Below are 49,975 nucleotides of genomic sequence, written 5' to 3'. Positions count from 1 at the left end.
CACCACACGCTCATGCTGTCGAGCGGGACTTGCGGCCGGCACGGCGGGCCGCGTCGATCACCGGGTCGGTCTCGTCGTCGAACTGGCCGATCACCTGTTCGAGGAGATCCTCCAGGGCGACCAGCCCGATCACCGCCTCGTCGTCGACGACCAGCGCCACCTGGTTGCGCAACTGCCGCATCGAGGCGATCGCGTCCAGCACCGTGGTGTCCGCGGGCAGCCGCAGCGCCGACGTCATCAGCGACCCCGCCGTCGAGTCCAGCCCGCCACCGACCGCCTTCGCCGCCTCCCGCACGTGCACGATGCCGGTGATCTCACCCTTCACATCGGTGACTGCCAGGCGCGACCGGCCGGCCTCGGTGCTGCGCAACTCCACCGTCCGGGCGTCGTCGGCCGCCGCCACCGTGACGATCCGGTCGTTCGGGGTCATCACCTCGCGCACGGTCCGGGATTCGATCTGCAGCATCGCGGTGAGCAGTTCGTGCTCGGCGTCCGGGATGGTGCCGTGCTCCTTCGACGTCTCCAGCAGCAGCCGCAGCTGCTCGGCGCTGTGCACCTGGGCCAGCTCGTCCTGCGGCTCCACCTTGAAAAGCTTCAGGCACGCGTTGGCCAGCCCGTTCAGGGCCAGCAGCACCGGCTTGAGCACGGTGGTGAACCCGACGAACGGGATCGCCAGGATGGTGGCCGAGGTCTCCGGGTGGCTGATCGCCCACGACTTCGGGGCCATCTCACCGACCACCACGTGCAGGAAGCTGACCAGCAGCACCGACAGCAGGAACGCCACCACGTACGCCGCGTCACCGGGGATCCCGACCGCGGTGAACACCGGCTCCAGCAGGTGCGCGACCGCCGGCTTGGCCAGTGCGCCCAGGCCCAGCGTGCACAGGGTGATGCCGAGCTGGGCGCCGGCCAGCATCAGCGACAGCCGCCGGGTGCCGGACATCGCCGCGCGGGCGCCCCGGGATCCCTCGGCGGCGGCCGACTCCAGCCGGTGCCGTTTCGCGGCGACCAGCGCGAACTCGGCCGCCACGAAGAACCCGTTGGCGACGAGCAGGAAGAACGAAACGATCAAAGACCAGGTGGTGTTCACTCGGTCACCTCGCTGACCTCACTGAGGGCGACGCGGGACGGCACACGCCTGCGGACTTCGAGCACGGTCAGGCGTACCGCAGCTTGGGGTTGCGGGTTTCCGTCGTCGTCGATGGTGGGCGGTGGGGTCAGCTCGACGCTCTCGCCGACCGCGGGCAGGCGGCCGAGCCGGGCCAGGACCAGGCCGGACACCGTGTCGTAGAGGTCGTCCTCGGGCAGCTGAACCCCGGTCGCCTCGGCGATCTCGTCCATCCGGGCCCGGCCGGGGATCATCCAGGAGCCGTCGGTCTTCTGCTCGATCACCGGTTCGGGGAGGTCGTCCTCGTCGCGGATCTCGCCGACCAGCTCCTCGGCCACGTCCTCCAGGGTGATGATGCCGGCGAACCCGCCGAACTCGTCGACCACCACGGCCATCTGCCGGTGTGCCGACTTCAGCCGGTCCAGCACCACCGGCAGCCGGCACGACTCGGGCAGCGCGATCGGGGGAGTGGCCAGCGTGCTGACCGGGGTGCTGTCACGCATCGCCGGGTCGAGGGCGACCACCTCGGCGATCGACACCACACCGATCACGTCGTCCAGGCCGTCGCCGATCACCGGGAACCGGGAGTGCCCGGTGTCCAGCAGCTCGACCACCCGCGACGCCGGCTCGCTGCCGCTGATCGAGGTGACGTCGACCCGAGGGCGCATCACCTCGGCGGCGGTGCGGATCCGGAAGTCCAGGCCGTGGTCCAGCAGCCGGGCGGCCCGCGCGTCCAGCACACCGTGTGCGCTGGACGCCTCGATGATCCGGTCCAGGTCCTCGGAGGTGGCGCCCTGTGGCAGCTCCTCGATCGGCTCGATGCCGACCGCGCGCAGCAGCCGGGTGGCCGTCGAGTCGAAGAACCGGATCAGCGGCCCGGCCACGGCCAGGTAGATCACCGTGGACCGGGACAGTGCCCGGGCCACCGCGACCGGTTCGGCGATCGCCAGGTTCTTCGGCGCCAGCTCACCCAGCACCATCTGCACGACGGTGGCGAAGAGCAGGGCGAACACCATCGAGACGGTGGTGGTCACCGCCTCCGGCAGCCCGGCCATGCCGAGCAGCTCGGCGGTGCCTTCGCCCAGGAACGGCTCGGCGACGTAGCCGGCGAGCAGCGCGGTGACCGTGATGCCGACCTGCGAGCCGGACAACACGAATGACAACTTCTGGGTGACGGTGAGGGCCCGGGCCGCGGCCGCGTCACCCTCGTCGGCGAGAGCACGCAGGCGCTCCCGGTCCACCGCCACGTAGGCGAACTCCTGGGCCACGAAATAGCCGGTGGCCGCGGTGAGTAGCACAATCGCCACGATGCCGATCGTGATCAGCAACCGGAGTCCTTTCGAACGTTCAACTGTATGGTTTCCCGATGAGCGATCTGTTGCGAATCGGTGAGCTCGCCGGTCAGGCCGGGGTCTCTACCCGCACCGTCGACTATTACACCCAACTGGGCCTGCTCACGTGCGCCGACCGGACCGGAGGTGGTTTCCGTCTCTATGATCCGGCGGCGGTCGACACGATCGCGACGATCAGGGGACTGGAAGCACACGGCCTGAGCCTGCAGACGATCGCCGACGCCCTGCGCGGTGAGGGCGATCGCGACCTCGCCGCCGGGCTGGCCGATCTCTCCGCCAATCTGCAGGCACTGCAGGAGGCCGCCGAGGGAGCCCCGCATGCGCACGCCCTTCTCACCCTGATCAGCGGCCGGGCACACGCCCTGATCGACCTCGCGCTCACGATCGTCGACTCGCCGCTGGTGTGATAACCATACAGCCGCACGTGTTACTGTCCGCTTTGGTATCGATACTGCCTTGGAGGACGCTTTGTTCAAACGGATGCTCGGTGCTCTCGGTGTGGGTGGGCCCAGTGTCGACACCGTCCTCAACGACCCACACACCCATCCCGGCGGTCCGATCACCGGCCGTGTCGACCTGACCGGCGGCAGCCACGACAGCTCCCTGGAGCATGTGACGTTGAGCCTGGTCACCCGGGTCGAGACGGCCGAGGGCGACGTCACCGGCGAGTTCCACCGGGTGACCGTCAGTGGCCCGCTGCACCTGGCGGCCGGGCAGGAGCTGTCCATCCCGTTCCACTTCGAGGTCCCGTGGGAGGCCCCGGTCACCGCCGTCCACGGCCGGCCGCTGCACGGCATGGTGATGGGTGTGCGCACCGAGGTCTCCGTCGACCAGGCCGTCGACAAGGGTGATCTGGACCCGATCCAGGTCGAGCCGCTGCCGGTGCAGCACCGCATCCTGGACGCCCTCCAGCAGCTCGGTTTCGCCTTCCAGACCGCCGACCTGGAGCACGGCCACATCGCCGGGTCGCCGCAGACGCTGCCGTTCTACCAGGAGATCGAGTTCCGCTCGGCCCCGCAGTACGCGCACGCGTTCGCCTCGATCGAACTGACCTTCGTCACCACCCCGCACGCGGCCGAGGTGATCCTGGAGTTCGACGGCTCGCACGACACGGTCCACCGCTACACCGTCCACCACTCCTCCGCCGACACCACCGACTGGCCCGGCCAGGTCGACGCGTGGCTCCAGCAGGCGGTCCACCACCGCCGGCACAGCGGCCATCACGGTTCCTACGGCGGCCACGACGATCATGACGGTGGCGGCATGGGCGGCGTCCTGCTGGGCGCGGCGGGCGGTTTCGCCGCCGGCTACGTGGCCGAAGAGGTCGTCGAAGAGCTTTTCGAAGAAGAAGAAGACTAACTTTTCGGTACGTTCCACCGAAACGCCACCGCTTCGTCCCCGCGAGCCAGGCGGCACACCGGACCGTCCGGCGACCGCCGGGCGAATGCGGCCCCTCCGAACCGCGTGTGGTCCGCCCGAACCGGCGGCCCGCCCGAACCGAGTGCGGCCCGCGTGAATCGCGTGCGGCCCGCGTGAACCGGCGGCCCGTGCGAACCGCGTGTGGCCCGCCCGAGCCTGCGGCCCGCCCGAGCCGCGTGCGGCCCTCGCGGCCCGCTTAACCGTGCGGTGTCTGCGGCCTGCTGACACCGCGTGCGGCGCCGGCGGCCCGTCCGAAATGTGCGGCGTCTGCGGTCGCTCCCGATCGTGTGCCGCGTTCCGGTGCGGAACGCACCGGAACGCGGCACACGAATTCACTCCTCCGTGAGCGTCATGTGCAGGCGGATGCTGGTGGCGCCCGGGCNGTGCGGCGTCTGGGGTCGCTCCCGATCGTGTGCCGCGTTCCGGTGCGGAACGCACCGGAACGCGGCACACGAATTCACTCCTCCGTGAGCGTCATGTGCAGGCGGATGCTGGTGGCGCCCGGGCGGGTGTGCACGCGGACCAGGTCACACAGGCGGTTGGTCATGATCAGGCCGCGGCCGCTCTCGGCGTCCAGCGGTGGTGGGATCCGGCCGGCCATCGGATCGGCCAGATGACCGTGGTCGTCGACCTGGCAGACCAGGCGGCCGGTCTCGGTCCACAGGCTGACGACGCCATCGCCGGCCGTGTGGGTGACGGTGTTCTCGGCCAGCTCGTTCACCGCTATCAGCAGGTCGTCGACCCGGTCGGTGGTCAGTCCGGCGTCGACCGCGTGGGCCGCCACGAACCGGCGCACCGCGGACAGTGTCTCGGCGTGACCGAAGCCGATCGTCGCAGCGGTCGGTGGCACCGGCGGTAGCGGGCGGTTGAACGTGCCGGCGGTGCGGTACGGGTCGTCGTACCACGGGCTGGCCCGCCGGGTGCCGTCGACGATCATCACGGGGTGGGTGCGCCAGGCGTCGGACACCCGGTCCCGCGGTAGGGCTCCGGTGTCGTACGGGCACAGGATCGCCGCCTCCCGGCCCGCGAACGCCGCGTTGACCAGGGCTTCGTGCGCCGCGCACGCCAGATATTCGAGCCGGCCGCGGCCGGGCCAGACCGGCTCGCCGATGACCGAGATCCGGCGGCCGTGATGGGCCGAACTGAACGGCAGCAGCACCCCGGGCAGCAGCCAGCCCGGATTTCGGCCGTCCACGGTGATGTCCGCGAACGTCACCTCGGCCGCCACGTCGGCCAGCGCGGACCGGAGCAGGCCCAGCTTCGGCGGCGGCACCGCCACCAGCACCGGCTCCCCGGCGGCCACCGCGTCCCGGACGAAACCGGTGGTGCAGGTGAGGTAGGCGGCGTGGCTGTCGTACAGCAGGCCCGGATGCTCGAATCCGGCCCGGACCGCTGGCGTCACCGGATCACCTCGGCCGACCGGGTCCGGCGGTGTCAGCGAGTCGTCTCCGCTGAACCGGGCCGGCGGGGTCACCGGATCGCCTCCGCCGAACCGAACCGGCTCAGCAGCCGCCGGATCGCCCGGGACGGCCCGACCAGCCGTAACCGGTGGGCCGACGACGCGGCTGCCCGCGCCAGGATCCGGATCGCGGCCGCGTCGGCGAACCGCAACCCGGACAGGTCAACGGTCAGCGGCCCGTCGTCGGCCGGACTGTCGTCGGCCATGTGCTCGACCAGGGTGCGCAGCGCCCGACGGTTGGACAGGTCGGCCTCACCGTGCAGGGCGATCCCGGGCGGATCGTCGGTGCGTACCGCCCGCAGCAGCGGCACCGCCGACGGATCGGTGTCGTAGCCGATCGTGGCCGGATGCGACCAGCACACCCGGGTCAGTTCGGCCCGGCTGAACAGCCGCCTGTCGTAGAGGCACACCGCCATCGCGAACCCCTCCGCGAAGAACCGGTTGACTTGCGCCTCGAACCAGCACACCCGGTCGGCGCCGGGCACCGGGCCACTGGCCCACGACATGTCCCCGGCCGCGCGCAGCCCCCGGTATCCGGCGGCCCGGGCCCGCGCCGACTCCTCCCGCCAGGTGTCGATCGCGGCTTCCGGATCGAAGACCCCGCCCGCGACGTACGTGGCGGTGCGCAACTGTCCGGGCCGCAGCCGGTCCGGCAGTCCCGCGTCGATCTCCGGTTCGAAGTCGCCGAACCACAGGATCCGGTGCCCGTCCCGAACCCCGGCCCGGACCAGCGCGGTCAGTGCCCGGCCCCGGGATTCGTCGTCGTCGAACACCACACAGGCGTGGTCGCCGGGCCCGAGACGATCGATGGTGTCAGCTCGCAGCATGCGCAGCCCCCCTCAGCCGGTCATCCTGTCCGCGCACGTCATCGCGGGCCAGAGACGTCATCCGATCGAGGAGCAGCACTGATCCGGCCGGGGACCACCGGGGGGCGGCGCGCCGGGCCGGCCCTTCCCGCACCCCGCGCGTGGGGGCGCCTGTCTGCACGCCGCGCCCGTCCCCACCCCGCGCCGGCGGAATCGGGTCGGAAAGGGGATCGGCGTTCTGGTAGCTTTCGGGATTCAACGGGGTTCAACGTGAGGATCTGCTTTGCGTCACCAGCGTTTCGGCCTGCTTCTCTCCACCGCCGCCGCGGTCGTGCTGATCAGCGGATGTGACTCGGGTGGGGAGCCGGGTGACAGCGCGGCCGGCACGCCGGCGGCTCCGGTCCCGACCGAGGTGGCCAGCACCGCGCCGACGCCGGACGAAGCCACCGTCAAGGCCTGTGAGGCGCTGCTCACCTCGATCGAGTCGAACGTGCAGAAGATCGCCGAGGCGGAGAAGATCGGGCCGCCGTCGGGGCACGACGCGGTCGGTGCGGCTTATGCGGCGGGTGCCGCCGACATCGAGCTCGGCAAGTTCGGGGCCAGTCCGCTCGTCACCGACGCCGCCGCTCAGGTGGGTGTGGAGATGGACGCGCTGAAGGACGCGTGGGCGAAGAATCCGGCGAAGAAGCCGAGCAAGTCGAAGCTGAACGCGGCGGTCACCGAGCTGGAGACGGCCTGCGGACAGGACTGAGGGTTCCGTCCGGCTCGCATCCGCCCGGCGGTCGCGCTGACGGCCCGGTGTGCCGCCGGTCTTGCGCGGACGACACGGCCGGTGTCTGCTGCGGTTGGGGACGGGTTACTCGTACCGGAAAGCGGGGTTGATCTTGAAAGCCACCATGGCGGAGATCGCCGCGGCCGCCGGGGTTTCGCTGGCCACCGTGTCGAAGGTGTGGAACGGGCGGGCCGACGTGTCGGAGAGCACCCGGCGGCGAGTCGACGACCTGCTGCGCGAGCACGGTTACCGGGGGCGCGCGGTGCGGCGGGAGGCGTCGGCCGGGGTGATCGACGTGGTGTTCTCGGAGATCGACTGTGCCTGGGAGGGCGAGCACATCCGCGGGCTGGAGGCGGCCGGATCCGACGCGGGTGTCCGGATGGTGGTGTCCGCTCTTGATCGTGGTGAGACTTCCCGTCGGCAGTTGTTGAGCCGGTTGCGGGCCGGGCGGACCGACGGGGTGATCCTGGCTACCGACACCGCGTCCGGCGCGCTGGTGTCGGCGCTGAGCCGGCTGCACGTGCCGGTCGTGACGATCGACCAGCTGGCCTGGAACCCGGATCTGCCGTTTGTGGACGCCGCCAACTTCGCCGGGGCCCGAGTCGCCACCGCCCATCTGCTGAGCCTCGGCCATACCCGGATCGGCCTGGTCAGCGGCCTGGAGCAGCTGATGTGCAGCCGGGCCCGGCGGGACGGCTTCCTGGCCGCGCACGACGACGCCGGCCTGACACCGGATCCGGATCTGATCGAGCGCGGCGATTTCAACGTGCCGTCGGGGATCGCCGCCGGAGCCCGTCTGCTCGACCGGCGGCATCCACCGACCGCGATCTTCGCGATGAACGACGGCATGGCGATGGGTGTGTACAAGGCGGCGCGGCTTCGCGGCGTGACCGTTCCTGATCAGCTGAGTGTGGTCGGGTTCGACGATCTGCCGTCGGTGCGGTGGGCCTCGCCGCCGTTGACCACGGTGCGTCAGCCGTTGCGGGAGATGGGTGCGCTCGCCATGCGCACCGTGCTCGGTCAGGCCGACGGTGGGGTGCTGGACACCGAGTTGGTGGTGCGGGAGAGCACCGCCTCGCCGGCCGCCCAGAGCAGGCCGCGCTCGGTCAGCGTGCGGACCTGAGGCACCCGTAGGTCGGCGGGGGAGTGGCCGAGGGTGGACACGAAGACCCGTCCGTCGCCGAAGTTCCGGGTCCACACGACGGGCATCACCACTCCGGCGGTGTCCGGTTCGCCGTGGCCGCCGTCGAAGGTGGTGGTGGCCAGAACGTTCAGTCTCGGGTCGACGTGGCAGTAGTACTGCTCGGTCCGGATGCCGAACGACTCCAGCCCCGCCACGATCGGATCCCGGCCGTCGACGATGTCGACCCGGTGGTCGATGATCCCGCCCGGGTGGAAGATGAACCGCCCACCCACCATGAACTGGTATTTCGCGGCGTTGTAGCCGAACGCGACGATTCCGCCGTGCCATCCGGCGAACCCGGCGCCGTCCCGGACCCGCCCGACCAGCCCGTCCTCCTGCTCCGGCGTGAGATCACCCCCGGTCCAGCACTGCACGATCAGGTCGGCGGCGTCGAGCACGGCCTTGTCGGTGTAGACGTCGAGGCTGTCGGAGACGGTCACGGAGTGCCCGCGCGCCTCGAGGAGGTCCCGGAACATCTCGGTGCAGACGACCGGCTCATGGCCGTCCCATCCACCGCGCACGATCAACACGCTCATGGGCACCCACGCTAGCGCGGGTGCCCGGACGTTCGTCAGTCGGTGAGCCGGATGCTGCTGAGGGTCTGCGGATCGTCGGAGACCGCCCGCAGGATCGCCGGGCTGTTCTCCGGGATCAGGTACGTCTTCGTGTTCGGCTGCAGGGTGTAGATCGCGGACTGTCCGGCCTCCAGCGTGGGCGGGCCGGTCCGCACCTTCCAGAAGTTGGTGATCGTGACGGTGGTGACCAGCGAGAAGAACGGCGTGACCGGTTCGTCCGAACGGTTGGTGACCTGGACGGTCAGTGACTCGATGCGCTCACCGGGGGTGACCGGCGTGGTCACCGAGAATTCGAGGGGCTGCGGCGTGGCCGCCGCGATGACGAAACAGGTGGCGGCGGGCAGGAACAGCGCACCGGTCACCGCCGCCGTCGCCCGGCGTCCCTTCACGATCCCGATTCGGTACGCCTCCGTGAAGTCCGCACGGCTCGTGGTGACCAGCGCGGCCAGCCACAACGGCATGGTCAGCACCCAGTAGCCGTCCTGCGAGCGGGTCGACACCATGAAGATCATCCACGGGAGCACCGCGATCGCCGGGCCGAGCGTGCGCAGGTGCAGCGCGAACGCCGCGAGCATGCCCACCAGCAGCACGATCGTCGCCCGGCCGTAGTAGTCGAGTGCCCCACTGCCGCCGATCACGTAGTGGGTCAGGCCGGTCAGGCCCTGCCCGTGCGGAACCGCGTGCTGCAGCAGGGGCTCGAACACGCCGGTCAGCCAGGCGCTCGGGTTCGCGATGATGAACGGCGCGCTGGTCAGGAAGAACACGGCCAGGGCGGTTCCGCCGTACCGCAGCAGCAGCATGAACGTGCGGCCCAGGCCCAACTCGCCCAGCCTCAGCATGATCAGGCCCACCACCAGGAACAACGCCAGGAACCAGCCCAGCTGGTGGATCGAGCAGGCCACACCCAGCGCCACCGCGCGCAGGATCCCGTGCCAGCCGAGCCGGCCCTCCCGGCCGATCTTCGGCCACGCCCACAGCGCCAGGCACAGGAACGGCATGGCGATCATCGACGGGTACGCGTTGTCCGCGTAGTTGGTGAGAGTCCCCAGCCCGAGCACCCCGAGCGTGGCGATCGGCCGCAGCGGCTGCGGTGCCACGAAGAACACGAACAGCGCCGTCGCGAGCATCGCCAGCCAGGCCACCAGAACGATGCCGACCAGCGAGGGGAACACCCACTGCGCAACCGCGCCGAGGCTGACACCCAGCGGCGGATAGCCGAAGTCGAAGACCGTCCGGCCCTCCATCAGCTGCGTCGGCAGGTTCGGGTCGATCTGCGGCCACTCGGAGGTGTATGGGTTGCGGCCGTCCGCCACGCCCCGGGCCGCCGCGTCCATCAGCATGCCCTCGTCGACGGTCAGTTCCTTCTGGCCGGAGATCCCCGGCCAGGCCGTCGTGGCCTTGAGCACGATCGCGGTGACCAGTGCACCGACGTCCAGACGCGCCAGGGCCCGGTGTCCCGGTGCGGTGAACGCGAGAACCCCGAGGATCAGGATCGTCAGGTAGCAGGCGGTGATGGCCAGCGCGAGCCATGGCCGGGCCAGCGCGTGGGTGGTCCACACCGCACGCGTCCCCACGATCAGACCCATCACCGCGGCCAGCGTCAACGCCCGGTGCAGCCACAGCATCATGTCCGGTCCGGCCGGAACGGCCTCCGCCGGCAGCTCATCCGGACTCTTGCTGTCCGGATGGGGCCGAGCCGTACCCGGCTCAAGATCGTAAACCATCGGAGCAGCTTACAAGTATGTCCATGCGTCGAATAACTAGGTCCATCGCCGACGGTCCGATCCGGAGTGTCCACTGCTGACCAGGCAAAAAGCTCTTCCATGGCCCCGGTCCGGGACTTCGGTCGCCGCGCGGGGTGACCTCAGTTTTATTGTGATGTAAATAAATACATAAATAGATGCAGCTGGACCTCACCCCCAAATATGTTGATCGACATCCTTATGTGTTCCACGCGCCCAAAACGGGCAGTGCGTCGTGGCCGAGCGCGACGCCCGCATCGCGGTGGGTGACCTCGCCGCGACGGGTGGCCGGAGATCAGGTAGCGGCGAACATCGCCTTGGACGGCCCGCCGTCGTGCCGCTGGCTGTTCCTGGAGGTCGATCAGTACAAGGCCGCTGGACGCCGGCGACACTGCGGCGACACACGCGCAGACCGAGAAGCGGTACGTCTCGGAAGCTTCCCGCCTGGCCACCTTGGCTCGTAAGGATGCTGATGCCGCAGCCAGGAACGCCTTCAGCACCGCAGTGGAGAGGCCGAAGGCTGAGCAGGCCGCTACCAGGCGGTTGTACGACGAGAACGGCGATTTCACGCCGCCGTGCGTCCCCTCGGGAGTGACGGGCCCGGCAAGGCGAACGAGCCGTTCGTGCGGCACCTTCAGGAGGGCACCGGCATCTGTGAGGACCACTGGGGTTCCAAAGAGGCTTGCGACCAGATGCGGGCCTATCGAAACAGTCGAACATCGAGGCCGACAACAAGGCCCAGATGTGGCTGGCGCGGGCGCGGAATACAAGCCGTCTGGTCAAGCGTCAGCTCGGGATATCGGCGGTTGTGGTCCAGTGGAGATCCGTGTTCCGGACTGGGTCACTGATGAAGAGTTCGACCACTTCTTCCGACCACGTTGATGATTCCAGCGACGCGCTCATAAATGCATTGCCGTACATGCTCCGGACGCGATGTGGCTCGGCTACCCCGACCCTCCCAAGAATTTTCTCCGGTCAGAGGCGGCGCTATGATGTGCGCTCCAAGCCAACGATCTTTGTTCTGGTGGACAACAGGCGGGTGCCGTGACGATGAGCTGGGGAGCTGAGATCGGCAGCATGCTGTCTGCCAAACAGCTTCTACGTGACCTCGATGAGGATCAGCTATGGAGGCACGAAAGCCCGAATCCTCCCGCTTCAGAGTCGTCCATCCGGCAGGCGGAATCACTTTTGGGATTCTCGTTCGGTGCTGAATATGCCTCTTTTCTGAACGCGGCCGACGGTTGGCCCGCCTTCCTTCAGGAGATTGATCTGTTCGGTTGCGCCGACCTTACGGGTGAGGCGGCCGCTGCCGCGCGTGAGCTCCTCAGCTACCTCGAAAGCGAAGCGGCCGAGAGGGCCGGACTGCTGAACGGCCGGTGCTTTCCTATCGGAGCATCCAGCGTGGGGATCGATGTCATCGTGATGCTGGAGGACGCGCCGGGGGAGCCGAAGGTCATCTGGATGGCCGGTGTCTTGATCGAAGGTTATGAAAGCTTCCTCAGCTTCTTCCGGGCCATGGTCTCGCATAACCTCGATGTGGCCGAGGATCTCAGGGAGCAGAACGGCGCGTCTGATTCGTGAGAGGCCGGGCGCGTTCGAGGACGCAGGCCTTCAGCAGTGCACAGCGGTTCGGCTTCGGCCGGGCCGCTGTGCGCCCCTATGGATGCATGACTACCGGGCGGTCAAGGGTGAGCTGGGCCTGAACGGGCTGCTGCGTAACGGGCGACGAGTGACGCGGCCCGGTTGTGCAGGGCGGTTCTCAGTGCTTGCGGGGTCTGGGCTTCGGCGTCGGGGCCCAGTTGCCAGAGCGCCCACACCGCGTGGCGTAGGTCCTGAAACGTCACCTCCAGGCGGGGCCAGCCGTCGGGGCCCAGAGCCTCGGTACGTACGGCGACCGCCATGTTCAGGAGGTCGTCGCGGCGGTTGGGGTTCACCCGTACGCAAGCGGTGATGTGGTTTTCGGAGAGGAAGCGGGCGCAGCGGTCCTTCCACAGCTGGTTCAGGTCGATGTCGGTGGGGCGCTGGGCTGGTTCGGGCAGCTGCTCGGCGGACGCCATCCGGGACAGGCGGTAGGTGCGGTCCTCGCCGTCGCGCAAGGCCAGCAGATAGGAGCGGTCGCGGGCGGTGACGAGGCCGAGCGGGTCGATCGTACGCAAGCCGGAGCCCTGGTAGTCGATGCGCAGACGGTGACCGGAGAGGACTGCCTGGCGGACCGTCCGCATCGTCGCGTCGGCGACCTGGTCGTGCGGGCGGCGGCTGGCCAGCAGGTCGGTTTCCGGGTCGGTGAGGAAGCGGCGGGCCGCCTCGGTGGCGTCGGCCGGGAGTGCGTCGACCACCTTGCGCATCGCCGCGTCCAACGCCGGGCCCAAGCCGAACAGGCGGCCGTTCCTGCTGGTCAGCAGTGCCAGGGCCTCGTCGGGTGTGAGGCCGGTCAGCTCGGTGCGGAAGCCGGGGAGCAGGGCGAAACCGCCGTGCCGGCCGCGTTCGGCGTAGACCGGGACGCCTGCCGTGGACAGCGCCTCGATGTCGCGCAGCACCGTGCGCGTGGACACCTCCAGCTCGGCGGCCAGGGTGTCGGCGGTGAGCCGGCCGCGCTGCCGGAGCAGCAGCACCAGCGAGACCAGACGGTCGGCGCGCATCGCCGCAGAATACCTGACAGAGGGTGTCGTGATTCGTTGCCAACATCAGCGCAACCTAACGAGAGGGAGCTGAAAGAATGCAACGAGTAGCGGTCAACCCGTGGACGTGGTCGGCGGAGCTCGGCTTCAACCAGGGGGAACTCGTCGAAGGGGCGACCCGGACGCTGTACTGCTCGGGCCAGACCGCGATGGGCCCGGACGGCAAACCCGAACACGACGGTGACCTGGCCGGGCAGTTGACGCTCAGCCTGGACAACCTGGAGGCGGTGCTCGCCGGGGCCGGCATGACGGTGGCGAACCTGGTGCGGCTCAACGTCTACACCACCGACGTGGACGCGCTGTTCCCGCACTACGGGCTGCTGGTGGCCAGACTGCGCGGCGCGGCCCCGGCCACCACCATGCTCGGCGTCACCCGGCTGGCGATCCCCGGTCAGATGGTCGAACTGGAAGGGACCGCTGTGTCGTAGCGGGCTTGCACTTCCAGTTACTGGAAGGGGCAACCTGGTCGCATGTTGTCGATCAAGGAATTCAGCGAGATGTGCCACCTCACCCCGCAGGCGCTGCGGTTCTACCACGGGGAGGGGCTGCTCGTTCCGGCGCATGTGGATGAGCGGACCGGGCACCGGGCGTACGACTTCACGCAGGTCGAGCAGGCCATGACGGTCACCCTGCTGCGTGATGCCGGGCTCAGTGTCAAGCATGTCCGGCAGGCGATCGACGAACCCGACCAGGCGCTGACCCTGATCGACCGGCATCACGAGGAGATCCAGCGGCAGCGGGCGGCCCAGGACGACGCGATCCAGGCCGCCCGGGCCGTCTACGGCTCCCAGCCGGAGATCACCCGGCGGCGGCTTCCGGAGATGACCGTGCTGTCGCGGATGGTGTACGGCACTCCGGCCGGCCGGGACGCGCAGGAGTGGGCGGAGGCCGAGCGGATGATCGAGGCGGCCGCCCGGGAACTGGCCGAGGAGGCCGGGGACCGGGCGGCCGGCCGGCCGTGGCGGACCCTCGCGCTGGAGACGCCCGAGCAGGACCGGCGGGTGCTGGACGGGGAAGGGCCGTTCTGGATCGTCAAGGTGGCCGTCGAGGGCATGCCCGGCGTGACGCAGGAGGCCCGCGACGAGGTGTCGATCTTCATGCCGGGGCGGAACACGATGGCCAAATACTGCACGGCCATGCTGCGTTTTCTCGACGTGATGCCGCTGGAGGACGAGTCGTTCGTCAATTTCGCCAAGATGACCCTTGAGGTACGCCCGGATGGCGTGCTGATGAGCGCCCCGGTCGAGCAGCGCCCGGCCTGACCCTCGACGTCCACAGTCGACACCCCGGCACCCCCTGTCGGAAGTCTCTGACCGGGGGCGAGAGGCGGAGAGGGATGGAGATGAGCCGGCCGCTGCTCTACACACACCTGCGGAAGCGGGAGGCGGCCGGCACGGATCAGGCTGTCGCCAGGGCCGGTTCGTCGGCCGGGGCCGTGGACCCGGCCGGGACCAGCAGGGCCACCCCGAAGGCGGCTGCGGCGGCGCCGGCCAGGATCAGGAAGGACAGCGTGTAGCCGGATTCGGCGGGCAGGCCGTGGGCGCCCGGGTGGGCGGTGACGATCGCGCTGACCACCGCCGTGCCGATCGAGGCGCCGATGGTGCGGATGTTGGTGTTCATGCCGCTGGCCGCGCCGGTCTGATGCCGGGGCACGCTCTGCACGATCAGGTTGACCATCGAGGAGTAGATCAGGCCGAGGCCGATTCCGAAGATCGCCCCAGCCAGCACCACCGTCCACTTCTGATCGTGCGCCAGGGCGAGGGTCAGGCAGGAGACGGTGCCCATCGCGGAACCCCACAGCAGCTGGGCCTTGTTGCTGACCCAGCGGGTGAGCGGCCCGGACAGCGATCCGAACACGGCCATCGCGACCAGCATCGGGGCCATCAGCAGGCCGGCTCCGGTGACGGTGGCGCCGAACCCGTACCCGGAAATGGTGGGAATCTGCATCAACTGGGGAAGAAAGGCGAAGACGCCGAACATCGCGGCCCCGAAGAGCAGCGCGGACAGGTTGGTGGTCCAGACCGCGGGCAGGCGCATCATCCGCATGTCGATCAGCGGCTCGGCGGAGCGCAGTTCGGCGACCATCCACGTGACGAGCAGGATCAGGGCAAGACCGAAGAGGATTAACGTACGCCCGGACGACCAGCCCCACACGGCCCCCTTGCTGAGCGGCAGCAGCAGCGCGACCAGCCAGCCGGCCAGCAGCACCGCCGACACCAGGTTGATCCGGCCGGGGCTGCGCACCGGTGACGCGGGCACGATCCGCCAGGCGAGCACGGCGACGACGGTGACCACGCCCATCGGGATCCAGAACAGCCAGCGCCAGTCGAGGAAGCCGACGATCGGGCCGGCCAGCACGATGCCGACGCCGCTGCCGGTGGCGATGACCGCGGCCATGGTGCCGATCGCGGAGGCGACCCGGTCGGGCGGGAACTCGTCCCGGATGATCCCGAACGACACCGGGAACACCGCGGCGCCCAGGCCCTGCAGCACCCGGGCGGCGATCAGCACCTCGATGGTGGGGGCGAGCGCGGCGATCAGGCAGCCGGCCGCGATGGCGCCGAGTGCCACGAGCAGGGTGCGGTCCTTGCCGATGATGTCGGCGACCCGGCCCATCAGCGGGGTGGCGACCGCGGCGGCGAGCAGCCAGGCGGTGAGCACCCAGGTGACGGTGGCGGTGGAGGTGTGCAGGTCCCGCTGGATGGTCGGGAGCACCGGGGTGAGCAGGCTCTGCATCAGCGCGAACGCCGCAGCCGCCGAGGCCAGCACGGCGAAGGTCGTCCGCGGCGCCGGCTGATAAAGTCGAGGCATGCCTCCACATTAACGGAGGCCTGCCTCCGGTTCGCAAGGGGTTTCCCGATGATCACAGTGCGCCGACCGCAGCGTGCCGACGCCCGGCGCAACTTCGACGCGCTGCTCGTCGCCGCCCGCGACGCCTTCGCCGCGCACGGCGCCGACACCTCGCTGGAGGACATCGCGAGGACGGCCGGGGTCGGCATCGGCACCCTCTACCGCAACTTCCCGACCAGGCAGGACCTGATCGAGGCGGTCTACGTCGAGGAGGTCACCCAGCTGGCCGAGGCCGCCGAGGCCCTGTCCGGGCAGCCCCCGTGGCCGGCGTTGCGCGGCTGGCTGGAGCGTTTCGTGGCGTACGCGGCGACCAAGCGCGCCATCATCGACCTGCTCAACCGCGACTCGGAGATGTTCGGTTCCTGCCGCGCGGTGATGTACGAGGCCGGCCGGCCCCTGTTCGACCGCGCCCGGGAGGCCGGCGAGATCCGCCCGGACGCCGCCTTCGACGACGTGCTGCGGATGGTCTCCGGCCTGACCGCCACCGTCTTCGTCGACGACGCCCAGCGCGAGCGCGTGCTGACCTTCGCCTTCGACGGCCTGCGGAACCGGGAAACCGGCTTCTAGGACTCCGTCCGGCTCAGCGCCCCGTGCAGGAACGGATCGGCCAGGTCCTCCACGCTGACCGTGGCGTCGGGCGGCTCGGTCCGCCGGGAGTGGCCGAAGAACAGGTTCAGGAGGGCACCGGCCACCGCGCCCAGCCGGCCCGGATGGGCGTCGAGCGCGTATCCCGCCGCGGCGAGCCGCGTGAGCGCTCACTCCGTCCAGGAGCGGTGGGGCAGTCGCAACTCTCCTCTTACGGAAGGGTAGAGTCGCACGGCCCGCCCGGAACGGCCCTCAGGCCACCCGGTCCCCGGGATGGGTGGCCCTGGTCGAGGCGGTCCTCGCGCTGGGGTGCGATGCTGGGCCAGCTCTTCATTTTGAGAGGACATTTCAGGAATGTCGGAAACCGTGGTGCGGCGCTGGTCGCGGCCGGACTGGCTGGCCTCGCCCAAGGTGCTGCGCACCGAGGTGCTGGCCGGCCTGGTCGTGGCCCTGGCACTGATCCCCGAGGCGATCTCCTTCTCCATCCTGGCCGGGGTGGATCCGCAGGTCGGCCTGTTCGCCTCGTTCACCATGGCCGTCACCATCGCGATCTGCGGCGGGCGCCCGGCGATGATCTCCGCGGCCACCGGCGCCATCGCTCTGGTCGTCGCGCCGCTGGCCAAGGAGTACGGGCTCGGCTACCTGACCGCTGCGGTGATCCTCGGCGGCCTGTTCCAGATCGTGCTCGCCGCGGCCGGGGTGGCCCGGCTGATGCGGTTCATTCCACGCAGCGTGATGGTCGGGTTCGTCAACGCCCTGGCCATCCTGATCTTCACGGCCCAGGTGCCGCACCTGATCGGCGTACCGTGGCTGGTCTATCCGCTGGTCGCCGTCGCGCTGGCGATCATGGTGTTCCTGCCGCGGTTCACCACCGTCGTGCCGGCCCCGCTGGTGGCGATCGTCCTGCTGACGGCATTCGTCCTGATCACGCACCTGACCGTGCCGAACGTCGGTGACGAGGGCACCCTCCCGGACAGCCTGCCGGTGTTCGGTCTGCCCGACGTCCCGTTCACGATGGACACGCTGACGCTGCTCACCCCGTACGCGATCGGGATCGCTCTGGTCGGTCTGATGGAATCGCTGATGACCGCCAAGCTGGTCGACGACGTCACCGACACCCGCTCGGACAAGACCCGGGAATCCTGGGGGCAGGGGGTCGCCAACATCGTCACCGGCTTCTTCGGCGGCATGGGCGGCTGCGCGATGATCGGCCAGACGATGATCAACGTGAAGGCGTCCGGCGCGCGCACCCGGCTCTCCACCTTCCTGGCCGGTGTGTTCCTGCTGATCCTGGTCGTCGCGCTCGGTGACGTCGTCGCGCTGATCCCGATGGCCGCCCTGGTCGCCGTCATGATCATCGTTTCGGTCGGTACGTTCGACTGGCACAGCATCGCCCCCGCCACCCTCAAGCGGATGCCGACCGGCGAGATCGTCGTCATGCTGGTCACCGTCGCCGGCACCCTGGTCACCCACAACCTCGCCGTCGGTGTCATCCTCGGCGTGCTGGCCGCCATGGTCGTCTTCGCGCGCCGGGTCGCCCACTTCACCGAGGTCACCAGGACCGGGGACACCTATGTCGTACGCGGTGAGCTGTTCTTCGCCTCCAGCAACGACCTGGTGCACCAGTTCGACTACGCCAACGACCCGGACCGCGTGATCATCGACATGAGCGCCGCGCACATCTGGGACGCGTCCTCGGTGGCCGCCCTCGACGCGATCACCACGAAATACCGTGCCCGGGGCAAGAACGTCGAGATCACCGGCCTGAACGAGGCCAGCGCCGGCTTCCACGCCAACCTCGCGGGACGGCTCAACGCCGGGCACTGACAGACTGTGGCGATGACCGGACGGCACATGCAGATCGGGGAAGCGGCGGACCGGGTCGGGTTGAGCATCCGCACCATCCGTCACTACGAGGAAGCCGGCCTGATCGTGCCGTCCGCCCGCAGCGACGGTGGTTTCCGCCTCTACACCGATCCCGACCTGGACCGTCTGCGGGTGGTGAAGCGGATGAAGCCGCTCGGGTTCACCCTCGACGAGATGCGTGACCTGCTGCGCATCCTCGACGAGCTGACCGCCGACACCGGCGACCGCGGCGCTCTGATGGACCGGCTGGCCGGCTATCACGAGGCCGCCGAGACCCGGGTCCAGACGTTGCGCGACCAGCTGGCCCACGCCGAGGGTTTCGCCCGGGAGATGCGCGAACACCTCAACCAGCACCGCCGCTGAGGCCATTGACCCTTGTCGAAGGCTGGCCTATGGTCGCGCCTAGAAACTTTCTCTCTGAGTTGCGATTGTTTCCCCGACAAGGAAGTGACTCATGAATCCCCATCCCCATCCCCGAACGCGTCGGCATCCCCGGAACCGGCTGCGTGCCGTGCTCACGTCGGTACTGCTGCTGGCCGGTGTGCTGGTGGCGACCGCGGCGCAGGCGGCCGGCGGCTGCCGCGTCGACTACCGGGTGTCCGCGCAGTGGCAGGGCGGGTTCACCGCCGACGTGTCCGTCACCAATCTCGGCGCCGCGATCAACGGCTGGAACCTGAAGTGGGCCTTCTCCTCGGGCCAGCGCGTCACCCAGGCCTGGAGCGCCACCGTCTCCACCGCCGGTGACCAGGTGACGGCCACCAACGCGAGCTGGAACGCCGCGGTCCCCGCGAACGGCAGCGTCTCGTTCGGCTTCAACGGCTCGTGGACCGGTGCCAACCCGGTGCCCCCGGCGTTCACCCTCAACGGCGTGGCCTGCACCGGTGACGAGAACACGGCGGGCCCGGAGGATATCGTCGCGGCGATGCAGCCCGGCTGGAACCTCGGCAACACCCTCGACGCCATCCCCGGCGAGACCTCCTGGGGCAATCCGCTCACCACCCGGGAGCTGCTGCGGCACGTGAAGTCACAGGGCTACAACAGTGTCCGCCTGCCGATCACCTGGTCCAACCATCACGGTGCGGCCCCGGACCACACGATCGACACGACATGGCTCAACCGGGTCCGGCAGATCGTCGACTGGGCGCTCGCCGAGGATCTGTACGTGATGATCAATCTGCATCACGACTCCTGGCAGTGGATCAACACGTATCCCACCGACAAGGCCGCGGTGACCGCCCGGTACACCAGCCTGTGGACGCAGATCAGCGCCGCGTTCCGGGACCATCCCGAGGAGCTGGTGTTCGAGAGCACCAACGAGCCCCAGTTCGCCGGCACCACCGACGACACCCAGAACTATGCGGCGCTCGCCGAACTGAACGAGATCTTCGTCGACCTGGTGCGCGCCTCCGGCGGCGCCAACACCACCCGGCTGCTGGTGCTGCCGACCCTGCACACCAACGCCGACCAGGGGCGGCTGGACGCGCTGAACGCCGAGTTCGACGCCCTCGACGACCCGAACCTGGCGGCCACCGTGCACTTCTACGGATACTGGCCGTTCAGCGTCAACATCGCCGGTGGTACGCGGTACGACAGCACCGTCGAGCAGGACCTGGTCAACACGTTCGATCGGGTCAAGACGAGTTTCGTCGACCGTGGCATCCCGGTGATCGTGGGGGAGTGGGCGCTGCTCAACTGGGATCACAACCGTCCCGGCGTGATCGAACGCGGTGAGTTCCTGAAATTCCTGGAAGCGGTCGGCCACCACGCCCGGATCCGCGGCCTGACCACCATGCTGTGGGACGCCGGCCAGTTCCTGAACCGCACCGAACTGCGCTGGCGCGACCAGGGCGTCCACGACATGATCAGGGCGAGCTGGACGACCCGCTCCGGTACCGCCTCATCCGACCGGATCCAGGTCCCGCGCACCGGCACGATCACCGCGAAGTCGCTGACCCTGAACCTGAACGGCACCACCTTCCAGGGCCTGACCGGCCTGACCCAGGGCACCGACTACACGGTCTCCGGCACCACGCTGACGCTGACGGCCACCGCCCTGACGAGACTGCTGGGTGACCGCTCCTACGGCGTCCGCTCCACCGTCGAGGCCCGGTTCTCGGCCGGCGTCCCGTGGCGGATTCACCTCGTCTCGTACGACACCCCGACCCAGTCCACGGCCACCGGGACCACCAGCGCTCTGACGATCCCCACTCAGTTCCGCGGCGATCAGCTGGCCACGATGGAGGCTAAGTACGCCGACGGCTCCAACGCGGGCCCGGCGAACTGGACGTCGTTCAAGGAGTTCTGGCAGCACTTCCAGCCGGACTACGCCGCCGACACGATCATCCTGAAGCCGGAGTTCTTCGCCGAACTCAACGACGGCGTCACCACCCTGACCTTCCACTTCTGGAGCGGCGCCCAGACCACCTATCGCATCACCAAGTCCGGCTCCACCGTCACCGGCGCTCCCTGAGGGTCCGGTCACGGTGTTGCGGTGACAAGGCCGCGGGAGGATCCGGATCGCCGTCGCACCGACCCCGGTCACCGCCGCTCCGGCGGGTGAACCGGAACGGCGATCCGGACCTTCGTGCGCCGAGAATGCAGAAACTTTCTCTGAATCGACCGAAACATAGCATGACAGGGGTCGAAGATCATGGTTGAATCGGGGCTGACGAAAGGGGACCGGATGACGCTGGTCGGCACTCACACCTTCACCAATCCGGTGATCGCCGGCATGCACCCCGACCCGAGCGTCTGCCGGGTGGGTGACGACTACTACCTCGCCTGTTCCAGCTTCGAGTACTACCCGGGCGTGCCGATCCTCCACAGCCGCGATCTGATCAACTGGACGCAGATCGGCAACGCTCTGGAGCGGCCCGCGCAGCTCGCCCTGCCGCCGTCCACACCGTCGTCCGGCGGGGTGTACGCACCCACGCTGCGTCACCACGACGGCCGGTTCTGGCTGATCACCACCAACGTCGCGCCCGGTGGCGGCACCCTCATCTACACCGCTGACCGGGCTGAAGGCCCCTGGTCGGACCCGGTGCGGGTGCCGGTCGAAGGCATCGATCCCGATCTGGTGTGGGACGACGACGGTCACTGCTGGTGCACGTACGCAGGCATCTGGCAGGTCCGGATCGACCCCCGCGACGGACGCGTCCTCAGTGACCCGCGCAAGCTCTGGTCGGGCTCGCCGGGCGCCCAGGCGCCGGAAGCGCCGCATCTCTACCGCATCGGCGGCCGGTGGTATCTGCTGATCGCCGAGGGCGGCACCGAGCGCGGGCACGCCGTCTCGATCGCCCGCGGGGACAGCCCGGAAGGCCCGTTCGAGCCGTGCCCGGCCAACCCGATCCTCAGCCACCGGGGCAGCGGGCGGCCGATCCAGAACACCGGGCACGCCGACCTGGTGCAGGCCCCGGACGGCTCCTGGTGGATGGTGCTGCTCGGTGTTCGCCCTGGTGGCGGCACTCCGGGCTGGCACGTGCTGGGTCGCGAAACCTTCCTGGCCCCGGTCACCTGGCAGGACGGCTGGCCGGTGGTCGGCGAGCTGCTGCCGGAGATGCCCGCGCCGTGGCCGGTGACACCACCGGAACCCGAGGCGACCCGGGACGACTTCGACCAGGCCGGCCTGCGTCCGCACTGGCTGTCGATCCGGTCCCGGCCGGACAGCAGCTGGTCGGCCGGGGACGGATGGCTCACCCTGCACGCCCGGGACCGGTCGCTCGACGACCCGTGTGTCACCTTCGTCGGCCGGCGCCAGCAGCACCGGTCCTGCACGGTCCGGGCGCTCGTCGACGCCGGCGCCGGGCGCGGGGGACTGGTGGTCCGGCTCGACGAGAACCACCACTACGAGGTGGAGATCAGTGACGGCGAGGTGCGGGTGACCGCGCGGCTGGGCTCGATGCGGCACACCTCACCGGTGCTGCCCGTCCCGTCCGGGCCGGTCCGGCTGCGGATCGACATCATCGCGGCCGACGGCGGCGACGGCCACCCCCGCCAGGAACCCGACATGATCCGGCTCGGCACCGAGACCGAGGTGCTCGCCGAACTCGACGGCCGCTACCTGTCCACCGAGGTGGCCGGCGGATTCACCGGCCGGGTGATCGGCATGTACGCCACCGACGGCACCGTCCGCTTCGACTGGTACGACTATGAGCCCGGGTGATCCCCGGCCGGCCCTCGCCTATCCTGGCGCGGTGAGCGCCGACGACCCGGTCAAGCCGGTGACGATCTCGTACATCGCCGAGACCGCCGGCGTCTCGGTCCCCACCGTCTCCAAGGTGATCAACGGGCGCTCCGGGGTGGCCGCCGACACCCGCGCCCGGGTCGAGGCGCTGATCACCCAGTACGGCTATCGCAAGTCCAGCCCGGTCCAGCGCACCAACCTGATGGAACTGGTCGTCGACGAGCTGGAGCACATGTGGGGTGTGGAGATCATCCGCGGCGTGCAGCAGGTGGTCCGCGAGCACCGGGTCGGGCTGGTGCTCACCGAGTTCGGGCCGGACCACAACACCATCCGCTACTGGATCGACGACACCATCGCCCGCCGCCCCGACTGCGTCGTCACCGTCGCCCAGCTGTCCGAAGCCGAACAGAACCAGCTCCGGGCCCGCGGCATCCCGTTCGTGGTGCTCGACCCCAGCACCGAACCACCCGACGACGTCCCGTACGTGGGCGCCACCAACTGGAACGGCGGCCGCTCGGCCACCCGCCACCTGATCGGCCTCGGCCACCGGGACATCGCGATGATCAGCGGTCCGGGTCATCTCTTCTGCCAGGCCCGCCTCGACGGCCACCGGTCGGCTCTCCAGTCGGCCGGGCTGCCGGTGCGCGACGAGGACGTGGTGCAGGCGGCGCTGACCCACGAGGGCGGCTATCAGGCGGCGCTTGAGCTGCTGAGACGGCCACAGCGGCCGACCGCGGTCTTCGCCGGCAACGATCTGCAGGCGGTCGGTGTCTACCAGGCGGCCCGCACCCTGGGCCTGCGTGTCCCGGACGACCTGAGCGTGATCGGTTTCGACGACCTGCCGATCGCCGTCATGGTGGACCCGCCGTTGACCACGATCCGGCAGCCGCTCACCGAGATGGCGATGGCCGCCACCGAGCTGGCGCTCGCCCTCGGTCGTGGTGAGACCGCCTCGCAGACCGGAATCGAACTGGCCACCCGCCTGGTGGTCCGGGCCAGCACGGCACCACCGGTTCAGGGCACGCGACAATCGGGCGGCCGGCCGCTGGAACGGCAGTCCCCGGTCACCACTTCCCAGCGCGGCGGGGGATCGACGGAGGACTGTTAAGGTCCACATCCGTGGCGAGAATTCTTCTGACCGGGTCGTCGGCCGGGATCGGGCGGGCAGCGGCCGTCCTGCTCGTCGGGCAGGGGCACGAGGTGGTCGTGCACGCGCGAGACGAGCACCGGGCGGCCGAGTCCACAGTGCCCGGCGCGGCCGGTGTGGTGACCGGTGACCTGGCCTCGCTGGCGCAGACCCGGGCGCTCGCCGCGCAGGCGGCCGCGATCGGCCCGTTCGACACGGTGGTGCTCAACGCGGGCCTGGCCCGGATGACGGCCACCGAGCGGATCCTCACCGAGGACGGCATCGAGTCGACGTTCCAGGTCAACACCCTTTCGGCGTACGTGCTGGCGGCCCTGCTGCCGCGACCCCGCCGACTGGTCTTCACCTCGTCCGCGCTGGCCGGCGACGGCAGACTGGACCTCGACGACCCGAGTTACTCCCATCGTGCCTTCGACGGCCGGGAGGCGTACTCCACCACGAAGTTGCATCTGGTCCTGCTCGCTCTCGGCCTGGGCCGGCACTGGCCCGGCACCGATGCCGTGGCCTTCGACCCGGGCTGGGTGGCCACCGCGATGACCGCCCGCAACGGCGACCGGGCCCCACTCACCCCGGAGCAGGCCGGCGAGCGCCTGGCCCGGCTGGCCACCGGTGTGACGGTCCCGCCGGACTCCTACGACACCGAACGGGCCTGGACGCCGGGCCCCGCCGAGCACGACCCGGACACCCAGGACGCGCTGCTGCGTCTGTGCGCCGCCCAGACCGGAGTCACCCTCCCGGCCGGCTGAGCGTGACCGCCTCCGTCCGGTCGCCGAGGCGCTCAGACGGGACCCGATGACGGGCGGCGCAGGCCGATGGCTGCCGCCCAGAGGCGGGAGAGGTGGTCGACCATCTTCTCGGTGTCCAGGGGCTCGCGTAGTTCGTTGACGACCACCGCCGCCTGCTCGACCATGCCGCCGAGGGCGATCGCCGTCAGGTGGGGGTCGAGGGTCGGGTCGGCCAGGCCGGCGATCTGCAGGCGGCGGATGCTCTCCTCGCTGCGGCCGACGTAGAACCGGCGGATCTCCAGGAGCAGGGCGCGGAGGTTGTCGTCGAGGTAGGCGCCGTGCTCGACCATCCGCAGCACCTTCGCGGCCCTGCCGGTGGCGGCCAGGTAGCGGCGGTTCGCCTCGACGATCCGCGCGTACGGGTCGTCGAGGTCGGGCACCCGGCTCGCGGCGATCATCTCGTCGGCCGCGGCCTTGACGATCTTGCGAAGCAGGTCGTCCTTGGACTCGAAGTAGGTATAGAAAGTCCCGTACGACACGCCGGCCGCCTGGGTGACGGCCTCGGGGGTGAACCCGGACCACCCCTGCTCCTCGATGATCTCCCGGCCGGCGGTGATCAGCGCGTCGTGGGTGCGCCGCCCCCGGGTGGTGGCCGGCGCGCCGGGTGCGGGGTTGGTGCGAGCACGGCCCATCGGGCGCCCCTCCCAAGAACTTGACTACTTTGTCAGAAAGTCTAGTGTGGCGGACGTGGCGATCCGCATCGGGAACTGCTCGGGCTTCTACGGCGACCGCTTCTCGGCGATGGCGGAGATGCTCGACGGCGGGCCGCTGGACTATCTGACCGGCGACTACCTGGCCGAGCTGACCATGCTCATCCTGGGTCGCGACCGGCAGAAGGACCCGTCGCTCGGCTACGCCAGGACGTTCCTGCGCCAGCTCGCCGGCAGCCTCGCCACCGCCCGGCGGCGCGGAGTGCGGATCGTGACCAACGCGGGCGGCCTCAACCCGGTCGGGCTGGCGCACGCCATCCGGGCCCTCGCCGCCGAGCAGGGCGCCGACATCAAGGTCGCCCATGTGCACGGCGACGACCTGACCGGCCGGGCCGCCGACCACGGCTGGACCGGGGCGCTGACCGCCAACGCGTACCTCGGCGCCTTCGGGATCGCCGACGCGCTGACCGCCGGCGCCGACATCGTCGTCACCGGCCGGGTCACCGACGCGGCGCTGACACTCGGGCCGGCGATCGCCGAGTTCGGCTGGGGCCGCACCGACTTCGACCTGCTGGCCGCCGGGGTGGTCGCCGGGCACGTGCTGGAGTGCGGCACCCAGGCCACCGGCGGCAACTTCTCCGGCTTCACCACGATCGACACCACCCGCCCGCTGGGCTTCCCCCTCGCCGAGCTCAGCGCGGACGGCACCGCCGTGATCACCAAACACCCGGGCACCGGCGGCGCGGTCACCGTCGACACGGTCACCGCGCAATTGGTGTACGAGGTCGGCGGCCCGCACTACGCCAACCCGGACGTGACCACCCGCCTGGACACGATCGCCCTGCACCAGAGCGGCCCGGACCGGGTGACCATCACCTCGGTCCGCGGCATCGCCCCGCCGCCGGCCGCGAAGATCGCCCTCACCGGCGTCGGCGGCTGGCGCAACAGCGTCGAGTTCGTGCTCACCGGCCCCGACATCGAAGACAAGGCCGACTGGGTCCGGGGCCAGATGACCGAGGCGCTCAGCGCACGCCCACCGGCACAGCTGGTGTGGGATCTGGCCCGCACCGACCACCTTGACCCGACCAGTCAGGCGGCCGCGTCGGCGGTGCTGCGCTGCCACGTCAAGGACCCCGATCCGTCCGTCGCCGGCCGCGCCTTCAGCAGTGCCGCCGTCGAGCTGGCCCTCGCCTCCTATCCGGGTTTCCACGTGACCGCACCGCCCGGTGCCGGCACCCCGTTCGGGATCTACCGGGCCGGCTTCCTGCCGCAGGAGCTGGTGCCGCACGTGGTGACCCGTCCGGACGGCACGTCGGTGGACATCGCCCCGCCACCGGTCACCGCGGACCCGCCGGTGGAGACGGCGCCTCCGATGAGGGCGGCGCACTTCACCCGTACCACCGAGGAGCAGTTGGGTCGTCTGGTCTTCGCCAGGTCCGGGGACAAGGGCGGCACCGCCAACGTGGGGGTCTGGATCCCGGCGGGCCATCCCCGGCGGGCCGAGGCGTACGCCTGGTTGCGTGGCCTGCTGACATCCGGCGCCGTCGCCCGGCTGCTGCCCGAGACGGCCGGACACCCCATCGAGGTCCACGCGCTGCCGAATCTGAGCGCGGTGAACATCGTCGTCGACGGGCTGCTCGGTGACGGTGTCGCCGCCTCCACCCGTTTCGACCCGCAGGCCAAGGCAGTCGGCGAGTGGCTGCGCGCACGTGTGGTGACCATGCCCGAGGAGCTGATCAGGTGACACGGAGCAACCGCGAGGTGATGCTGGATCGCGTCGCCGATCTCGCCGCACAGCAGGCGATCGCGCTGGCCGGTGGTGGGCCGAAGGCCGTCGAGCGGCATCATCGGCGTGGCAGGCTGACCGCCCGCGAGCGCATCGAGCTGCTGATCGACCCCGACTCGCCGTTCCTGGAACTCGGTGTGCTGGCCGGCTGGGGCACCGAGTTCGCCGTCGGCGGCTCGGTCGTCACCGGGCTGGGTGTGATCGAGGGCGTGGAATGCCTGATCATCGCCCACGACCCGACGGTCAAGGGCGGCGCGTCCAACCCGGTGACCGTGCGCAAGATCTTCCGCGCCAACCAGATCGCCGCCGAGAACCGGTTGCCGACCGTCACACTCGTCGAGTCGGGCGGCGCGGACCTGCAGACCCAGAAGGACATCTTCATCCCCGGCGGGGCGGTCTTCCGCAACCTCACCGCTGCCAGCGCCGACCGCCGGCCCACGATCGCCCTGGTCTTCGGCAACTCGACGGCCGGTGGCGCCTACGTGCCGGGGATGAGCGACTACACGGTCATGGTCAAGGGCGGCGCGAAGGTGTTCCTCGGCGGGCCGCCGCTGGTGAGGATGGCCACCGGTGAGGAGTCCGACGACGAGTCGCTCGGTGGGGCCGAGATGCACGCGCGCGTCTCCGGGCTGGCCGACTACCTGGCCCTCGACGAACACGATGCGTTACGGATCGGTCGTTCCATCGTGCGACGCCTCAACTGGCGCAAGGCCGGACCCCGACCCCGATCGGCGTACGCCGAACCGGTGCTGGACGTCGAGGACCTGCTCGGCATCGTGCCCGCCGACCTCAAGGTGCCGTTCGACCCGCGCGAGGTCATCGGCCGCATCGTCGACGGCAGCGAGTTCGACGAGTTCAAACCGCTGTACGGGCCGTCGCTGGTGACCGGCTGGGCGCAGTTGCACGGCTATCCGATCGGTGTGCTCGCCAACGCCCGGGGGGTGCTGTTCAGCCCGGAGGCGCAGAAGGCCGCCCAGTTCATCCAGCTGGCCAACCAGAGCGACACACCGCTGCTGTTCCTGCACAACACCACCGGGTACATGGTCGGCGCGGAGTACGAGCAGGGCGGCATCATCAAACACGGCGCCCAGATGATCAACGCGGTGTCGAACTCGGCAGTGCCGCATCTGTCGGTGGTGATGGGCGCCTCCTACGGGGCCGGCAACTACGGCATGAGCGGCCGGGCGTACGACCCCCGGTTCCTGTTCAGCTGGGTCGGCGCCAAGTCGGCGGTGATGGGCCCGGCCCAGCTCGCCGGGGTGATCTCGATCGTCTCCCGGCAGGCCGCCGCCGCCCGCGGGGTGCCGTTCGACGAGCAGGCCGACGCCGCGATGCGCGCCCTGGTCGAGAAGCAGGTCGAGGAGCAGTCCCTGGCCTACTTCACCTCCGGCCTCGGCTACGACGACGGGGTCATCGACCCGCGTGACACCCGCACGGTCCTCGGCATCTGCCTGTCGGCGATCCACAGCGCACCGGTCGCCGGCGCCCGTGGCTACGGCGTCTTCCGCCTGTGAGGGGGTTCCAGTGATTCGCAAGATCGTGGTCGCCAACCGGGGCGAGATCGCCCGCCGGGTCTTCCGCACCTGCCGTGAGCTGGGCGTCGCGACTGTCGCGGTGCACTCCGACGCGGATGCGGGCGCCCCGTTCGTGACCGAGGCCGACCAGGCGATCCGGCTGCCCGGCGAGGCGCCCGCCGACACCTACCTGCGCGGTGACCTGATCATCGAGGCGGCCCGCGCGGCCGGCGCCGACGCGGTGCATCCCGGGTACGGCTTCCTGTCCGAGAACGCCGAGTTCGCCCGCGCCGTCGAGGCGGCCGGCCTCACCTGGATCGGCCCGGCGCCGGACACCATCGCGACCATGGGCAGCAAGATCGGCGCCAAGAGGATGATGGCCGCGGCCGGGGTCCCGGTCCTGGACGCCGACCTCGCCACCGTCACCGCGGCCGACCTGCCGCTGCTGGTCAAGGCCTCGGCGGGCGGCGGCGGGCGGGGCATGCGGATCGTCGAATCACTCGACCGGCTGGCCGAGCGGGTCGCGCACGCCGAGGCGGAGGCGGCGTCGGCGTTCGGGGACGCGACAGTCTTCGCCGAGCCGTACCTGCCGACCGCCCGGCACGTCGAGGTGCAGATCCTCGCCGACATCCACGGCGCCGTCTGGGTGCTCGGCGACCGGGACTGCTCGATCCAGCGCCGCCATCAGAAGGTGGTCGAGGAGGCGCCCGCACCCCACCTCGCCGAGCCGACCCGTACCGCGCTGCACGCCTTCGCCCGTGCCGCCGCCGAGGCGGTGGGATATCGCGGGGCGGGAACGGTCGAGTTCCTCGTCGACCGGGACCGGATCTTCTTCCTGGAGATGAACACCCGGCTGCAGGTCGAACACCCGGTCACCGAGTGCGTCACCGGCCTCGACCTGGTCGCCCTCCAGATCGCCGTCGCCGAGGGCCGTCCGCTGCCCGGCCCGGCACCGGCGCTCACCGGCCACGCGATCGAGGTCCGGCTCTACGCCGAGGATCCGGCCACCGGCTTCACCCCGCAGACCGGCCGTGTCCGCACCTTCGACATCCCCGATCATCCGGGGGTACGGGTGGACTCCGCGATCGAGGCCGGCAGCGAGGTGGGTGTCCACTACGACGCGATGCTTGCCAAGATCATCGTCCATGCCGCCGGCCGGGACACCGCGATCCGCCTGCTCGACGGCACTCTGCGCCGCACCCGGATCCACGGCGTCACCACCAATCTCGGCCTGCTCCGCGCCGTGCTCACCGACGACGAGTTCACCGCCGGGCGGATGCACACCACCCTGCTCGACGAACGCCTCGACCGGTGGACCGCCGGCCCCGATCCCCGGGCCGTCGCCAAGGCCGCGCTCGCCGCCGCCCTCGCACAGGCCACCCGGGCCGCCGCGACCGCGCCCGTGCTCGGCCGGATCCCCGCCGCCTGGCGCAACGCCGCGGCCGCTCCCCGCACCCGCGTCTACCGGCGCGGCCCCGACCGGCACACCGTCACCTACGCGTCGGCCGGCCGACGGCTGGTGTCGGACTTCGTCGCCGGGGTCGACGTCACCGACGTCCGCGGTGACCAGGTCGTGCTCAGCGACGGCCCGGTCCGGGAGACCTACCGGGTCACGGTCAGCGGTTCCGCGGTCGACGTCGACGGCCCGCACGGCTCGTTCGGTTTCGACCCGGTCCCCACCTTCACCGACCCGGCCGAGACCATCGCCCCCGGCTCACTCGTCGCACCGATGCCCGCGGCGGTCACCGCGGTCGCCGTCGAGGTGGGCGCCGTGGTCCGCAAGGGTGACCCGATCGTCGTACTGGAAGCCATGAAGATGCGGCACACCGTCACCGCGCCCGCCGACGGCACCGTCACCGGGCTCACCGTGAGCGTGGGCCGGCAGGTCGTCGCGGGCGCCGTGCTCGCCGTCATCGAGGAGCAGCCGTGACCGGTTTCGTCGAGTCCCAGGAACGCCGCGACCTGCGCGCCGCGGTGTTCCGGCTGGGAAGCAGGTACGGCGAGTCGTACTTCTACGGTGCCGCGGCCGAGGGCGCCAAGACCACCGAACTCTGGGACGAGGCCGCCGCGGCCGGCTATCTGGGCGTGTCGATCCCGGAGGAGTACGGCGGGGGCGGCGGTGACATCGGTGACCTCGCCGCCGTCGTGGAGGAGCTGGCCACCGCCGGCTGCCCGCTGCTGCTCCTGGTGGTGTCGCCGGCCATCGTCGGCACGATCATCGCCCGGTCCGGCACCGCCGGGCAGAGACAGCGCTGGCTGCCGGGACTGGCCGACGGCCGGGAGCGCTACGCGTTCGCCATCACCGAACCCGACGCCGGCTCGAACTCGCACCAGATCGTCACCCGGGCCCGCCGCGACGGTGGCGACTGGGTGCTCACCGGCCGTAAGACCTACATCAGCGGCATCGACGAGGCCGGGCACGTCCTGGTCGTCGGCCGTACCGAGGACGCCCGGACCGGCAAGCTCAAACCCGCGCTGTTCATGGTGCCCACCGATGCCACCGGGTTCGAACACCGGCACATCGAGACCGGCATAGTCTCCCCGGAGAAACAGTTCAGTCTCTTCCTGGACGACGTCCGGCTGCCCGCCGACGCGCTCGTGGGCCGCGAGGACGCCGGCCTCGAACAGCTGTTCGCCGGCCTCAACCCGGAACGCATCATGGCAGCGTCGCAGGCCACCGGCACCGCGCGGTGGGCGCTACGCAAGGCCGTCGACTACGCGCGTCAGCGGGAGGTGTGGGGCGCCCCGATCGGCACGCACCAGGCGATCGCCCATCCGCTGGCGCAGATCCACGTCGAGATCGAGGCGGCCCGCCTGCTGACCCAGAAGGCCGCGGCCCTGGACGCCGCCGGTGACCCGGTAGCCGCCGGAGAGGCCGCGAACATGGCCAAATACGCCGCCGGTGAGGTCGCTTGCAAGGCCGTCGACCAGGCGATCCAGACCCACGGCGGCAACGGGCTGGCCGTCGAGTACGGCCTGGTGCAGGCTCTCGCCAACGTCCGGCTGTCCCGGATCGCGCCGGTCAGCCGCGAGATGGCGCTCAACTTCATCGCCCAGTCCGCGCTCCAGCTGCCCCGGTCGTACTGACATGCTCGTTCACCTGAGCGCCGCCGCCGGCGTAGCCACCATCACCCTGGACAGCCCGCACAACCGCAACGCGCTGAGCAGGCAGTTGACGGCCGAGCTGGGCGATCACCTGACCGCGGCGGGGGAGGACCCCGAGGTCCGCGTCGTGCTGCTGCGCTCCAGCGGCCGGGTGTTCTGCGCGGGCGCCGACCTGACCGAGGCGCGGAACCTCACCGGCGACGGCCCCCGCGAGATAGTCCGCCTCCAGCGCCGGATCGCCGCCCTACCCAAACCGGTGGTCGTCGAGTTGGCCGGCCCGGTCCGGGCGGGCGGCCTCGGCCTGGTCGGCGCGGCCGACATCGTGATCGCCGCCGCGTCGGTCACGTTCGCGCTCACCGAGGTCCGTCTGGGACTGGCTCCGGCCGCCATCTCGGTGAGCCTGCTGTCCCGGCTCACCCCCCGGGCGGCAGCCGACCTCTTCCTCTCCGCCCGCACGTTCGACGCCGCCGAGGCGGCGGCCATCGGCCTGATCACCCGTTGCGTGCCCGACGACGACCTGCCGGCAGCCGTCACCGAGACCCTGACCGACCTGCTCAAGGCCGATCCACAGGGCCTGGCCGAGACCAAGCGCCTGCTCACCGCCGAGATGCTCACCCGCATCGACCGCGACGGCGAGCAGGCCGCCCGGCGATCAGCCGAACTCTTCGCCAGCCCGCGGGCCCAGCAGGCGATGCGAGACTTTCTCACCCGGACGAAGCCGGCGACGTGACGCCGCCGCCGGTCGTGAGGAGAACGGGACGGCACGGCACCACCGGTTTCAGTCGCTCGGTAAACGGGCAAAACGGGAGGCATGTTCCCGGCTGAGAACCTGCGCGACTGGCGCGGTGAGAACGTCATCGACCCGGACGGCGAGAAGATCGGCGATCTGGAGGCGGTCTACGTCGACACCGCCACCGACGAGCCGCTGTTCGCCACCGTCCGGATCGGCTTCATCGGCCGCCACCGGCTGATCTTCGTCCCACTCCTGGGGGCCACCGTCACGCCCAAGGCGGTGCGGGTGCGCTACGACAAGAAGCTCGCCGGCAACGCCCCCGCCATCGACCTGGACGGCGAACTCGCGGCCACCGAGGAACCGGCCGTGTTCGCCCACTACGGACTGCCGTACGAGATGGGAGCCACCCGCCGCCTCGCCCGACGCTGACCGCCGCGCACCCCCGCCTGCTGACGCCACACCCGAACGCCCATCCGGGCGCCCGGAGCGCGTTCGATCGCGGAAACGCCGCGTGGTGACTTCCGGGGCGCTCCGCGCCGGAAGTCACCACGCGGGCTCGGTCAGGACTCGGACCGGACTTTCTGCAGGGCGCCGAGGAAGGTGTCGGCGGACTGGGCGCCGGAGATGCCGTACTTCTGGTTGATCAGGAAGAACGGGACGCCGTTCACGCCGATCTGGCGGGCGGTGCGGATGTCGGCGTCGACCTCGGCGCCGTATTTCGTGCCGGCCAGCACGTCGGTGACCTCGCCGGCCGGGACGCCGACGTCGGTGGCCAGCTTGACCAGCACGTCCGGGTCGTCGACCACGGCGGCGTCGCACAGGTGGGCCTTCAGCAGCGCCTCGTGCATCTCGGTGCCGAGGCCGTGCTGGCCGGCCAGGTGGGCGACCCGGTGCGCGTCGCGGGTGTTGACCGAGATGGCCTCACCCAGGTTGTACGCCAGACCCTCGGCCTCGGCCAGCTGGGTGACCTGGTGGGTCATCGCCCGGACCTGGGAGGCCGGTGCGCCGATCTTCTTGGCCAGCATCTCCCGCACCGGCTCGCGCTGCCCGGCCGGGATGGTCGGGTCCAGCTGGTAGCTGTGCCAGGTGACGGTCGTCTCGCCGTCGAAGCGGTCGAGGGCGGTCTCCAGGCGGCGCTTGCCGATGTAGCACCACGGGCACACCACATCGGACCAGACGTCGATCTTGACGGTCACAGGCAGACTCCGTTCTCGCAGACCGGGGCGTCCTCGGTGCCCTCGAGGATGATCAGGGTGGGGACCTGGATCTCGTCGGCGGCGGGCTCTTCGACCTGCTCGGTGGTTTCCGGCATGGGTGCTCCTGGCGGCTATTCTGACCTGGCGGTCAAGTTACCCGGCAACGGTAGCAGACATGTTGACCGCCCGGTCAAGTTATGGAGGGGCATTGCGCGCGGACGCCCAACGCAACGCCGTCAAGCTGCGCACCGCCGCGGCCGGCCTGTTCCAGGAGCGCGGGCTGCAGGTCCCGCTCAAGGAGATCGCCCGCCGGGCCGGGGTGAGCCACGGCACGCTGTACAACCTGTTCGGCTCCCGCGAGGCGCTGATCGACGAGGTGATCGCCGACCTGGCCGCCACCCGCCTCAACGCCGCAGCCACCCGGGCACTGGGTTGCCCCGACCCGTGGGAGGGCTTCGCCGGCTATCTGACCGAGGTGTGCGAGCTGCAGGCCACCGACCCGGCCCTCGGCGATGTGCTGACCCGCAGGTTCCCGGACGCGAGCCGGCTGATGGCGGTGTGCGACAACTCGTACACGGCAGCCGAGACGATCATCTCCCGGGCCCACCGCGACGGCTCGCTACGCGCCGATTTCACCGCCGCCGACCTGCTGTTCTTCCTGGCCTCACACGCTCCGCTGGCCCGCGCCGCGGCGAGCGCCGGCTCGGACGCCTGGCGCCGCCAGATCGGGTTCGTGCTGGACGGGCTGCGCGCCCCGGCCGCCCGCCCGCTCACCGCCGAGCCGATGACCCCGGAGCAGATCAACCACCTGCTGGTCCAGGAGGCCGGGTGACCGCTCCCGGTCGGGGAAAACGCAGTTCAGCGGGCATGATCAGCAGACTCCGGGGGAGTGGTGACCTGATCGTGTCCTCAGTACAGTAATTTGCCGGGGCCGGGCTGTTCGGGCCGGTGCTGCCGACCTGACGGGGACCGACTGCGATGACCGTGGCTCACGTGCTGATCGTCGACGATGACGACGCCGACACGATGATGATCGAGGAGGCGCTCGCCGCCGAGGCGGTGCCGCCCGTGGTGAGCCGCGTGGCCGACGGCGCCGAGGCGCTCGCGTTCCTGCGCCGGCAGGGGGAGTATGCCGACGCGCCCCGCCCCGACCTGGTGCTTCTCGACCTGAACATGCCCCGGATGGGCGGGCACGAGGTGCTGCTGGAGATCAAGGGTGACGACACCCTGAAGAGCATTCCGATCGTGGTGCTGACCACCTCGGACGCGCTGCCGGACATCACCGCGAGTTATGTCCGGCACGCCAACGCCTACGTGACCAAGCCGATGGACCTGGACTCGTTCGAGGCCGCGGTGCGCCGGATCCGCCGGTTCTACGCCGAGGTGGCGGTGCTGCCCTCGGAGTGACCGGGAGCGATCCACCGGCGTTCGATGGTGACCCGGGTGCCGGTGGGGGTGGCGGTGACCCGCACATCGCCGTAGGCGTTCATCAGGATCGCCCCCCGCCCGCGGTCGCGTGCCGGTGGCCGGGCCCGCCAGCCGCCGAAGTCCTGGATCTCCACCCGCAGCAGCCCGCCGCCGGCCAGCATCCGCACCCGCACCTCGGGCCGGCTGGGCTGCTGGGCGTGCTCGACCGCGTTGTTGATCGCCTCGGTGACCGCCACCTGCAGGTCGTACAGCAGATCGGGGTCGACGTCGGCGGGCAGCGCGTCGCGCAGATCCCGGCGGGCCGCCGACGAGGAGCCGGCCTCCAGCGGATAGGCCCAGCTCACGTCCAGGTCGGGCAGGGTGGCTTCGGGTGTGGTGCCGGCGGCCGGCCGACGTTGCAGGGCCACCACGGCGCTGTCGCCGCTGTAGAGGACGAGTTGTTCGCCGTGCCCCAGCAGATCGCCGTCGACCGGCCGGCCGGGGGCGCCGGGCACCACGTGCGCCGGGCCGGGGTGCCCGGCCGAGGCCCAGGCGAACCGGCCGGTCCGCGGGTCGACCGAGACCACCAGCAGGTCGGCGCCGAGGCGTTCGACGATCCGGGCGGGTGACGGGTCGGTGGTGGCGCAGGCCCGGACCGCGGCCCGCAGCAATTCCGCGCCGACCACCGCGGACAGCCCGTGCCTGGTGATCCCGCCGGTGCTGAACAGCAGGGTGCCGTCGGCGGTGGTGGTCACGTCGGTCCAGCTGCCGGCCCGGGCCGGGGAGAGGTGCAGCTCCCAGCCGTCGGGTGCGCTGAGGTGCGGTTCGTGGAGGGCCGGCCGGTCGTTCTCGGCGAGCCGGGCGAGCAGTGCGGTGGCCGCCGGGAGGAGATCCGCGGCGGTCGGTGACGCGGTGTGCAGGGTGAGGGTCCCCAGCCGGGAGCCGTCTCGCGCGCGGATGTCGGCGCTGTGCCGCCCGGCCGGTGGATCCGGTGGGCGGCCGCTGACGAACCGCAACTCCCCGAGGGTGAGCACGGCCGAGGCGGCGCCGGTCAGACCTCGTACCACCTCGGTGGCGCTCTGAAAGGCCTGGTCCAGCTCCCGCCCGGCGGTGATCAGCGACGCCGCGTCGGCGGGCATCGGGGCCCGGCCGGGCTGGGCGGCCCGCGCCCGCGCCAGCTCCAGGGTGCCACGGACCCGGGCGATCAGGTCGGGTGCGCCGAACGGTTTCACCACGTAGTCGTCGGCGCCCGCGGTCAGGCCCTCGACCCCGGACTCCTGCCCGGCGCGGGCGGACAGCATCACGATCGGCAGGCCGCGGGTGGCGTCGTCCGCGCGCAGCCGCCGGACCAGGCCGAACCCGTCCAGCCGGGGCATCATCACGTCGGTGATCAGCAGGTGCGGGCGGTCCCGGCGGATGGCGTGCAGGGCGGCCTCGCCGTCGGCGGCGGTCTCCACCCGCCAGCCCTCGGCGGTCAGCAGCCGGGCCAGGTAGGAGCGCATGTCGGCGTTGTCGTCGGCGACCAGGATCCGCACGTCACCGGTGCCGGACACGGCCGGGGCGGAGCCGGCCCACGCGTCGGACACGTCGGCGACGGAACGGGCGCCGGCCAGCAGATCGGGGGCCGGCTCCAGAGCCGGGGCGCCGGACGGCTCGATCGCCGCCCACGGCAGGGTGACGGTGAAGGTGGTGCCGGTCCCGGCCGCACTGGCCACGGTGACGTCCCCACCGGCCAGCCGGGACAGCTCACGGACCAGCGCCAGCCCGATGCCGGTGCCCTCGTGACTGCGCGAGCGGGTCCCGCGTACACGGTGGAATCGCTCGAAGAGCCGGGGCAGCTCGGCCGGGTCGATGCCGATGCCGGTGTCGGTGACCCGCAGCCGGACCGCGACCGGATCGCTGTCCAGGGTCACCCGGATCTCGCCGGTGAAGGTGAACTTCAGCGCGTTCGAGAGCAGATTCGTGACGATCTTCTCCCAGTGGCCGGGATCCACCGCGACCGGGCGCGGCAGCGGCGGGCAGTCGACCACCAGCCGCAGGCCGGTGCGCTCGACCGCGGCCCGGAACACCCCGGCCAGCTCGCCGGTGAAGCGGGCCAGATCCAGCGCGCGCGGCTCGGCCACCGCCTTGCCGGACCCCGCCTCGGCGAACGTGAGCAGCTCGTTGACCAGGGTGAGTAGCCGGTTGGCGTTGCGCAGCGCGGTGTCGGCGCGGGCCCGCTGCACGTCACCGAGAGGTTCGTCGCGGTCGGCGAGGGCGTCCGCGAGCGGTCCCAGCATCAGGGTCAGCGGGGTACGGAACTCGTGGCTCACGTTGGTGAAGAAGTCGGTCTTCACCCGGTCCAGTTCGGCCAGCGCGGCGGCCCGGTCGCTCTCCTCCTGGTACGCCTGCGCGTTCCGCACCGCGACCGCCACCTGCTGGGCCAGCAGCTGCAGGAACGACCGGTAGGTGTCGTCCAGCGCGCGGCTCGGGCTGACCCCGGTGAGCAGCACACCGAGTGGCTGGGCACGGCCGGCGGACGGCAGCTGCTGGGCGACGGCCGTACCCACCCGGTCCTGCCAGGCGCCGCCACCGACGGTGAGCCGGTCGCTGACCGGAACCGTCGCGAACGCCCCGCCCCGGGCGACCTCCCGCAACCGCCACGGATCGTCGCCCGGCGCGTCCAGCGGGATCGTCTCCGGCAGCGCGGCCGAGGCGATCCCGGCCAGCGCGGACCGGCGCAGCACGGTGCCGTCGCGCAGGTAGACGGCGGCGAACGGCACGTCCAGGGCGTGCTCGCCGATGACCGCGCACAACCCGGCGGTGACCCGGCCGACCCCGGCCCGGCCGATCGCGGGCACGGCCAGCTCGCGCAGCAGCCGCAGCCGGCGCTCACCGACCACCTGCTCGGTGACCTCGCTGCACACCGTCAGCACCCCGACGGTCCGGCCGGCGTCGTCGCGGGCCGGGGCGTGCGAGACGCTGAAGTACGCCTCCTCGCGGTACCCGGACCGGTCGAGCAACAGTCGCAACGCGGGCACCCAGCTGGCCACACCGGTCGCCATCGCGTCACGGATCAGCGGTTCCAGCACGTCCCAGCCCTCGGCCAGGGTGACCCGCACGTCACCGCCGATGGCCGCCGGGTGTTTGTCACCGATCAGAGCCGAATACGCGTCGTTGTAGAGCTGTGTCAGGTTCGGCCCCCACAGCAGCAGCATCGGATAGCGCGAGGACAGCACGGTCCGCACCGCCGCCCGCAGGCTCTGCGGCCACCCGCTGACCGGGCCGAGATCGGTGGCCGCCCAGTCATGCGAGGCCATCAGGCGGCCGGTCTCACCGCCGTCGGTGAAGAGCCCGCCTGCGAAGGACTCCACGGGTGGGGTCGTCACACCCGATCACCACTCACTTCTGGTCCGCGCACTGATTCGATCGGCGCAACCGTACCCTGTCCAACGTCATCCATGCCCGGTCAGCACGGGCACGGCGGTTGGGAGCGTGCACATCACACACTGGTGGGGTATTGACGGCGACGTGCATCGTCTCGCCGCTCTCACGCATACCGGCCTGGAGGCCGTCGCCGATCCGATGTTCGACCGGTTCGCCGCGATGGTGCGCACCGTGCTGGGCGTGCCGGTGGCACTGGTCTCCCTGGTCGGCCCGGACCGGCAGTTCTTCCCGGGCCAGATCGGGCTGGGCGAGCCGTGGGCGGCCCGCCGGCAGACGCCGCTGAGCCACTCGTTCTGCCGGCACGTGGTGGCCACCGCGGAGCCGCTGATCGTCACCGACGCCCGCACGGATCCGCGGGTGCGCGACAACCTGGCGATCGAGGACCTGGGCGTGGTCGGGTACGCCGGGATGCCCGTGCACGACGCGGACGGCCGGGTGCTCGGCTCGCTGTGCGCCATCGACCACGAGCCGCGGCAGTGGAGCACCCAGGAGACCGCCCTGCTCGCCGATCTCGCGGCCGCCTGCTCCGACAGTCTCCAGCTGCGGATCGCCTCCTACCACGCCGAACGGCAGCGGCTGGCCGGCCGGTTCCTGCTCGACGCGAGCGTCGCCCTCGGTGCGGCGGCCACCGCCGCCGAGGTGGCCGACATCGTGCGCGGGCTGGTCATCGGCAGTCTGGACCCGGCCCATGTGGAGGTGGACCGGACGGCGTCCGGGCGTACCCCCGCCGGTGTCGCCGTCCGCACCGGCCGGATCGTGGTGCTGCCGGATCTCGCCGCGGTCGCCGAGACCGCGCCGGACGCCCTGGCCGTGTTCACCGAGGCCAAGTGGCAGTCGGCGGTCAGCGTGCCGCTGCCCGGCAGCACCGGGGCGGTCACCTTCTGCTGGACCGGCGTGCACCGGCCGGCGGAAGCCGAGCAGGCGGTCTTGACCGGTCTCGCCGGCTACGTCGCGCAGGCTCTGCAACGCATCGACCGGTACGAGGACCGCCGCACCGCCGCCGAGACCATGCAGAAGGCCCTGCTCAGCCCGCTGCCGCCGGTGGACCATCTGCGGATCGAGGCTCGCTACCTGCCGGCCGGCCGGGGTGACCTGGTCGGCGGCGACTGGTACGACGCGGTCCGTCTGGACGACAGCCGGCTGGCCGTGGTGATCGGTGACGTGGCCGGGCACGGGGTGACCGCGGCCGCGACGATGGGCCACTACCGGAGCATGCTGCGGACGCTGCTGGTGGACCGCTACGACTACCCGTCGGCGCTGCTGCACCGCTTCGAGCGGGCCGCCCGGGTGCTCGGCGTCGGCGGCATGGCCACCGCCGTGGTCGCCTACCTGACCGCGGAGGAGACCGGCGGGCACACCCTGACCTGGGCGAACGCCGGCCATGTGCCGCCCACGCTGATCCTGCCCGGGGACGGCCCGCGCTCGCTGCCGACCGGTGGCCCGCTGCTCGGCGGTCTGCGCGGGGTGGCCCGGCGCACCCACACCCAGTGGCTGCCGCCCGGTAGCCGCCTGCTGCTCTACACCGACGGGCTGATCGAGACGCGCACCTGCCCGCTCGACGACGGCATCGCCTGCCTGCACCAGCTGCTGGCCGACCATCCGAGCGCGGCCCTGGGCGAGCTGGCCGACCGGGCGATCGCGATCACTCCGGACGAGCACCGGCAGGACGACACCTCACTGGTGGTGATCGAGACGTTCAGCTCGTAGGGCCGTACACCAGACGCTGGATCGCCTCGGCGATGTCACGGACCGCGTCGTCGATCGTCTCGTCTCGATCACGCGCACGGTCGGCGGAACCATCGGCAGCGCCCTGGTGATCACCATCCTGGCCGTGCCCACCCAGCAGGCGTTCCGGATCAGCTATCTGATGAGCGCGGTGGTCTTCGCCCTCGGCGCCGCCCTCGTCCTCCTCCTGATCCGCCGGGCCACCCCGGCCGTAGAATCGCCGCCATGCCCGACACCCTCCGTGACGTACTCCTCGACGCCTGGCTGAGCCTGGTCACGTCACTGGAACTCTCCGACGACGACCTCGTCGACCCCGGTTTCGTGTCCGACGCGCTCGGCGACCTCGTGCCCGCCCTGGCCCGGCTCGCCCCCGCCGACCGGGAACTACTGACCGACCTGATCCGGCAGCGGGCCGCCGCCGAACCCGACCCCGACCGCCGCCAGATCCTCCAAGACACCCCCGGCCACTTCGGCCTGACCGAATGATCGTCCTGATCGACGATCTCCGCTCGTTCACCGACGACCGCCCGGCCGAGGTGGCCCGCACCAGCGCCGCCGGGGTGGCCCTCCTGCACCGGCTGCACGGCACCCACCTGGACGAACTCTGGCTCGACCACGACCTGGGCGGCGCCGACACCATCTGGCCGGTGATCGAGGTCCTGGAACGCGCCGCCTTCGACGACACCCCGTACGACATCGGCGTGATCGTCATCCACTCGGCGAACCCGTCCGGAGCGGCGAAGATGACCCAGACCCTGCGCCGCTGGAACTACCGGGTCCGCCTGGGCACCGGAGACCCCGCGGTGGCCTACGTCTAGTTTTTGGCTCGCGCGTCCCGATTCCCCAGGTCCTTTCCAAACCCCGCAGCGGTACGCCCGTCGGCTCCACCCAAATCGGGCAGCCCCGCTTCGTCCGCGCGACGCGGGCACCCCACCGGACCGCCCGGCGACCGCCGGGCAAATGCGGTGCCCGCCACCGCAACGGCCGCCCACCGACCTCCCTCCGCACAAGCCCTCACTATCGAATCGCTCGCTGTGTCGCTCGCTGTGTCGCTCGCTGTGTCGCTCGCTGTGTCGCTCGCTGTGCCGCTCGTTTCGTCCACTCATCCGACCGCCCGGACATCCGTTTAGTCGATTTGCGGCTTTCAGTGGAGTCTCGTGTCAAAGTCCCGCATGGGGAGTCTCCAGCACTCCCTCGTGCAGGCGGCCCATCCAGCGGAGATCTTGGAGGATTTACCACCCGAAAAGCCTTCTCCTCGGCTGTCGAACGCTCTGCGGTCCATTCCGCACGCGGCCGACCCAAATCCGCGATGCTTGGTCGCTTCGCCACTGAAAAAGAGTCTTGTTTTCGGCGGCTGGGATATTCGCCGTCAATTCTCCGCGCGAGTGCCCACGTCCTGGCCCCATCCTGGCCGATCTTGGCCCAGCCCCATCCTGGCCGATCTTGGCGGATTTACCACCAGATAGAGCCTCGCTCTCAGCCGCCTGATCACTAGCGGTCAGTCCCTTGCACGGGCGACTCGCTCGTCAGAGATCTTGGCGGATTTACCACCGAAAACGGTGGTAAATCCGCCAAGATCGGCCAGGGCGGAGCTGGAAGGCGGACACTCGCGGAGAATTGACCGCGTGCGGGCCAGCAGCTGAGAAGAAGACTCTTTCCGCTGTTAAATCCGCCAAGATCGGCCAGGGCGGAGCTGGAAGGCGGACACTCGCGCGAGGAATTGACGGCGAGCGGGCCAGCAGCCGAGAACGAGACTCGAAAAGGTGGTAAATCCCCCAAGATTGCAATTGGGTGGGGTCGCACACGATGACGATTGACCGCAAGTTATCAGGTCGCCGAGAACAAGACTCCACAACGGTGGTAAACCGGCCAAGATCTGCTGGATAGGGTGTTCGCGCGGGAGTTGACTGCAAATCGGGCGCCGACCAATGAGAAAAAGCTCAAAAAGGTTGGCAAACCCGGCACGATTGCAGCTGGATGGCCCGACTGGCGCGCGATTGTCGGCAAGCAGGACCCGCGAACTCCGCACCGCCGTTCGACCCGAGCGGGCTTCGGAACATCGTGGAAGGTTCAAAAGTGGTAAACCGACCAAGGGCCATGGTGGCGAATATTCGCACAAGGTATCGGCAGCGAGCCGACCGGCACCCGAGGAGAACGTTCTTTCCTGCGGTCGGCGGACCACGATCGCGGCGGCGTGTGGGCGTGGCCCCGAGCGGTCTGGCAATAGCCTCCGAGGCGTGACGGTGTGGGCGGAGTCGTGGGCTGGGCCGCCGGTCGTGGTGCCCGAGCAGACGCTAGATGACTGGCGGGGCGCCGGTGCCGATCGAGGCGGGCCGGTGGCGGGTGCTCGCCGAGTTCCGGGAGCAGCCGCGCACCTGGCTCACTGTGGTGCGGCTGACGCGTTGTACCGCCCCTTAGCCTCGACCACCGCAGCCTGCACGTGTGATGGGTCGACGCCGCTGACGTTCAGGGGCGGGTGCAGGCGCCGGACCAGCGTCGCCTCGATGGAGACCGGTTCGGCGTCCTGGGCCCAGGTCAGCTGGAGGTTCGCGGTCATCCAGGCGGTCAGCCGCGTCTCGTCCTCGGGCACCAGCACCACCCGGTCGGTCCACGTGGTCCGGTAGTTCTCCGCGACGAGGAGCCCGGCCAGCGTACGGCGAAGGGTGGAACTTCCGGAACGTCGCAGGTGGTTGCGCAGGATCCGGCCGCGCAGGCTGGACGCCCGGCCCAGGTACAGCATCCGCAGCCCCGGGGCGTGCGTGTTGACCGGCCCGGTCGGCAGGTCGGGCAGGACTGTCGGGGCGGCCCACCACGCGTACACCCCGCCGCCTTGGGGGAGCCTTTTGGTGGCCGCGCCGAGGGGGCGTGGCGGACCGGACAGTAGTTGAAGTGCGGCTTCGGCACGCGCCAGTGCGGGAGTGGTCATCGGCGCGATTCTAGAGATCGTCCCGGTCAGGGCACACGCTGACGGACCGAGTGCTCCCGGCGGCTCCCCGGACCCGGCGGGCGCTGACGGTCCGGGGTGCGTGCGGCGTCAACGGTCCGGCAGGCCCGGCCGTCGCGCACGAAGCACGATCGTGTGCGAGGGGCAGGGCGTCAATCCATCGACGGCGCTCTCACCGGAACCGGCTCCCGCGCCGCGGTGAACCGGCCGGTGGCGACGATCGCCACCACGATGATCAGCGGCACGATCCAGCCGCTCCAGCCGAGGATCGTCGCCTGGGTGGTGTCGACGCGCTCACCGGCCATCGCGAAGATCAGATAGCTGCCACCGGCGCCGTTGAACGCGGCGTGGGCCAGCGCGGCCGGCCACACCGAGCCGGAGCGCAGCCGCAGCCAGCCGAAGATCGCGCCGACCAGCACGCACATGGCGACCATCGCGGACAGGCCGAGCCAGCCGGGCGCGTCCGGATAGTTGTAGCCGAGAAGGATCAGCGGGGCGTGCCACAGTCCCCAGATCGCGCCGGAGATCAGGATCGCCGGGATCGCGCCGAGCGGCATCAGTTTCGGCAGCAGCCAGCCGCGCCAGCCGAGTTCCTCACCGAGCGCCGGAATCACGTTGATCATCGAGGCGAGCGGCAGCGAGACCAGTTGGAGTGCGACGAGCGCCCCCGTCGGGATCGGGATCTCGCCGCCCTGCTGGTCGAGGACCTGCTGGAAGGCCGAGAAGTTCACGAAGTCGGCCGGGTAGACCCCGAGCAGCGCGCCGACCGGCAGCGCCACCAGAACGATCGCGATCGACCCGAACACCCCGATCGCCGCGTAACCGAGCACCCGCCGGACCGGCTTCAGCGGCCACATCCCGAGCGCCGCCACGGGCCGCTCCGGCCGGTCGATCGAGAACACCACGGCCAGGGTGGCGATCGCCGGGGTGGCCATGATGAGGACCGCGAGCACCGGGAACCAGGCGCTGGTCAGCCCGTCACCGAGCCAGAGCGGCAGCGCGACGAGCCAGGACAGCCCGAAAGACAGCAGGACGAAGACGCCGACCGAACGCTGGTCGCGGGCGCTCACGGCTTCTGCCCGTCGAGGATGAACAGCCCGGAGATGCTCCGGTCGTCACGGAACGTGATCCGCACCGTGTAGTCCCCGGCCTCCATCGCCAGTGCGGTGTTGGTGATCGTCATGTCGCCGGCGCGGGCGGCCTCCGGTGGGCCGTGGCTCTCGAACGCGCCCGCCATGCCGACGATCTGCGCCCACGCGGCGGCGAGCGCGTCCTCGGACAGCCCGTCGCGCATGGTCGGGTCGAACCGCTCGGTGACCTTTGCCCAGCGCCCGGCCACCAGGTCGTCGAGCACGGCGGTGGCCAGGTCGGCGGCCTCGGGTAGCGGTGTGGTGTTCATCGGTTCTCCCGTCCTCGGATCGATCGGCTTGCCATAGCGCTGGAACGCCGCCTGCCGGCTCACCCCGAGCGCGTCCCCGACGACCTGCCAGGTGGCGCCCCGCTGCCGGGCCTGCTCCACAACGGCACGAACGACGTCGTCGGCGGCCGCCTGAATGCCGATCGCATGCCGGATCGCCCCGACCCAGTCGTCACTCGCGGTGAGCACTCGCGCCGCGAGAAAGGCCTCCCGGCGCGCCTCCAGAGCCCGCATCGCCTCTGTCAACTTGTCCTGCACATGTAAAGCTTACCTTGACACGTAAATCCAAACCAACACCACCGCGGATGTACGCTCCTCAGCTCCACAAAAATCGGGCAGCCCCGCTTCGTCCCCGCAAGCCGGGCGTCCCATCAGACCGCCCGGCGACCGCCGGGCGAATGCGCCCCTCACCGCCACAAGCGGGGCAGCCGGTCGGTGTGCCACGTTGTGGTGCGGATCGAACCGCTGTGCGGCACGCGGGTGGGGCGGCCGGTTGGTGTGCCGCGTTGTGGTGCGGTTCGGGCCGCTGTGCGGCACGCGGGGTGGGTGGTCGGTTGGGGGTGCCGAGGTTGGGGAGGCGGCCGTTCACGCGCCGGACCTTTGAAGATCATCTTCGTGGGGTTACGCGTTCGATCATCGATGGCCAGACTCGACGCGTTTCGTACCACCGGCACCACATCGGAGCGTTCCTCTTGTCCCCGCACACCGGCCGCATGCTGGCCGCCCTGGCCGTGATCGGCGCGGTCGTGCTGGCGCCGAGCCCGGCGTCGGCGCACCCGTTCGGCGATCCGCAGACCGTCGTCGTCTCACTCGACGATCAGAGACCCGATGTCGTACGGGTGAGGTGGCGTGTCGGCGGCCCCGACGACCTGACCGTCCTGGGAATGCGGCTCGGCCTGCTGCCCGCGGACCGGGCCAGGGCGGACGGCACCGTCGACTACCGGCACACCGACCCGGGTGTGGTCGGCTCGTCCGCCGAGTTCGCGGCCTACCTGCTGGAGCGGATCACGGTCGGTGACGGCACCCGTGAGTGCGCGGGCGTGATCGAGCCGGTCCGGGCGCTGGCGCTGAAGGGCGCGACGGCCGACTTCACCTGCGCCGGCCCGGTGTCCGAGGCGACCGTGGCGGTGCGGATGCTGACCGATCTGCACCCGGCGTACCGGACCATGGCCACCGGCCCGAACGGCTCCCGTGCCGTCTACGACAGCGGCCACGACACGCATGTCTGGGCCCGGGCCACCGTGTCCACCGGGGGTGGCGCGCCGGCCCGGATCGCGGCGGTGCTCGGCGTGTTCCTGCTGCTCGCCGCGGCTGTCGTGGTCCTGCGCCGTCGGCGGGTGACGGCGTGAACACCTTCGCCGACCGGATGCAGGATCTGATCAACGTGCCGGGGGTCACCCCGCTGGCGTTCCTGTTCGCGTTCCTGGCCGGGGCGTGGCACGCGGTGATGCCCGGACACGGCAAGACTCTCGCGGCGGCCTATCTGGCCGGCACCCGGGGCCGGATCCGGGACGCGGCCTGGCTGGGCGGATCAGTAGCGGTCATGCACACCCTGTCGGTGCTGGTGATCGGCCTGGCGTGGACGTTCCTGTCGCTGTCCGACGTGATCCGGCTGGAGGCGTTGACGACCTGGTTGCAGATCGCCGCCGGCATCCTGATCGTCGCGACCGGTGGATGGATGCTGCGCCGTCATCTGCACAGTCACCACCACCATCACCACCATCACGGGGAGAGTCGGCACGGGAAGCGCCCCGGGCTGATCCTGCTCGGCATCTCCGGCGGGCTCACCCCGTCCCCGGCGGCGTTCCTGGTCCTGGTCACCGGGCTGTTCCTGGGCCGGTCCGTGCTGGCCCTCCTGATGGTGATCACTTTCGGTATCGGGATGTCCGTGGTGCTGTTCGCCGTCGGTGTCCTGGCGGTCTGGGGGAGTTCCCTGGTGACGAGCAGTTCCCGGACGTACGCGATGCTCCGCTCGGCCACCCGGGTCACCCCGCTGTTCGCCGCCGGTGGGGTGACCCTGTTCGGTGCCGGACTGATCACCGTGTCCGCGGTGCACCTGGCCGGGCTGGCCTGACCGAATCCGGCCGGCTGAGGAACCGTACGCCGGTCAGTTCCTCGGCCGCCGCCCACAGCCGCGCGCCGACGGCCGGGTCGGCCGCCTCCCGGCTCGGCCGGACCTCGGTGACCCGGCCGAACATCTCGAACGGTCCGCGCGGGCCGAAGAACTGGCCACCGGTGACGTCCGGCGCGGTCGCGGCCCGCAGCTGCGGCTGGGTGCCCTGCTCCACCGACTGGGTGGCCAGCAGCCCGATCCGGGCCAGGACCCGGCCCGGGGCGCCGAGGTGTTCCCAGGCCCGCGGTGTCAGGTTGGTGCGGGTCATGCCCGGGTGGGCGAGCACGCTGAGCACCGGCGATCCGGCCGCCCGCAGCCGCCGGTCCAGTTCGATGCCGAAGACCGTGCAGGCGAGCTTGGCCCGGCCGTACGCGGTGGTGCCCCGGTAGCCCCGCTCGAACATCAGATCGTCGAAGTCCAGTCTCTCCGGCTTGTGGGTTATCGAACTGAGACTGACCACCCGGCCGGTGACGGTGCCGAGCAGCAGGCCGGTGAGCGCGAAATGACCGAGCATGTTGGTGGCCAGGTTGAGTTCGAATCCGTCGGCGGAGGTGCGCCGGGGCCCGAGCACCACCGCGCCGGCATTGTTGATCAGCAGGTCGATCCGGGGATGGTCGGCGGTCGACATGGACGCGAACGACCGCACCGACGCCAGCGAGGCCAGATCCAGCTCCCGTACCTCGGTGCTGCCACCGATCCGGCGGGCCGCCTCCCGCCCGGCGGCCACGTTGCGCACCGCCAGCACCACATGGGTGCCCCGGCGGGCCAGCTCGGTGGCGGTGGCCAGGCCGAGGCCCGAGTTCGCACCGGTCACGACGGCGATATCGCTGCTCATGGAGACTCCTTCGTAGGGGACGTCCCGACGCTAGGAGCGATCCGGGCCGGTCACGTCGTACTCGCCTGCCTAGGTCTGCCGGACCTACCCTCCCGGCTGCGGCGCGCGGCAGGATGGGGACATGAGCAACCCGCATCCGTACGCCCGGGAGCTGGGCGAATTCCTCCGGGCCCGGCGCAACCGGCTGCACCCGCGTGACGTCGGCCTGGAGCCCGGCGGCCGGCGTAAGGTCACCGGCCTGCGGCGTGAGGAGCTGGCTCTGCTCGCCGGCCTGAGCACCGACTACTACCAGCGGATGGAGCAGGGCCGGGAGGTCCGCCCGTCGGATGACGTCCTGGACGCGCTGGCCGCCGCGCTGGCCCTCGACGACGAGGAGCGCCGCCACCTGTTCACCCTGGCCCGTGCGGCCCGCCGGCCGATGCCCGCGGTGGTCGAGCGGGTCCCGGAGCGGGTGCCGGACAGCACCCGCCGCCTGCTGCGCGTGATGCGGACCCCGGCCGTGGTGCTCGGCCGCCACCTGGACCTGCTCGACTGGAATCCGATGGCGGAGGCGCTGCTCGGCGACCCGTCCCAGGTCCCGCCGGAGCGCCTGAACATGCTGCTGCTGATGTTCGAGGACACCATGACCGGCGACCGCACCTGCCCCGACTGGGAGCGCCAGGCCCTGGAGTACATAGGCATGATGCGCGCCGCGGTGGCCACCGATCCCACCCATCCGCGCGCCACCGCGATCGTCGGCGAACTCTCCATCCGCAGCGCCGATTTCCGCCGCCTGTGGTCCCGCCACGACGTCCGCGAATCGGTCAGCGGCACCAAGACGTTCCGCGTCCCCGGCGTCGGCGACATCCTGCTGACCTGGGACACCTACCCGCTGCCCGGCAGCCCCGGCCCGGTGATGCTGGTCTACACGGCCGCCGAGAACACCCCCGACGCCGACCGCCTCCAGCTACTGGCGACGTTGCACGCCACCCGGACCCCCGCAAACCCGTTCGTGGGTACGCCCCACGGCCCCACAACCGCAGCGGCCCGCCCCGCCTCGTCCGCGCGACCCCGGCGGCACTGACGGACCGTCCGGCGACCGCCGGGCGAATGCGGTGGTCACCGTCGTGTGCCGCGTTCCGGCGCGAAGCGCGCCGGAACGCGGCACACGCCATCGCTCTCAGCCGGATGACGGCACTCCGGCACTACCGTGTCGTCCTGCTGGCCCTGGCGTACTTCATCCGCACCCGCCGACCCGCCGCCACCACGGTCTGAGCCGGGGCGGTTGTCGCCGGTTCACCCGTCCCCGTGGACGGGTGACGGCGGAGCCGAATGCTGATCGGCCCCGCCGTCCTCAGGTCAACCGAAGATGGTCGACCACTTCTGGTTGGACCCGGTGTTACAGGTCCAGGTGGTGAGCTTGGCGCCGTCGTTGCGGTTGTTGCTCGGGATGTCGATGCACAGGCCCGAGTTCACGTTGCGCAAGGTGTCGTCCGTGTAGAACTCGAACTTCTGGGCCGCCGTGTTGTTGCAGTTGTGGATCTGCAGGACCGTGCCGCTGGTCTTGCCCGAGTTACGCACGTCCATGCACTTGCCGTTGGAGCTGACGAGACTCTTGGTGGAGTCGTACGTCCACTTCTGCTGGCTGCTCTTGTTGCAGGTGCGCACCTCCAGCTGGACGGCGGGTTCGAACGTCGCACTGGGCACATGGACGCACTTGCTGTTCCATTTGCTGGTGAGGCTGAAATCGTGAACCGCGATGTTCCAGGTGGCCGCGTTGTCGCTGTTGCGGTACAGGACGAGGTTGCCGTCGGGCTGCAGCTTGAGGGTGCTGGGGCCCTGCCCGTAGGTGTTGGAGGCCCAGATCGCGTCGCCGTTGGCCTTGCGTAGCACCAGGTTGCCGTCGCTCTGGTTGACCAGCCGGACGCCGGTGGTGGTCTTGGTGTCCCAGAAGGCCCGTCCACCCTTGGTGGCCACCAGGTTGCCGTCACCCTGCAGCCGGACAGCCCATCCGTTGTGCGAGAACAGGGCTTTCACCTCGCTGAGCTCCTGGTTGACCAGGAGCCGGGTGTTGGTGGGGTGCCAGAGCTGGTTGTTGCCGCCGTTGACGTCGAAGGTGAGGGTGGCGGCGCCGTGGTCGCGGCTGGCGTTCTGGACGGTGATCGCGCGGGCGGCGTAGGTGTTGATCCAGGTGTAGTTCTCGCCGGTCTTGGTGTATTTGAACGTCTGGTCCGCGACCTCGGTGATGGAGCAGGTGGCGATGGCGAAGCGGATGTTGTTGGCGGCGGTCCGGGTCGAGAGGGCGGCGCACTTGGTGCGGTCGTTGGCGTTGACGATGCGGTAGCGGTCCGGGGTGTTGTAGACGCGCATCGCGATCCACCGCTGCCGGTCGCTGTCGACACAGTTCGCCTGCACGAGCAGGCTGCCGACGGTGACGCTGTCACCGGCGGCGGCCAGGCACTTCTCGGAGTTCTGGTTGCGCCATTGCCAGGATTGGCGGCTGGGGCGGTTGTTGGTGTCGGGGGCGACGCGGTTGCGGCCGGTGCGGACGAAGTCGTTGACGACGTCGGGGCCGGGCACGGCGAGGGCCCAGGTGGCGGCGGTGACGAGGTTGTCGAAGCCGTCGGTGCGGGCCTTG

At 70.6% G+C, this 49,975-nt stretch carries 47 protein-coding genes; 30 read left to right on the top strand and 17 right to left on the bottom strand.

Annotated features, from left to right (window positions below):
• Window positions 1-10: 10 nt before the first annotated feature.
• Both ACQ0O7_RS42045 and ACQ0O7_RS42040 read right to left on the bottom strand, forming a co-directional pair.
• Complete coding sequence (locus tag ACQ0O7_RS42045) at window positions 11-1,090, bottom strand: hemolysin family protein (RefSeq protein ID WP_430791514.1); 1,080 nt, start codon at window positions 1,088-1,090, stop codon at window positions 11-13.
• Complete coding sequence (locus tag ACQ0O7_RS42040) at window positions 1,087-2,436, bottom strand: hemolysin family protein (protein WP_430791513.1); 1,350 nt, start codon at window positions 2,434-2,436, stop codon at window positions 1,087-1,089. Before ACQ0O7_RS42040 ends, ACQ0O7_RS42045 begins: the two co-directional genes overlap by 4 nt.
• Before the next feature lie 38 nt (window positions 2,437-2,474).
• On the opposite strand from ACQ0O7_RS42040, the gene ACQ0O7_RS42035 reads away from it, so the two are divergent.
• Window positions 2,475-2,867, top strand: a complete 393-nt coding sequence (locus tag ACQ0O7_RS42035; RefSeq protein ID WP_430791512.1) for a MerR family transcriptional regulator — start codon at window positions 2,475-2,477, stop codon at window positions 2,865-2,867.
• Between the two features lie 49 nt (window positions 2,868-2,916).
• A complete protein-coding gene (locus ACQ0O7_RS42030) occupies window positions 2,917-3,819 on the top strand; it encodes a sporulation protein (RefSeq protein ID WP_430791511.1) in 903 nt (300 codons plus the stop codon).
• Window positions 3,820-4,336: 517 nt separating this feature from the next.
• Here the strand turns inward: ACQ0O7_RS42030 and ACQ0O7_RS42025 are convergent.
• Together ACQ0O7_RS42025 and ACQ0O7_RS42020 are read right to left on the bottom strand one after the other, a co-directional pair.
• Window positions 4,337-5,281, bottom strand: a complete 945-nt coding sequence (locus ACQ0O7_RS42025) for an anti-sigma factor RsbA family regulatory protein (RefSeq protein WP_430791510.1) — start codon at window positions 5,279-5,281, stop codon at window positions 4,337-4,339.
• Window positions 5,282-5,349: 68 nt separating this feature from the next.
• Window positions 5,350-6,165 carry an MEDS domain-containing protein gene (locus tag ACQ0O7_RS42020; protein ID WP_430791509.1) on the bottom strand — a complete coding sequence of 272 codons (816 nt, stop codon included), beginning with the start codon at window positions 6,163-6,165 and terminating at the stop codon, window positions 5,350-5,352.
• Window positions 6,166-6,427: 262 nt separating this feature from the next.
• Between ACQ0O7_RS42020 and ACQ0O7_RS42015 the strand changes: the two genes are divergently transcribed.
• Together ACQ0O7_RS42015 and ACQ0O7_RS42010 are read left to right on the top strand one after the other, a co-directional pair.
• Entirely contained in the window at window positions 6,428-6,895 is a 468-nt protein-coding gene (locus ACQ0O7_RS42015) for a hypothetical protein (protein WP_430791508.1), read from the top strand.
• Between the two features lie 145 nt (window positions 6,896-7,040).
• A complete protein-coding gene (locus ACQ0O7_RS42010; protein WP_430791507.1) occupies window positions 7,041-8,039 on the top strand; it encodes a LacI family DNA-binding transcriptional regulator in 999 nt (332 codons plus the stop codon).
• Here the strand turns inward: ACQ0O7_RS42010 and ACQ0O7_RS42005 are convergent.
• Window positions 7,937-8,635 (bottom strand): ThuA domain-containing protein, encoded by a 699-nt coding sequence (locus ACQ0O7_RS42005; RefSeq protein ID WP_430791506.1) that lies wholly within the window; start codon window positions 8,633-8,635, stop codon window positions 7,937-7,939. The two genes, ACQ0O7_RS42010 and ACQ0O7_RS42005, sit on opposite strands and share 103 nt — an antisense overlap.
• Before the next feature lie 35 nt (window positions 8,636-8,670).
• Window positions 8,671-10,398, bottom strand: a complete 1,728-nt coding sequence (locus ACQ0O7_RS42000; RefSeq protein ID WP_430791505.1) for a hypothetical protein — start codon at window positions 10,396-10,398, stop codon at window positions 8,671-8,673.
• Between the two features lie 1,062 nt (window positions 10,399-11,460).
• Between ACQ0O7_RS42000 and ACQ0O7_RS41995 the strand changes: the two genes are divergently transcribed.
• Entirely contained in the window at window positions 11,461-11,997 is a 537-nt protein-coding gene (locus ACQ0O7_RS41995) for an SMI1/KNR4 family protein (RefSeq protein WP_430791504.1), read from the top strand.
• A 101-nt stretch (window positions 11,998-12,098) separates the two neighbouring features.
• Here ACQ0O7_RS41995 and ACQ0O7_RS41990 read toward each other — a convergent pair whose 3' ends face one another.
• The gene (locus ACQ0O7_RS41990; protein WP_430791503.1) at window positions 12,099-13,055 is read right to left on the bottom strand and encodes a helix-turn-helix transcriptional regulator; all 957 of its coding nucleotides are present in this window, start codon (window positions 13,053-13,055) and stop codon (window positions 12,099-12,101) included.
• Window positions 13,056-13,132: 77 nt separating this feature from the next.
• Here ACQ0O7_RS41990 and ACQ0O7_RS41985 point away from each other — a divergent pair, with 77 nt between their 5' ends.
• Both ACQ0O7_RS41985 and ACQ0O7_RS41980 read left to right on the top strand, forming a co-directional pair.
• Window positions 13,133-13,522: a RidA family protein gene (locus ACQ0O7_RS41985; protein ID WP_430791502.1), complete on the top strand. Its 390-nt coding sequence runs from the start codon at window positions 13,133-13,135 to the stop codon at window positions 13,520-13,522.
• Between the two features lie 42 nt (window positions 13,523-13,564).
• Window positions 13,565-14,356, top strand: coding sequence for a MerR family transcriptional regulator (locus tag ACQ0O7_RS41980; protein ID WP_430791501.1), 792 nt, complete (start codon window positions 13,565-13,567; stop codon window positions 14,354-14,356).
• Window positions 14,357-14,492: 136 nt separating this feature from the next.
• Here the strand turns inward: ACQ0O7_RS41980 and ACQ0O7_RS41975 are convergent, their stop codons facing one another.
• The gene (locus ACQ0O7_RS41975) at window positions 14,493-15,905 is read right to left on the bottom strand and encodes an MFS transporter (RefSeq protein ID WP_430791500.1); all 1,413 of its coding nucleotides are present in this window, start codon (window positions 15,903-15,905) and stop codon (window positions 14,493-14,495) included.
• Window positions 15,906-15,953: 48 nt separating this feature from the next.
• Here ACQ0O7_RS41975 and ACQ0O7_RS41970 point away from each other — a divergent pair, with 48 nt between their 5' ends.
• Entirely contained in the window at window positions 15,954-16,511 is a 558-nt protein-coding gene (locus ACQ0O7_RS41970) for a TetR/AcrR family transcriptional regulator (protein ID WP_430791499.1), read from the top strand.
• On the opposite strand, the gene ACQ0O7_RS41965 is transcribed toward ACQ0O7_RS41970, so the two are convergent.
• Window positions 16,508-16,636, bottom strand: coding sequence for a hypothetical protein (locus ACQ0O7_RS41965; RefSeq protein WP_430791498.1), 129 nt, complete (start codon window positions 16,634-16,636; stop codon window positions 16,508-16,510). The genes ACQ0O7_RS41970 and ACQ0O7_RS41965 overlap by 4 nt on opposite strands.
• Before the next feature lie 247 nt (window positions 16,637-16,883).
• On the opposite strand from ACQ0O7_RS41965, the gene ACQ0O7_RS41960 reads away from it, so the two are divergent.
• The 6 genes from ACQ0O7_RS41960 (at window position 16,884) to ACQ0O7_RS41935 (ending at window position 24,468) form a co-directional block, all read left to right on the top strand.
• The gene (locus ACQ0O7_RS41960) at window positions 16,884-18,356 is read left to right on the top strand and encodes a SulP family inorganic anion transporter (RefSeq protein WP_430791497.1); all 1,473 of its coding nucleotides are present in this window, start codon (window positions 16,884-16,886) and stop codon (window positions 18,354-18,356) included.
• A gap of 12 nt (window positions 18,357-18,368) precedes the next feature.
• The gene (locus ACQ0O7_RS41955; RefSeq protein WP_430791496.1) at window positions 18,369-18,758 is read left to right on the top strand and encodes a MerR family transcriptional regulator; all 390 of its coding nucleotides are present in this window, start codon (window positions 18,369-18,371) and stop codon (window positions 18,756-18,758) included.
• 148 nt (window positions 18,759-18,906) lie between these two features.
• Window positions 18,907-20,865, top strand: coding sequence for a cellulase family glycosylhydrolase (locus ACQ0O7_RS41950; RefSeq protein WP_430791495.1), 1,959 nt, complete (start codon window positions 18,907-18,909; stop codon window positions 20,863-20,865).
• 213 nt (window positions 20,866-21,078) lie between these two features.
• On the top strand, window positions 21,079-22,557 hold the full coding sequence (locus tag ACQ0O7_RS41945) for a glycoside hydrolase family 43 protein (RefSeq protein ID WP_430791494.1): 1,479 nt from the start codon (window positions 21,079-21,081) through the stop codon (window positions 22,555-22,557).
• A gap of 31 nt (window positions 22,558-22,588) precedes the next feature.
• Complete coding sequence (locus tag ACQ0O7_RS41940; protein WP_430791493.1) at window positions 22,589-23,686, top strand: LacI family DNA-binding transcriptional regulator; 1,098 nt, start codon at window positions 22,589-22,591, stop codon at window positions 23,684-23,686.
• A gap of 11 nt (window positions 23,687-23,697) precedes the next feature.
• Window positions 23,698-24,468 carry an SDR family NAD(P)-dependent oxidoreductase gene (locus tag ACQ0O7_RS41935; RefSeq protein ID WP_430791492.1) on the top strand — a complete coding sequence of 257 codons (771 nt, stop codon included), beginning with the start codon at window positions 23,698-23,700 and terminating at the stop codon, window positions 24,466-24,468.
• A gap of 32 nt (window positions 24,469-24,500) precedes the next feature.
• On the opposite strand, the gene ACQ0O7_RS41930 is transcribed toward ACQ0O7_RS41935, so the two are convergent.
• Entirely contained in the window at window positions 24,501-25,139 is a 639-nt protein-coding gene (locus ACQ0O7_RS41930; RefSeq protein WP_430791491.1) for a TetR/AcrR family transcriptional regulator, read from the bottom strand.
• 55 nt (window positions 25,140-25,194) lie between these two features.
• On the opposite strand from ACQ0O7_RS41930, the gene ACQ0O7_RS41925 reads away from it, so the two are divergent.
• The 6 genes from ACQ0O7_RS41925 (at window position 25,195) to ACQ0O7_RS41900 (ending at window position 32,724) form a co-directional block, all read left to right on the top strand.
• Entirely contained in the window at window positions 25,195-26,901 is a 1,707-nt protein-coding gene (locus ACQ0O7_RS41925) for an acyclic terpene utilization AtuA family protein (protein ID WP_430791490.1), read from the top strand.
• A gap of 20 nt (window positions 26,902-26,921) precedes the next feature.
• Complete coding sequence (locus ACQ0O7_RS41920; RefSeq protein ID WP_430791515.1) at window positions 26,922-28,457, top strand: acyl-CoA carboxylase subunit beta; 1,536 nt, start codon at window positions 26,922-26,924, stop codon at window positions 28,455-28,457.
• A gap of 10 nt (window positions 28,458-28,467) precedes the next feature.
• On the top strand, window positions 28,468-30,387 hold the full coding sequence (locus tag ACQ0O7_RS41915; protein ID WP_430791489.1) for a biotin carboxylase N-terminal domain-containing protein: 1,920 nt from the start codon (window positions 28,468-28,470) through the stop codon (window positions 30,385-30,387).
• The gene (locus ACQ0O7_RS41910; RefSeq protein WP_430791487.1) at window positions 30,384-31,544 is read left to right on the top strand and encodes an acyl-CoA dehydrogenase family protein; all 1,161 of its coding nucleotides are present in this window, start codon (window positions 30,384-30,386) and stop codon (window positions 31,542-31,544) included. Before ACQ0O7_RS41915 ends, ACQ0O7_RS41910 begins: the two co-directional genes overlap by 4 nt.
• A 1-nt stretch (window position 31,545) precedes the next feature.
• The gene (locus ACQ0O7_RS41905) at window positions 31,546-32,292 is read left to right on the top strand and encodes an enoyl-CoA hydratase-related protein (RefSeq protein ID WP_430791485.1); all 747 of its coding nucleotides are present in this window, start codon (window positions 31,546-31,548) and stop codon (window positions 32,290-32,292) included.
• An 81-nt stretch (window positions 32,293-32,373) separates the two neighbouring features.
• A complete protein-coding gene (locus ACQ0O7_RS41900; protein WP_430791483.1) occupies window positions 32,374-32,724 on the top strand; it encodes a PRC-barrel domain-containing protein in 351 nt (116 codons plus the stop codon).
• A 131-nt stretch (window positions 32,725-32,855) separates the two neighbouring features.
• Here ACQ0O7_RS41900 and ACQ0O7_RS41895 read toward each other — a convergent pair whose 3' ends face one another.
• The gene (locus ACQ0O7_RS41895) at window positions 32,856-33,491 is read right to left on the bottom strand and encodes a DsbA family oxidoreductase (protein WP_430791481.1); all 636 of its coding nucleotides are present in this window, start codon (window positions 33,489-33,491) and stop codon (window positions 32,856-32,858) included.
• 208 nt (window positions 33,492-33,699) lie between these two features.
• Here ACQ0O7_RS41895 and ACQ0O7_RS41890 point away from each other — a divergent pair, with 208 nt between their 5' ends.
• Together ACQ0O7_RS41890 and ACQ0O7_RS41885 are read left to right on the top strand one after the other, a co-directional pair.
• On the top strand, window positions 33,700-34,323 hold the full coding sequence (locus ACQ0O7_RS41890) for a TetR/AcrR family transcriptional regulator (protein ID WP_430791479.1): 624 nt from the start codon (window positions 33,700-33,702) through the stop codon (window positions 34,321-34,323).
• A 146-nt stretch (window positions 34,324-34,469) separates the two neighbouring features.
• Window positions 34,470-34,898 carry a response regulator gene (locus ACQ0O7_RS41885; RefSeq protein ID WP_430791477.1) on the top strand — a complete coding sequence of 143 codons (429 nt, stop codon included), beginning with the start codon at window positions 34,470-34,472 and terminating at the stop codon, window positions 34,896-34,898.
• Here the strand turns inward: ACQ0O7_RS41885 and ACQ0O7_RS41880 are convergent.
• A complete protein-coding gene (locus ACQ0O7_RS41880) occupies window positions 34,865-38,251 on the bottom strand; it encodes an ATP-binding protein (protein ID WP_430791475.1) in 3,387 nt (1,128 codons plus the stop codon). The genes ACQ0O7_RS41885 and ACQ0O7_RS41880 overlap by 34 nt on opposite strands.
• Window positions 38,252-38,372: 121 nt before the next feature.
• Between ACQ0O7_RS41880 and ACQ0O7_RS41875 the strand changes: the two genes are divergently transcribed.
• The 4 genes from ACQ0O7_RS41875 (at window position 38,373) to ACQ0O7_RS41860 (ending at window position 40,867) form a co-directional block, all read left to right on the top strand.
• A complete protein-coding gene (locus ACQ0O7_RS41875) occupies window positions 38,373-40,031 on the top strand; it encodes a GAF domain-containing SpoIIE family protein phosphatase (protein WP_430791473.1) in 1,659 nt (552 codons plus the stop codon).
• Between the two features lie 106 nt (window positions 40,032-40,137).
• The gene (locus tag ACQ0O7_RS41870; RefSeq protein ID WP_430791471.1) at window positions 40,138-40,317 is read left to right on the top strand and encodes a hypothetical protein; all 180 of its coding nucleotides are present in this window, start codon (window positions 40,138-40,140) and stop codon (window positions 40,315-40,317) included.
• Window positions 40,275-40,535, top strand: a complete 261-nt coding sequence (locus ACQ0O7_RS41865; protein ID WP_430791469.1) for a hypothetical protein — start codon at window positions 40,275-40,277, stop codon at window positions 40,533-40,535. The genes ACQ0O7_RS41870 and ACQ0O7_RS41865 overlap by 43 nt, the downstream gene beginning before the upstream one ends.
• Window positions 40,532-40,867 carry a cyclic-phosphate processing receiver domain-containing protein gene (locus ACQ0O7_RS41860; protein ID WP_430791467.1) on the top strand — a complete coding sequence of 112 codons (336 nt, stop codon included), beginning with the start codon at window positions 40,532-40,534 and terminating at the stop codon, window positions 40,865-40,867. Before ACQ0O7_RS41865 ends, ACQ0O7_RS41860 begins: the two co-directional genes overlap by 4 nt.
• Before the next feature lie 1,562 nt (window positions 40,868-42,429).
• Here ACQ0O7_RS41860 and ACQ0O7_RS41855 read toward each other — a convergent pair.
• The 3 genes from ACQ0O7_RS41855 to ACQ0O7_RS41845 form a co-directional block, all read right to left on the bottom strand.
• Window positions 42,430-42,975, bottom strand: coding sequence for a GIY-YIG nuclease family protein (locus ACQ0O7_RS41855; RefSeq protein WP_430791465.1), 546 nt, complete (start codon window positions 42,973-42,975; stop codon window positions 42,430-42,432).
• A 170-nt stretch (window positions 42,976-43,145) separates the two neighbouring features.
• On the bottom strand, window positions 43,146-44,063 hold the full coding sequence (locus ACQ0O7_RS41850; RefSeq protein ID WP_430791463.1) for a CPBP family intramembrane glutamic endopeptidase: 918 nt from the start codon (window positions 44,061-44,063) through the stop codon (window positions 43,146-43,148).
• Entirely contained in the window at window positions 44,060-44,668 is a 609-nt protein-coding gene (locus ACQ0O7_RS41845) for a DUF3887 domain-containing protein (protein ID WP_430791461.1), read from the bottom strand. Before ACQ0O7_RS41845 ends, ACQ0O7_RS41850 begins: the two co-directional genes overlap by 4 nt.
• A 434-nt stretch (window positions 44,669-45,102) precedes the next feature.
• Here ACQ0O7_RS41845 and ACQ0O7_RS41840 point away from each other — a divergent pair, with 434 nt between their 5' ends.
• A complete protein-coding gene (locus ACQ0O7_RS41840; RefSeq protein ID WP_430791459.1) occupies window positions 45,103-45,759 on the top strand; it encodes an LPXTG cell wall anchor domain-containing protein in 657 nt (218 codons plus the stop codon).
• Complete coding sequence (locus ACQ0O7_RS41835) at window positions 45,756-46,484, top strand: cobalt transporter (RefSeq protein ID WP_430791457.1); 729 nt, start codon at window positions 45,756-45,758, stop codon at window positions 46,482-46,484. The genes ACQ0O7_RS41840 and ACQ0O7_RS41835 overlap by 4 nt, the downstream gene beginning before the upstream one ends.
• Here the strand turns inward: ACQ0O7_RS41835 and ACQ0O7_RS41830 are convergent.
• Window positions 46,447-47,358, bottom strand: coding sequence for an oxidoreductase (locus ACQ0O7_RS41830; protein ID WP_430791455.1), 912 nt, complete (start codon window positions 47,356-47,358; stop codon window positions 46,447-46,449). The genes ACQ0O7_RS41835 and ACQ0O7_RS41830 overlap by 38 nt on opposite strands.
• A 121-nt stretch (window positions 47,359-47,479) precedes the next feature.
• On the opposite strand from ACQ0O7_RS41830, the gene ACQ0O7_RS41825 reads away from it, so the two are divergent.
• Both ACQ0O7_RS41825 and ACQ0O7_RS41820 read left to right on the top strand, forming a co-directional pair.
• A complete protein-coding gene (locus ACQ0O7_RS41825) occupies window positions 47,480-48,421 on the top strand; it encodes a helix-turn-helix transcriptional regulator (protein ID WP_430791453.1) in 942 nt (313 codons plus the stop codon).
• Window positions 48,422-48,447: 26 nt separating this feature from the next.
• Entirely contained in the window at window positions 48,448-48,612 is a 165-nt protein-coding gene (locus tag ACQ0O7_RS41820) for a hypothetical protein (RefSeq protein ID WP_430791451.1), read from the top strand.
• A gap of 84 nt (window positions 48,613-48,696) precedes the next feature.
• Here the strand turns inward: ACQ0O7_RS41820 and ACQ0O7_RS41815 are convergent.
• On the bottom strand, window positions 48,697-49,975 hold a 1,279-nt coding region (locus ACQ0O7_RS41815; protein ID WP_430791449.1), incomplete at its 5' end, for a ricin-type beta-trefoil lectin domain protein.

The organism is Actinoplanes sp. G11-F43 (assembly GCF_050589265.1).
Taxonomy (GTDB): Bacteria; Actinomycetota; Actinomycetes; order Mycobacteriales; family Micromonosporaceae; genus Actinoplanes.
This window is presented reverse-complemented; position numbering and strand designations above follow the sequence as displayed.

Coding starts and splice junctions, on each gene's coding strand:
- ACQ0O7_RS41970 (WP_430791499.1), top strand. CDS start 15,954: ATGATCACAGTGCGCCGACCGCAGCGTGCCGACGCCCGGCGCAACTTC.
- ACQ0O7_RS41980 (WP_430791501.1), top strand. CDS start 13,565: ATGTTGTCGATCAAGGAATTCAGCGAGATGTGCCACCTCACCCCGCAG.
- ACQ0O7_RS42000 (WP_430791505.1), bottom strand. CDS start 10,398: ATGGTTTACGATCTTGAGCCGGGTACGGCTCGGCCCCATCCGGACAGC.
- ACQ0O7_RS41920 (WP_430791515.1), top strand. CDS start 26,922: ATGCTGGATCGCGTCGCCGATCTCGCCGCACAGCAGGCGATCGCGCTG.
- ACQ0O7_RS41885 (WP_430791477.1), top strand. CDS start 34,470: ATGACCGTGGCTCACGTGCTGATCGTCGACGATGACGACGCCGACACG.
- ACQ0O7_RS42020 (WP_430791509.1), bottom strand. CDS start 6,165: ATGCTGCGAGCTGACACCATCGATCGTCTCGGGCCCGGCGACCACGCC.
- ACQ0O7_RS41860 (WP_430791467.1), top strand. CDS start 40,532: ATGATCGTCCTGATCGACGATCTCCGCTCGTTCACCGACGACCGCCCG.
- ACQ0O7_RS41825 (WP_430791453.1), top strand. CDS start 47,480: ATGAGCAACCCGCATCCGTACGCCCGGGAGCTGGGCGAATTCCTCCGG.
- ACQ0O7_RS41960 (WP_430791497.1), top strand. CDS start 16,884: ATGTCGGAAACCGTGGTGCGGCGCTGGTCGCGGCCGGACTGGCTGGCC.
- ACQ0O7_RS42035 (WP_430791512.1), top strand. CDS start 2,475: ATGAGCGATCTGTTGCGAATCGGTGAGCTCGCCGGTCAGGCCGGGGTC.
- ACQ0O7_RS42010 (WP_430791507.1), top strand. CDS start 7,041: ATGGCGGAGATCGCCGCGGCCGCCGGGGTTTCGCTGGCCACCGTGTCG.
- ACQ0O7_RS41985 (WP_430791502.1), top strand. CDS start 13,133: ATGCAACGAGTAGCGGTCAACCCGTGGACGTGGTCGGCGGAGCTCGGC.
- ACQ0O7_RS41975 (WP_430791500.1), bottom strand. CDS start 15,905: ATGCCTCGACTTTATCAGCCGGCGCCGCGGACGACCTTCGCCGTGCTG.
- ACQ0O7_RS41990 (WP_430791503.1), bottom strand. CDS start 13,055: ATGCGCGCCGACCGTCTGGTCTCGCTGGTGCTGCTGCTCCGGCAGCGC.
- ACQ0O7_RS41900 (WP_430791483.1), top strand. CDS start 32,374: ATGTTCCCGGCTGAGAACCTGCGCGACTGGCGCGGTGAGAACGTCATC.
- ACQ0O7_RS41930 (WP_430791491.1), bottom strand. CDS start 25,139: ATGGGCCGTGCTCGCACCAACCCCGCACCCGGCGCGCCGGCCACCACC.
- ACQ0O7_RS42005 (WP_430791506.1), bottom strand. CDS start 8,635: ATGAGCGTGTTGATCGTGCGCGGTGGATGGGACGGCCATGAGCCGGTC.
- ACQ0O7_RS41905 (WP_430791485.1), top strand. CDS start 31,546: ATGCTCGTTCACCTGAGCGCCGCCGCCGGCGTAGCCACCATCACCCTG.
- ACQ0O7_RS41945 (WP_430791494.1), top strand. CDS start 21,079: ATGACGCTGGTCGGCACTCACACCTTCACCAATCCGGTGATCGCCGGC.
- ACQ0O7_RS41820 (WP_430791451.1), top strand. CDS start 48,448: ATGCGGTGGTCACCGTCGTGTGCCGCGTTCCGGCGCGAAGCGCGCCGG.
- ACQ0O7_RS41865 (WP_430791469.1), top strand. CDS start 40,275: ATGCCCGACACCCTCCGTGACGTACTCCTCGACGCCTGGCTGAGCCTG.
- ACQ0O7_RS41855 (WP_430791465.1), bottom strand. CDS start 42,975: ATGACCACTCCCGCACTGGCGCGTGCCGAAGCCGCACTTCAACTACTG.
- ACQ0O7_RS41830 (WP_430791455.1), bottom strand. CDS start 47,358: ATGAGCAGCGATATCGCCGTCGTGACCGGTGCGAACTCGGGCCTCGGC.
- ACQ0O7_RS41955 (WP_430791496.1), top strand. CDS start 18,369: ATGACCGGACGGCACATGCAGATCGGGGAAGCGGCGGACCGGGTCGGG.